Origin of the sequence: Streptomyces ortus, assembly GCF_026341275.1 — a bacterium.
GTDB classification, from domain to species: Bacteria; Actinomycetota; Actinomycetes; order Streptomycetales; family Streptomycetaceae; genus Streptomyces; species Streptomyces ortus.
In genome coordinates this window covers 2654105-2710885 of sequence record NZ_JAIFZO010000002.1, presented here as the reverse complement: position 1 = coordinate 2710885, position 56781 = coordinate 2654105, and the positions used below count along the sequence as shown (strand labels likewise).

Sequence of the window (56781 nt, the reverse complement as noted above, 5' to 3'; positions counted from 1 at the left end):
GTGCTGGGCGACTGCGGAGAAGCGGTCCAGGCGGTGGTGAACACAGCGGTTCCCTCCAGTTCCTCAAGGGGCTCCTAATGGGATCAGAGTCCCTTTAGCGATACCGGGAACGGTAGCAGGGAGTGGACCATTAACGGAACCAGCGACCCTTTTACTCAAGATGAGTACGCGTACTCAGGCGTCCGCGGGCGCGCCGGAGCCACGATCGGAGACATGCTGTGGTCCGACCCGGAGAACGAGCCGCCGAAGGAGCTGCGCGACATGCAGGACATGTTGCGGCGGCTCGGCGTTCTCATCGCCCTTGCCGTGGTCTTCGCGATGATCATCCTCGGCCTCATGTGAGACCGGCCGACAGCGGCTGGATACGCTGGCCGCATGACTGATCAGCCGCGCCGCAGGCTCGTTCTCGCCTCCCAGTCCCCCGCCCGCCTCGGACTGCTGCGGCAGGCCGGACTCGACCCCGAGGTCCTTGTCAGCGGGGTCGACGAGGACGCCGTGACCGCCCCGACCCCCGCCGAACTCGCGCTCGCCCTCGCCGAGGCGAAGGCGTCCGTGGTGGCGGCACGGCCCGAGGTCATCGGCGCCCTGGTGATCGGCTGCGACTCGGTACTGGAACTGGACGGCGTGGCGTACGGCAAGCCGGTCGACGCCGAGGAGGCGACCTCGCGCTGGAAGTCGATGCGCGGCCGGGCGGGCGTCCTGCAGACCGGCCACTGCGTGTGGGACACGGAGGCGGGCCGTCACACCTCGGCCGTGGCGTCCACGGTCGTCCGCTTCGGCGAGCCGACCGACGCGGAGATCGCCGCGTACGTCGCCTCGGGCGAGCCGCTGCACGTCGCCGGGGCGTTCACGTTGGACGGCCGCTCGGCCCCGTTCGTCGACGGCATCGACGGCGACCACGGCAACGTCATCGGCCTCTCGCTGCCCCTGGTACGCCGCCTGCTGGCCGAACTGGACGTGAACATCACGGACTTGTGGACCCCACGGGAGACGTGACGGGTGCCGGACGCCCCCGCCGGGTCGCGGTGGGTCAGGAGACCGAAGACGTGCGCGGGGGAGGCAGGATGCCGTCACCGGCAGCCCCGGTGCCACCGGCGTTTCCGGCACCGCCGGGCCCTTCGGGACCACCCGGCCCCTCGGCGCCCCCGGGCCCTTCGACGCCACCAAGTCCCTCGGCCCCACCGGGGTCCGCCGGGCCGTCAGGCTCCCCGGGGCCGCCGGGGCCCGCGTCGGACCTCGTGGCCTCCAGCCGGTCGTACGTCATGAAGATCAGCACGATCAGGCCCAGTACGACCATCATGAACGCGAACGCGCCCCAGCCCACCAGCCCGACGGCGAACGCGCCGAGCAGGGCGTGCACCACCGCCGCGCTGATCAGCAGGATGCGGCCGAGGCCCGCGGGCGCCCGGTCACGCAGGCCGACGCGCAGCGCGGTGAAGCCGCAGAGCGCGAAGTAGAGGCCGAAGACCAGCCCGGCGACCTTCGACGACGTGGACATCACGTCCGGGTCGAGCCCCGCCAGGGACATGTCCTGCCGGTCGACGACGACACCCATGAACCAGTTGACCCACGCGATGCCCACCGCCTCCACGAAGAGCACGATCGCGGTCACAAACGCCACCGGTCTGCGGACCACCGGCCCCCACCCACTTTCGACTTCCGCCCGAGCAGGGCCCTGTTACCTCAAGTATCCGTACGCCAGCGAGCACGCTACTAACGAGTAAACCCAGGTACAAGGGATCCGCGGAGGGCAAAGAATCGTTGGGCCATTCGTAGGGTCTCCACAAAGAAACCGAGTGGCGCGCAGCACGGACACACAGAGACCTTGACCACACCGGAGAGCTAGGGTTCAGGGCAAGGCCCCTGCGTACCGAGGTACGGCAAGGGAAATCGCGGGCGAGCAGGCCTTGTATCACGCTCCGTGTGGGCAAGCTCACCATCGGGGACGGGTCGAAACGACGTGTCGGCAGTCCCTAAACTCGGCTTGTTTCAAGGAGAGGGAGCCAACGTGCGCAAGGTGTTGATCGCCAACCGTGGCGAAATCGCTGTTCGTGTCGCCCGGGCGTGCCGAGACGCTGGCATCGCGAGCGTGGCGGTGTACGCCGAGCCGGACCGGGACGCACTGCATGTGCGGGCCGCGGACGAGGCGTTCGCGCTGGGCGGTGACACCCCCGCGAGCAGTTACCTCGACATCGCCAAGGTGCTGCAGGCCGCCAAGGACTCCGGGGCGGACGCGATCCACCCCGGCTACGGCTTCCTCTCGGAGAACGCCGACTTCGCCCAGGCCGTGCTGGACGCCGGCCTGACCTGGATCGGCCCGCCGCCGCAGGCGATCCGCGACCTCGGTGACAAGGTCGCGGCCCGGCACATCGCGCAGCGCGCGGGCGCTCCGCTGGTCGCCGGTACGCCGGACCCGGTGCCCGGTGCCGACGAGGTCGTCGCCTTCGCCCGCGAGCACGGTCTGCCCATCGCGATCAAGGCGGCCTTCGGCGGTGGCGGCCGTGGTCTGAAGGTCGCCCGCACCCTCGAAGAGATCCCCGAGCTGTTCGACTCCGCGGTGCGCGAGGCCGTCGCCGCCTTCGGCCGCGGCGAGTGCTTCGTGGAGCGCTACCTCGACAAGCCCCGGCACGTGGAGACCCAGTGCCTGGCCGACTCCCACGGCAACGTGGTGGTCGTCTCCACCCGGGACTGCTCCCTGCAACGCCGCCACCAGAAGCTGGTCGAGGAGGCACCCGCGCCGTTCCTCTCCGACGCCCAGGTCGCCGAGCTGTACGCGTCCTCCAAGGCGATCCTCAAGGAGGCCGGGTACGTCGGCGCCGGCACCGTCGAGTTCCTGGTCGGCGCGGACGGCACGATCTCCTTCCTGGAGGTCAACACCCGTCTGCAGGTCGAGCACCCGGTCACCGAGGAAGTCTCCGGCATCGACCTGGTCCGGGAGATGTTCCGGATCGCCGACGGCGAGGAACTGGGCTACGACGACCCGCCGCTGCGCGGCCACTCCTTCGAGTTCCGCATCAACGGCGAGGACCCGGGACGGGGCTTCCTGCCCGCCCCCGGCACGGTGACCACCTTCGCCTCGCCGTCGGGTCCCGGCGTGCGCCTGGACGCGGGCGTGGAGTCCGGCTCGGTGATCGGCCCGGCCTGGGACTCGCTGCTCGCCAAGCTGATCGTCACCGGCGCGACGCGCGAGCAGGCCCTGCAGCGGGCCGCGCGCGCTCTGGCGGAGTTCACCGTGGAGGGCATGGCCACGGCCATCCCCTTCCACCGCGCGGTGGTCGCCGACCGGGCCTTCGCACCCGAGCTGACCGGTTCCGCGGACCCCTTCACGGTCCACACGCGCTGGATCGAGACCGAGTTCGTCAACGAGATCCCGGCCTTCACCGCTTCGGCGGACACCGACGCGGAGGACGAGCCGGGCCGTGAGACCGTCGTCGTCGAGGTCGGCGGCAAGCGCCTCGAGGTCTCCCTGCCGATCTCGCTCGGCATGTCCCTGGCCCGTACGGGACTCGCGGCGGGGGCCAAGCCCAAGCGGCGCGCGGCCAAGAAGTCCGGCCCGGCCGCCTCCGGCGACACCCTCGCCTCGCCCATGCAGGGCACCATCGTGAAGGTGGCCGTCGAGGAGGGCCAGGAGGTCAAGGAGGGCGACCTGATCGTGGTCCTGGAGGCCATGAAGATGGAACAGCCCCTGAACGCCCACCGCTCGGGCACCGTCAAGGCCCTCGCGGCAGAGGTCGGCGCGTCCCTCACCTCGGGCGCGGTCATCTGCGAAATCAAGGACTGACACCGGCCGTCACACCGACGGGGCGCGCCTCACGGGGCTCGCCCCGTCAGTGCTTTCCAGGGACGCGGGGCGCCTTCCAAAGGCACGGGGACGTCTTTCAGGGGCGCGGGGAACTGCGCAAACGGCCACACCGACCCACAGCACCCGTCCGACCGCCCCACGCCAGACGTCAGACGTCAGACGAATTCGGTCATCGGGCCGGCCACACCCGCGCTGCAGGACGCAAGAGAGGTCAGGCAAACCATGGCCAACCCCCCGGCAGGGATGCGCGCGGACGCCCGCCGCAACCACGACCGCCTGGTCACCGAGGCAAGGGCCACGTTCGCCCAGAACGGCACCGACGCCTCCCTTGAGGACGTGGCGAAACGCGCGGGCGTGGGAATCGGCACCCTCTACCGCCACTTCCCCAACCGGCACGCCCTGCTGAACGCGGTCTTCGCGGACGCGGTCAGCGACCTGCTGAGCCGCTCACGCGAACTTCTGGACGCATCGAATCCGTGCACGGCGCTCGTGGAATGGCTGCGCGCCGTCATCACTCATGCGAGTGAGTACCGCGGACTGTCACGCGCGCTCATGTCGGCCTCGCACGACGACGCCTCGGCGCTCGCGCAGTGCAGTGGCCCGATGCGCGAGGCGGGCAGCGCCCTGCTCTCGCGCGCGCAGCAGGCAGGCTCCGTACGCACCGGTGTCGCCATCGGTGATCTGCTTCAGCTGACCAACGCGATCGCGCTGGCCGCCGAAGAGACCCCGGGCGACCCGGAGTTGGCCGACCGCCTGCTGGCACTGACGCTGCGGGGCCTCAAAGCCTGACACTCTGACGTACGAGCCGGACCTGTGAGTCTGACGTACGAACTGGACCGCCGTCCGTCAGCACCACTCCGTTGTCCGTCAGCACCACTCCGTTGTCAGCGTCTGCGCATATCGGCGACCCGCGCCCGCTCGCTCTGGCCCTGGTCGCCCAGCACCGCCGCGGCGCTGCGCAACTGCGGTCCCGCCCCGGGCACCTGGCCGCGTCGGGGGCCGGGCAGCGGCACGTCCCGGCGTGGCGGCTGGCGCCCCGCCGGGACCGTATCGCCGCCCGAACCACCCGCTCCCGCCACCGCGATCTGTACGCCCTGGTCGGCCAGGGCCTGCAGTTCGGTGGCCGCTCGGTCGTCCTGGGCCGGTGGCTCGTCCGTGACCAGGCGGGTGATCACATCGGTCGGCACCGTCTGGAACATCGTGTCGGCACCGAGCTTGGTGTGATCGGCCAGGACGACGACCTCGGCCGCCGCCTGGACGAGCGCGCGGTCGACCGAGGCCGACAGCATGTTGGAGGTGGACAGCCCCCGTTCGGCGGTGAGCCCGCTTCCCGACAGGAAGGCCCGGGAGACCCGCAGCCCCTGGAGGGACTGCTCGGCCCCGCTGCCCACCAGGGCGTAGTTGGAACCGCGCAGGGTGCCGCCGGTCATCACGACTTCCACACGGTTGGCATGGGCCAGCGCCTGGGCCACCAGCAGGGAATTGGTGACGACGGTCAGCCCCGGCACCCGCGCGAGCCGGCGAGCCAGCTCCTGCGTGGTGGTTCCCGCCCCCACCACAATGGCCTCGCCCTCTTCGACGAGACCCGCGGCGAGGTCGGCGATGGCCGTCTTCTCGGCGGTCGCGAGATGAGATTTCTGCGGAAAGCCGGACTCCCGCGTGAACCCGCCCGGCAATACCGCACCGCCATGTCGGCGGTCGAGGAGTCCTTCTGCCTCCAGTGCGCGCACGTCCCGCCGTACGGTCACTTCGGAGGTCTGGACGACGCGGGCGAGCTCACGGAGCGACACGGCTCCATTTGCTCGCACCATTTCGAGGATCAATTGACGACGTTCTGCAGCGAACACGAAACTGACAGTAACCCCAACGACCGTCTGCTTTCAGCAGTTTGCGCCGAATAACAGAAGTTGTTCGCATGGCACTACCCGGAGTGGTATACGCGCCTAATCCAGGCGCCTATGCCGCACGAATGGTCGGCGACTCCGCGTGACCGGAGGGGCGGCCGGTCCGTGTGACCAGCGGGAAACCGTCCGGGGCACCGCTTTCGACTCCTCCGGGAGGTCGGTTTCAGGCCCCCGCGCCGGGCTCAGCCCTCGCCCGTGGACTTCCGGGTGTGCAGCTGACGGGCCACCTCGGCGATCGAGCCCGACAGGGACGGATAGACGGTGAAGGCCTTCGCGATCTGCTCGACGGTCAGGTTGTTGTCGACGGCGAGCGAGATCGGGTGGATGAGTTCCGAGGCGCGCGGCGCGACGACCACACCGCCGACGACGATCCCGGTGCCGGGGCGGCAGAAGATCTTCACGAAGCCGTCCCGGATGCCCTGCATCTTGGCGCGCGGGTTGCGCAGCAGGGGCAGCTTCACGACCCGGGCGTCGATGACACCGCTGTCGACCTCCGACTGCGAGTAGCCGACGGTGGCGATCTCGGGGTCGGTGAAGACGTTCGAGGAGACCGTCTTCAGATTGAGCGGGGCGACCGCGTCGCCGAGGAAGTGGTACATGGCGATCCGGCCCTGCATGGCGGCCACGGAGGCGAGCGCGAAGATCCCGGTGACGTCACCGGCCGCGTACACGCCGGGGGCCGTGGTCCGGGAGACCTTGTCGGTCCAGATGTGCCCGGACTCCTGGACCTTGACCCCGGCCTCCTCCAGGCCCATGCCGTCACTGTTGGGGATGGCACCGACGGCCATCAGGCAGTGCGAGCCGGTGATGACGCGGCCGTCGGCGAGCGTCACCTCGACCCGGTCGCCCACCCGCTTGGCGGACGCGGCGCGCGAGCGGGCCATGACGTTCATGCCGCGCCGCCGGAAGACGTCCTCCAGGACGGCCGCCGCGTCCGGGTCCTCGCCCGGCAGCACGCGGTCGCGGCTGGAGACGAGCGTGACCCGCGAGCCGAGCGCCTGGTACGCGCCGGCGAACTCGGCGCCGGTGACACCGGACCCCACCACGATGAGCTCCTCGGGGAGCTCGTCCAGGTCGTAGACCTGCGTCCAGTTCAGGATCCGCTCGCCGTCGGGCTGCGCGTCGGCCAGTTCACGGGGGTGCCCGCCGGTCGCGATGAGCACGGCGTCGGCGTCGAGCGTCTCCTCGCTGCCGTCCGCGGCCCGTACGACGACCTTGCGGGAGCCGTCCAGGGCCTGCATGCCCTCCAGCCGGCCGCGTCCGCGCAGCACCCGGGCCCCGGCACGCGTCACGGAGGCCGTGATGTCGTGGGACTGGGCGAGCGCGAGGCGCTTCACCCGGCGGTTGACCTTGCCGAGGTCGACGCCGACGACGCGCGCGGGCTGGTCGATGTGCGGGGTGTCGTCGGCGACGATGATCCCCAGTTCCTCGTACGAGGAGTCGAAGGTGGTCATCACCTCGGCCGTCGCGATGAGGGTCTTGGACGGCACGCAGTCGGTGAGCACCGACGCACCGCCCAGGCCGTCGCAGTCGACGACGGTCACCTCCGCGCCGAGCTGCGCGGCCACCAGGGCCGCTTCGTATCCGCCGGGTCCGCCGCCAATGATCACGATCCGAGTCACGTACTCCATTGTCCCGCACGCTTCAAGGTGCTTCCGCACGGGGGCGCTGTCCGGGTGTCGCGGGCGGGCGATCCAGGGTGGCACGGGTGTGCGATACGGGGCCGTGGTTACGGGAGAGTCACATGGGTTCGCTGCCGTACCCTCGGTCCCATGTCGCTCTACGCCGCGTACGCCGGCAATCTCGACCCGCGGCTCATGACGCGCCGCGCTCCCCACTCGCCGCTGCGCGCCACGGGGTGGCTCAACGGCTGGCGGCTGACGTTCGGCGGCGAGCACATGGGCTGGGAGGGCGCGCTGGCCACGATCGTCGAGGCCCCGCGGTCGCAGGTCTTCGTCGCGCTGTACGACGTCGCTCCCCCGGACGAGGAGTCGCTGGACCGCTGGGAGGGCGTCGGCCTCGACGTCTACCGGCGGATGCGCGTACGGATCCACACGCTGGAGGGCGAGGAGTCGGCGTGGCTGTACGTCCTCAACGGTTACGAGGGAGGGCTCCCCTCGGCCCGCTACCTCGGCGAACTGGCGGACGCGGCGGAGTCGGCGGGCGCCCCGCACGACTACGTGATGGAACTGCGCAAGCGCCCCTGCTGATCCCCGAGGGACCACGGGACGCGTCCCGGAACGCGCCGTCACCGGGCTTCGTGGGAAACGACAAGACAACGATCGCAAACCCGTGACCATCAACATCTACGCGCGTAGGCCGCGAGCGGCTACCCTCATGCGCGTGAACGCATCTCTTCTTCCGGACGACATCCAGGGCGACCCGTACGCCGCCGCCGACGCCGCCGCCGCGCGCCTGCGGGAACTCTCGGGCACCGAGACCCACGACGTCGCCCTCGTGATGGGCTCCGGCTGGGCGCCGGCCGTGGACGCCCTCCGCGATCCCGAGGCCGAGTTCCAGGTCACCGAGCTGCCCGGCTTCCCGCCGCCCGCGGTTCAGGGGCACGGTGGCGCGGTCCGCTCGTACCGGATCGGCGAGAAGCGGGCCCTCGTATTCCTGGGCCGCACCCACTACTACGAGGGCCGCGGGGTCGCCGCCGTCGCGCACGGCGTCCGGACGGCCGTCGCCGCCGGCTGCAAGACCATCGTGCTGACCAACGGCTGCGGTGGGCTGCGCGAGGGCATGCGGCCCGGTCAGCCGGTCCTCATCAGCGACCACATCAACCTGACGGCGACGTCCCCGATCGTCGGCGCGAACTTCGTCGACCTGACGGACCTGTACTCGCCGCGGCTGCGGGCGCTGTGCAAGGAGATCGACGCGACGCTCGAAGAGGGCGTGTACGCGCAGTTCCCCGGCCCGCACTACGAGACGCCCGCGGAGATCCGGATGGCCCGGGCGATCGGCGCGGACCTGGTCGGCATGTCGACCACGCTCGAAGCGATCGCCGCGCGGGAGGCGGGGGCGGAGGTGCTCGGCATCTCCCTCGTCACCAACCTGGCCGCGGGGATGACGGGCGAGCCCCTGAACCACGAGGAGGTGCTCCAGGCGGGCCGGGACTCGGCGACACACATGGGAGCGCTCCTCACCCAGGTCCTGGACCGCTTGTAGTTTCCCGTCCACGACTCGGGCGACTCGGGGGCCAGCCCCCGAACCCCCGGTCCTCAAACTCCCCCAGCTACCGCTGGGAGGCGCCCCCAACGGGCTGAATACGTTTCAGCCCGTCCGGCGTTTGAGGACGAGCGCGCAGCGCGATCAGGGGGGCGAGGGGGCGCAGCCCCCATGCGGGACGGGAACGGGAACGGGTAGGGGCGGCGGGGGCGAAGAAAATCCCCGGGCCGAAAACCCCCGGGCCGGGGTACACAACCACGCAAGACGACGAAAAGAGGTCGACCCTCGTGCAGGACGGACTCATCGCCCGCGCCACGGCATGGCTGGCCGAGGACCCCGACACGGACACCCGCGAGGAACTCGCCAAGCTCATCGACGCCGAGGACACCACGGAGCTCACCGCCCGCTTCACCGGCACCCTCCAGTTCGGCACGGCGGGCCTCCGAGGCGAACTCGGCGCCGGCCCGATGCGCATGAACCGCGCGGTCGTCATCCGCGCCGCCGCCGGCCTCGCCGCGTACCTGAAGGCGAAGGGCCACACCGGCGGCCTCGTCGTCATCGGCTACGACGCCCGCCACAAGTCCACCGACTTCGCCCGCGACACCGCCGCGGTCATGACGGGCGCGGGCCTGCGCGCCGCCGTACTCCCCCGCCCCCTCCCCACGCCCGTACTCGCGTACGCCATAAGGCACTTGGGCGCGGCGGCCGGCGTCGAGGTGACGGCCAGCCACAATCCCCCGCGGGACAACGGCTACAAGGTGTACCTCGGCGACGGCAGCCAGATCGTCCCCCCGGCGGACGCCGAGATCGCCGCCGCGATCGCCGCGGTCGCGCGCCTCGCCGACGTCCCGCGCCCGGACTCCGGCTGGGAGACCCTCGACGAGGGCGTCCTGGACGCCTACCTGGAGCGCACGGACGCGGTCCTGGCGCCCGGCTCCCCGCGGACCGCCCGCACGGTCTACACGGCGATGCACGGCGTCGGCAGGGAGACCCTCCTCGCCGCTTTCGCACGGGCCGGCTTCCCCGCGCCCGTCCTGGTCGCCGAGCAGGCCGAGCCGGACCCCGACTTCCCCACCGTCGCCTTCCCCAACCCGGAAGAGCCCGGCGCGATGGACCTCGCCTTCGCGAAGGCCCGCGAGACCGACCCCGACCTGATCATCGCGAACGACCCGGACGCGGACCGCTGCGCCGCGGCCGTCAAGGACGCCGGAGAAGGCGGCGACGGCGGCGCGTGGCGCATGCTGCGCGGCGACGAGGTGGGCGCGCTCCTCGCCGCGCACCTGGTCCGCCGCGGCGCGCGCGGCACCTTCGCGGAGTCGATCGTCTCCTCCTCCCTCCTCGGCCGCATCGCCGAGAAGGCGGGTCTGCCGTACGAGGAGACCCTGACCGGCTTCAAGTGGATCGCCAGGGTGGACGGCCTGCGGTACGGCTACGAGGAGGCGCTCGGCTACTGCGTCGACCCCGACGGCGTACGGGACAAGGACGGCATCACGGCGGCGCTCGCCATCACGGAGCTGGCCTCGGAGCTGAAGGAGGAGGGCCGCACGCTCCTCGACCTGCTGGACGACCTCGCCGTGGAGCACGGTCTGCACGCCACGGACCAGCTCGCGGTCCGGGTGGACGACGTCTCCGTCATCTCCGACGCGATGCGCCGCCTGCGCGAACAGCCGCCCGCGCACCTCGCCGGTCTGCCCGTCACCAGGACCGAGGACCTCGCCCTGGGGACGGACCTGCTGCCGCCCACGGACGGCCTGCGCTACACGCTGGACGGCGCCCGCGTCATCGTCCGGCCCAGCGGTACGGAGCCGAAGCTGAAGTGCTACCTGGAGGTCGTGGTGCCGGTGGGCACCCACGACGGCCTCCCGGCGGCGCGCGCGAAGGCGACGCACCTGCTGGCGGAGATCAAGGGCGACCTGTCGGCGGCGGCAGGCATCTGAACCGCCCGAAGGACCGGCGTCACCGCGGCGCCGGTCTCTCGGCCGCTCAGCCCCACACCACCAGCACCGCCGCCCACGCCAGCGCCAGCAGGACGGCCAGCGGCCAGAGCGGGCGGCCCCGTTCGGGGGTGGTGCTCTCCCCGGTGGGCCGCAGCGCCGGGTCCTCGCGCATCGCCGACAGCTCGGCGGCCATCGCGTCGTACGGATGGACCAGACCGCGCCGTCGCTCGAACCACGCCCAGCGCGGCGCGGCGACCGACCAGTCGTCGCCCCGCCAGCGCAGCTTCAGCTCGAAGGACCGGCGGCGTACGGAGCGGATGTCGTCCCACGGTACGTGCCGGGGGCCGCGCAGCCCGGTGACCCACAGGCCCGAGCGGTCCGCGGTGACGCGCCAGGCGAGTTTCACGGGGACGCGGGCGGCTCCGTAGAGGCCGAGCGCGGCGGCCAGCCCGAGCTTCCAGGAGGGCGGTTCGGCCTCGGTGAACCCCGCCCAGGTGAGCCAGAGGCCCCACTGCACCAGCAGTGCGGCGGCCACCCAGTCCAGCCAGCCCGCACGCCAGCGGCGCACCGGCGAGGGCGCGCGGTCCACGACCGACTCCCTTGCCCGCCGCTCCAGTTGACGGTCCTGCTCCTCGCGGGCCTTCTCCCTGGCGATGCGCCGCGCGCCCGCGCTCGGCGACAGCGGGCGGACCGGTCCCGCCGACCACTCCGTCAGCGGCGGCTGGTCCCGGTCCTCGTCGGCGCTGAGGACCACGACCTCGGCGCCGTCGAAGGGCGCCCCGAAGAGGACGGCCTCGCGGACCGGCCCGGGGACGTCGTCCTCCACCGCGTCGAGGAGCCGCTCCAGTTCCTCCACCTCGTGTCCGTCGGCGTCGGCGCCGACATCGAGACCGGCACCGTCACCGTCGCCGATGGTGTCCGGCTCGTCGTCCTCACCGTCGTACGACGTCAGTTCCACCGTGAACAACGGCCGTGTCGCCGCGAGGTCGTCCGCCGCGTACACCTCCGTGGTGCCCTGCGCGTCGTCGCGTACGAGGACACGCAGTACGGGTGCGGGGGCCCGGCGCAGGGCGACGGCCCGGTGGCGGCCGAGCCACGCCGAGACCAGGGCGGTCAGGCCGAGCCCCGTCAGGTAGAAGGCCAGGACCCAGGAGCCGCGCTGGTCGTCCACCGTGCCCCACAGATGCGCGGTGACTCCGGTGAGCACACCGAGCACGAGGACCACGAGGCCGAGGGGGAGCAGGAAGCGGCCCCGCCGCACCGGGGCCCGCGCGTCGGGGACCTGCGCGGTGCCGTCCCCGGCGGCCTCCAGGGCCTGTTCCAGCTGGGCGCCGCGGGCCCGCAGGCGTACGGCGACGGCGGCCCAGGAAGCCACCACGACGAACGCCCCGACGGCCGTCACGCCCCAGGGCATGGACGGCGCCTGCACCGCGAGCCCCAGAAGCAGCGCGGGCGCGCCGGCCCAGACGAGTTCGGGCCGTGCGAGCACCCACAGGACGTACGCCGCGAAGCCCGCGGCGACGAACGGCCACAGTCCGCCGAGCATCGCGGCCCAGGCGCCCGCGCAGAGGGCGAGGGTGGTCACGGCGCCGGCGATGGAGCGGCGCACCCGCAGGAACGTCCAGCGCGGCGGCAGCGCGGCCGACCAGTTCGCCGCGTGTCCCGCCGTCCAGTCCCGGCAGTCGTCGGGTATCGCGGTCGCGGGCAGTCGCAACGGTTCGTCGTACGACACATGCACTCCTGGATCGCGTGGAAACGCCCGTGCCGACACCGGCGCGGGCACCGGTGGTGACAGTAGCGAGCGAAACGTCCCGCCCAGGCCGGCGGACGCCCCGGCGCCCGGTGCGGGCGCCGCCCTCTCGTACGGGCGGACGTGGCCATCGCCTCAAGACGGACCGACTTCGGATGGGCGAGGCCGGGTGGGGCAGGCCGGATACGGAGGCCGGATGCGGCGATCTCTGCGGTGCGGGGGGAGGCGGGGTGGTGCGGAGTGGGGCGGGGTCAGCCCGTCGCGAGCAGGATCGCCAGCAGGACCGCTCCGGCCGCCGCGGGGGCCACGACCTCGTAGGCCCAGCGCACCGACACCTCGCCCTTGGCCTGCGGGGCCTTGCCGTGGGCCTCGACCAGTTCGCGCAGTTCGTCGATGATCTGGTCGCCCTGGGCGCGTACGGGGCCGGTGGCCACCGGTGTGGGGTGCGGGGCCTGCCGGGGCTGGCCGAGACGGCCCCGGCCGCCCGTCGTGTCCCCGCGGGCCTCCTTGCGTGCCGCGCGGTTGCGGGCCCGCAGGGAGACCGGAACGGCCCAGACCTGGTACTTGGTGCCGGCGGTGTCGAGTACCTCGTTCGAGTAGCCGGACTTGAACGCCTCTACGGCCGCCCAGGGCAGCGTGATCACCCGGAAGGGGTTACGGATGCGCAGCCGCTGTTCGTTCGCGTAGACCGCGGGGCGCAGGGTGAAGGCGGCGACCAGCGGGACCAGCAGGAGCAGTGCGGCCAGTGCCACCCAGGGGGTGCGGCCCTCGCCCGTGACCAGTGCGTCGATACCGAGCCAGGCCGCGATGGCGAGCAGCAGCACGCCGCCCGCGATACCGGAGGGGGACCGGTAGACCCTGTCCTTGAACTGGGGTTCCGGCGGGTTGGGGCTGTCCGGTGCGTCCGGTGCGGAGGGCTGGTGGTCCGGGGTCGTCATACCCCCGATTCTGCCTGACCGCTCCCACGGGGGTCGCTCCGTGGGGGGTGGGGGAGGGCTGTTGCCGTCCACGGCGCCGGTGGGGGTTGCCGCTGACGTACCCCCGCGGCCCCCGCGGGTTCCGGCCGCGTCGCGGGGGTCGTCGTCCGCGGCGCCATGGGGACCGCCGATCACAACTGCGGCCAGGTGCCTGCCGACCGCGCGGTTCCCCGCGCCCCTGAAGGGCGCCCTTCAGGGGCGCGGGGAACTGCGCAGCTCACCCCGACCCACCCGCACCCCACAACAAGCCCTCACCAGGGCTCCGCCCACACCCCCTACTGGGCCCCGCCCAAGGCAACCGCACAGGGCTGTACAGCCGCTACGCGCGTAGATATGCTCGGGTGGTGACCATGCCCACCACCACACCCCCCGCAGCTGACGCCCTCACGGACGTGACAGCGTCAGACAGCGCACTGCGCCGCTTCCTCCACGGGCTGCCCGGCGTCGACACGGTCGGTCTGGAGGCGCGTGCCGCCTCCCTCGGCACCCGTTCGATCAAGACGACCGCGAAGGCGTACGCCATCGACCTCGCCATCTCGATGGTCGACCTGACGACGCTGGAAGGCGCGGACACCCCCGGCAAGGTCCGGGCGCTCGGCGCCAAGGCCGTCCACCCGGACCCCAGTGACCGCACCGCCCCCACGACCGCCGCCGTCTGCGTCTACCCCGACATGGTGGCCACCGCGAAGGAGGCCGTCGCCGGGTCGGGCGTGCTGGTCGCCTCCGTCGCGACCGCCTTCCCCGCCGGCCGCGCCGCGCTCGACGTGAAGCTGGCCGACGTGCGCGACGCCGTCACCGCGGGCGCCGACGAGATCGACATGGTCATCGATCGCGGCGCGTTCCTCGCGGGCAGGTACCTGAAGGTGTACGACGAGATCGTCGCCGTGAAGGAGGCCTCGGGCGCCGCCCGCCTGAAGGTCATCTTCGAGACGGGCGAGCTGTCGACGTACGACAACATCCGGCGCGCGAGCTGGCTCGGCATGCTCGCGGGCGCGGACTTCATCAAGACCTCGACGGGCAAGGTCGCCGTCAACGCGACGCCCGCGAACACCCTCCTGATGCTGGAGGCCGTCCGCGACTTCCGCGCGCAGACCGGGATCCAGGTCGGCGTGAAGCCCGCCGGCGGCATCCGCACCACGAAGGACGCCGTCAAGTTCCTGGTGCTGGTCAACGAGACCGCGGGCGCGGACTGGCTGGACAACCACTGGTTCCGCTTCGGCGCCTCCTCGCTCCTCAACGACCTGCTGATGCAGCGCCAGAAGCTGGCCACCGGCCGCTACTCCGGCCCCGACTACGTGACGGTGGACTGATCACCATGACCATCGAGAAGCGGTCATCCGCATTCGAGTACGCGCCCGCGCCCGAGTCCCGCTCCGTCGTCGACATCGCGCCCTCCTACGGGCTCTTCATCGACGGCGAGTTCACCGAGGCCGCCGACGGCAAGGTCTTCAAGACCGTCAGCCCGAGCACCGAAGAGGTCCTGTCCGAGGTCGCCCGGGCGGGCGCGGCGGACGTCGACCGCGCCGTGAAGGCCGCCCGCAGGGCCTTCGAGAAGTGGTCCGCACTGCCGGGCTCCGAGCGCGCCAAGTACCTGTTCCGCATCGCCCGGATCATCCAGGAGCGCAGCCGCGAACTGGCCGTCCTGGAGACCCTGGACAACGGAAAGCCGATCAAGGAGACGAGGGACGCCGACCTCCCCCTCGTGGCGGCGCACTTCTTCTACTACGCGGGCTGGGCCGACAAGCTCGACCACGCCGGCTTCGGGGCGGACCCGCGTCCGCTCGGCGTCGCCGGCCAGGTCATCCCGTGGAACTTCCCGCTCCTGATGCTGGCCTGGAAGATCGCCCCGGCCCTCGCGACGGGCAACACGGTGGTGCTGAAGCCCGCCGAGACGACCCCCCTGTCCGCCCTGTTCTTCGCGGACATCTGCCGCCAGGCGGGCCTGCCCAGGGGCGTCGTCAACATCCTTCCGGGATACGGCGACACGGGCGCGGCGCTCGTCGAGCACCCGGACGTGAACAAGGTGGCCTTCACCGGCTCCACCGCCGTCGGCAAGGCCATCGCACGCCAGGTGGCGGGCACGGACAAGAAGGTCACGCTCGAACTGGGCGGCAAGGGCGCGAACATCGTCTTCGACGACGCCCCGATCGACCAGGCCGTCGAGGGCGTCGTCACGGGCATCTTCTTCAACCAGGGACAGGTCTGCTGCGCCGGCTCCCGGCTGCTGGTCCAGGAGTCGATCCACGACGAGCTGCTCGACTCCCTCAAGCGCAGGCTCTCGACTCTGCGCCTGGGCGACCCGCTCGACAAGAACACCGACATCGGCGCGATCAACAGCGCCGAGCAGCTCGCCCGTATCTCCTCGCTCGTCGAGCGGGGCGAGGCCGAGGGCGCCGAGCGCTGGTCCCCGTCCTGCGAACTGCCGTCGGCGGGCTACTGGTTCGCCCCGACGCTCTTCACGAACGTCACCCAGGCGCACACCGTCGCCCGCGACGAGATCTTCGGCCCGGTCCTGTCCGTCCTCACCTTCCGCACCCCGGACGAGGCGGTCGCGAAGGCCAACAACAGCCAGTACGGCCTCTCGGCGGGCATCTGGACCGAGAAGGGCTCCCGGATCCTGGCCGTCGCGAGCAAGCTGCGCGCGGGCGTCATCTGGTCCAACACGTTCAACAAGTTCGATCCGACCTCGCCGTTCGGCGGCTACAAGGAGTCGGGCTACGGCCGCGAGGGCGGTCGCCACGGCCTGGAGGCGTACCTCGATGTCTGACAAGCCGAAGAACACCCAGAAGGCCAAGCAGGCCGGACAGACCAAGCAGACCAAGCAGGCCGAGCAGGCCGAGCAGGCCGAGCCGCGGCGCCTCGGCGTCTTCAAGACCTACAAGCTGTACGTCGGCGGGAAGTTCCCGCGTTCCGAGAGCGGCCGGGTGTACGAGGTGACCGACTCACAGGGCACATGGCTGGCCAACGCGCCGCGCGCGAGCCGCAAGGACGCCCGTGACGCGGTCGTCGCCGCCCGCAAGGCGTTCGGCGGCTGGTCCGGCGCGACCGCGTACAACCGCGGCCAGGTCCTCTACCGCGTCGCGGAGATGCTGGAGGGCCGCAGGGACCAGTTCGTACGGGAGGTCGCGGACGCGGATGGCACGTCGAAGTCCAAGGCCGCTCTCCAGGTGGACGCGGCGATCGACCGCTGGGTCTGGTACGCGGGCTGGACCGACAAGATCGCCCAGGTCGTCGGCGGCGGGAACCCGGTGGCGGGCCCGTACTTCAACCTCTCGTCCCCCGAGCCGACAGGTGTGGTGACGGTCCTGGCCCCGCAGGAGTCGTCGTTCCTCGGGCTGGTCTCGGTGCTCGCCCCGGTGATCGCGACCGGCAACACGGCGGTCGTGATCGCGAGCGAGAAGGCCCCGCTCCCCGCGCTGTCACTGGGCGAGGTCCTGGCGACCTCGGACGTCCCGGGCGGCGTGGTGAACATCCTCACCGGCGGTACGGCGGAGATCGCGGCCCCGCTCGCCGCCCACCAGGACGTCAACGCGATCGACCTGGCCGGCGCGGACGAGGCGCTAGCGAAGGACCTGGAGATCGCGGCGGCCGACAACCTCAAGCGCGTCGTCCGTCCACAGTCTGTGGACTACTTCGCCACGCCCGGCATCGAGGGCCTCACGGCCTTCCTGGAGACGAAGACGGTCTGGCACCCCACGGGGGCGCTGGGCGCGTCCGGCTCGTCCTACTAGGGGCAGCGGCCTACTAGGGGCAGCCGCGCTTCATGGGGCCGGTTGTCGGCCCACCAGAGCGGGAGAGCCGCGCATCCCCACCGTCCGGGGGAGGCGCGGCTCTCTCTCGCCCGCTCACGGGCGCGTGAGTGCGTGCGGTTCAGGCGCCCAGCAGCGTCGTCACCTGGCCGAGCACCGGGACGCCGCCCAGCGACTGGGCCTGCGCGACCGGCGCCGTCAGCATGGTCGTCGCCAGCGGCGGGAAGTCGGCGATCTGCGTACCGAGCCCGTTGTCGAGCGGGTCGACGCCCGTGCCCGCCAGCGGGTTGGGCTTCAGACCCGCGACCGGACCGGTCACGTAACCGACCGTCCCGGTCAGGGCCTGCAGTCCGGCCTGCGGGTCGATGGTGCCGAGCGAGGTCGGGCGCGTACGGATCACGTCCACCACGGGGTCGGTGTCCGCAGCCGCCGCGGTCGCGCCGGCCCCGACCGCGATCCCCGCGGTGGTGAGGGCCAGCAACGCGCGCCGGGCGGTCGGGTTCTGGTAGGCCGTGTGTCGTGCCATCGCTGCTGCCACCTTCTGATGCTCTGAGTAATCAGGTCGATACGTAGGGTAGTTGAGGGGTGACGTACGTTCCAAAGACGACCCGCGGGCTCGGCGGGGAGCGGATGATGCCGCACACTGGTGTCTCGTGAGTTCCCCTCTCCCGAATTCCCCGGCAACCGCCCGTGTCGTACTGCTGTGCGGCCCCTCCGGCTCCGGCAAGTCCCTTCTCGCGGCCCGCTCCGGCCTTCCGGTGCTGCGGCTCGACGACTTCTACAAAGAGGGCCACGACCCGACGCTGCCGCAGGTGGCGGGGAGTTCGGACATCGACTGGGACCATCCGCTGTCCTGGGACGCGGACGCGGCCGTCGCGGCGATCACGGAGCTGTGCGGGACGGGGCGTACGAGCGTTCCCGTGTACGACATCTCGCTGAGCGCGCGTACGGGTGCCGAGACCGTCGACTTCGACGGGGCCCCCGTCTTCATCGCCGAGGGCATCTTCGCGGCGGAGATAGTGGAGCGGTGCCGTCGGGCGGGGCTGCTGGCCGACGCGCTGTGCCTCAGCCGGGGGGCCGTGACGACGTTCCGGCGGCGGTTCCTGCGGGATCTGCGGGAGGGCCGCAAGTCCGTGCCGTTCCTTCTTCGGCGGGGGTGGCGGCTGATGCGCGACGAGCGGGCGATCGTGTCGCGGCAGACGGGGCTCGGTGCGTACGCGTGTGACCGCGACGAGGCGCTTGATCGGCTTGCCGTGGCCTCGCGCTCCGCGGCGGGGGTCGTGGATGACGTGCGGGTGAGCGGGGGCTGAGCTCGCGCAGTTCCCCGCGCCCCTGAAAGATTGCGCCGTTCCCCGCGCCCCCAAAAGCGAAAGACTGCGCCGTTCCCCGCGCCCCCTGACCGGAAGGGCGCAAGAGCACGCGCAAAAGAACAGCGGGGCCGGTTGGGCCCCCCGGCCCCTCCGGTCCCGCTGTTCTTCGTGCTCCCCCGTGGTCCCCCCGGACCCCGTTGGTTTCCCCCCGGGTGTTGCTCCCCCGGGCCGTCCGTCGCCTCCCCCGAAGTGACGGACCGCCCCTTGTCGTCCGCCGCCTCCCCCCGGAGTTGCGGACTTCCCCCGTGCCGCTCGTCACCTCCCCCGACGTGACGAACCCTTTTGCGCTGTCCGACGCCTCCCCCCGGAGTGACGGACAGCCCCCCACAGCCTTCAGGCGACGAGCTCCCCGAAGGACTCCTCCTCGTCACGGCCGAAGCTGAGGACGTCGTCCTCGCGCAGCCGGCGGAGCGACCGCCAGATGCTGGACTTCACCGTGCCGACACTGATGTCGAGGATCTCCGCGATCTCCGGGTCCGTGCGGCCCTCGTAGTAACGAAGGACCAGCATGGTGCGCTGGAGTTCGGGCAGCCGGGCGAGCGCCTGCCACAGGACCGCGCGCAGCTCCGTGCCGCGCATCGCGTCCGTGTCGCCGGCCGTCTCCGGCAGCTCCTCGGTCGGGTATTCGTTCAGCTTGCGGCGGCGCCACGCGCTGATGTGCAGATTGGTCATCGTGCGGCGGAGGTACCCGCCGACCGCGGCCTTGTCACTGATGCGGTCCCACGCCCGGTACGTCGAGAAGAGGGCGCTCTGCAGCAGGTCCTCGGCCTCGAAGCGGTCACCGGTCAGGTGGTAGGCGGTCGCGTACAGGGAGGCGCGGCGCTCCTGGACGTAGGCGGTGAACTCCGCCTCCGACACCGAGTGCCGCTCCCCCGTGACCTCCCCGTACGCCGCCCCCGTACCCCCGTGAGCGGCGGCCCCCGTGCCGCTTCCCCCCGTACGTGCGTCAACCACCGTCATGTACGACCCGGTGTGCTGACGCCCGGTGCCGCGAGCGCACCCCCGCCCGCTCACCGCACCGGACTTCTCGGTGCTCCTCGTGACGTCGTGGAGCCGCGTGACAACTGCGCCAGTGCTGGTGCTGTGCAGCGTGTTCATCTCGCGCCCCCCGTCGTGGAGTTCCGGTTCTCCGGTACTTCGCTTACTTCGTCGTTCACGTTGCCGCGTACTTCGTCGTGCTGCTTCCTTGCCTGTGCCGAGAAGCTTGCCGGGGCCACTTCATGACGGTGTCCGCCGACTGTCACAGACCTGTCACAGGGGCCGGTCCCCGATGACCGGCGGACCGATCACGCAGAAGCGTCGAACGGCTACTCATCCGGCACCTTCAGCACCCACCGGACACCCACTCGTACGCGGGACATGTGTGGGAGCGCTCCAACAGTCGATACCCGCCCATGTCATGGGACAGAATGACGTCCGTGCCTTCCCTGTTGCTGATCGAGGACGACGACGCCATCCGGACGGCCCTGGAGCTCTCGCTGACGCGCCAGGGACACCGGGTGGCCACCGCTGCCACCGGCGAGGACGGACTGAAGCTGTTGCGCGAGCAACGGCCCGATCTGATCGTTCTCGACGTGATGCTGCCAGGCATCGACGGATTCGAGGTGTGCCGGCGTATCCGCCGCACCGACCAGTTGCCGATCATCCTGCTGACCGCGCGCAGCGATGACATCGACGTCGTGGTCGGTCTTGAGTCCGGTGCCGACGACTACGTGGTCAAACCCGTGCAGGGGCGGGTGCTCGACGCCCGGATCCGGGCCGTGCTGCGCCGCGGCGAGCGCGAGGCGAACGACTCGGCGACCTTCGGTTCGCTGGTGATCGACCGTGCCGCGATGACCGTGACGAAGAACGGCGAGGACCTGCAGCTGACGCCCACCGAGCTGCGGTTGCTGCTGGAGCTGAGCCGCCGGCCCGGCCAGGCCCTGTCCCGGCAGCAGCTGCTGCGGCTGGTGTGGGAGCACGACTACCTGGGCGACTCCCGGCTCGTCGACGCGTGTGTGCAGCGGCTGCGCGCGAAGGTGGAGGACGTGCCGTCCTCGCCGACCCTGATCCGTACCGTGCGCGGCGTCGGCTACCGGCTGGACAATCCTCAGTGACCAAACCGCAGGACAAGCTCCGTGGCTGGGCGGCGGCCCGCCGGACGGTCATGGCGGGGCTGCGCTTCACCAGCCTGCGGCTGCGCCTGGTCGTGGTGTTCGGGCTGGTCGCGCTGACCGCCGCCGTGTCGGCGTCCGGGATCGCGTACTGGCTCAACCGCGAGGCCGTGCTCACCCGTACGCAGGACGCGGTGCTCGGCGACTTCCAGCAGGCGATGCAGACCCGTGCCAGCACGCTGCGGCAGCACCCCACGCAGGGGGAACTGCAGCGCGCCGCCGGGCAGATGGCCAACAGCAGCCAGCGCTTCAGCGTGCTGCTGATCGCCGAGGACGAGAACGGCACGGCCGTCCGCGGCAACTCCGACCTGGACACCTTCACGCTGGAGGACGTACCGCAGTCCCTCCAGAAGGCGGTGAACAAGGAACAGAAGATCTCCTCGCACAACAAGTACACGTACCACCTGTACTGGCAGCGGACCGTGCAGGGCGACAAGCCGTACCTGGTGGGCGGCGCCAAGGTGATCGGCGGCGGGCCGACCGGGTACATGCTCAAGTCGCTGGAGCCGGAGGCCAAGGACCTCAACTCGCTCGCCTGGTCGCTGGGGATCGCGACCGGGCTCGCGCTGATCGGCTCGGCGCTCCTCGCGCAGGCCGCCGCGACGACCGTGCTCAAGCCCGTGCACCGGCTGGGGACCGCCGCCCGGCGGCTCGGCGAGGGCAAGCTCGACACCCGGCTACGGGTGTCCGGCACGGACGAACTGGCCGATCTGTCACGGACGTTCAACCGCACGGCGGAGTCGCTGGAGAAACGGGTCGCGGACATGAGCGCCCGTGACGAGGCGTCCCGGCGGTTCGTGGCGGACATGTCGCACGAGCTGCGGACGCCGCTGACCGCGATCACCGCGGTGACCGAGGTGCTGGAGGAGGAGCTCGACGCCGAGACCGGCAGCGTCGACCCGATGATCGAGCCCGCGGTACGGCTCGTCGTCAGCGAGACCCGGCGGCTGAACAACCTCGTGGAGAACCTGATGGAGGTCACCCGCTTCGACGCGGGCACCGCCCGGCTCGTCTCCGACACCGTCGACATCGCCGACCAGATCACCGCGTGCATCGACGCGCGCGCCTGGCTGGACGCGGTGGAACTGGACGCCCGGCGCGGCATCATGGCGCACGTCGACCCGCGCCGCCTGGACGTCATCCTCGCGAACCTCATCGGCAACGCCCTCAAGCACGGCGGTTCCCCCGTGCGCGTGTACGTGCGCGAGGAGGGCGCCGACCTGGTCATCGAGGTGCAGGACCAGGGCCCCGGCATTCCCGAGGACGTCCTGCCGCACGTCTTCGACCGCTTCTACAAGGCGAGCGCCTCCCGGCCCCGCTCGGAGGGCAGCGGTCTGGGTCTGTCCATCGCCCTGGAGAACGCCCACATCCACGGCGGCGAGATCACCGCCGCGAACTCGCCCAAGGGTGGCGCGGTCTTCACCCTGCGCCTGCCGCGCGACTCCTCCGAGCCGACGGACCCCGAGGACCACGAGGACCACGGTGATCTCGGGGATCACGGGGACCCGGGGGCCGGGGACACCCACCGGGCCGACGCCGACCGCACCGAGGGGGGCGTGTGATGCCCGTACGGCCCGTACGACAGGACACGCCGGACGCGCCGGACGCACCGGATGCGCGGAACGCTGAGGGCATAGGCACCTCGCACGTGTCCCGTGCGCCGCGCGCGCCCCGTGCGACACGAGCGCTGTTCGCCGCCCGGGCGGCCCGCGTGGTGCGTGCGGCCCGACCAGCTCTCGCCGCGCCGCTGCTGGTGATGGCCTTGACGCTGGCCGGGTGCGGGATCCGGGCGACGGAGGTGCCGACGGACTTCGGGCCCGCGCCCTCCCGGGTGCCGTGCGCGCTGACCGGCCCCGACCTCGGTACGCAGTCCTCGCGCGGCATCCTCGTGCAGGTCTTCCTCGTCTGCTCCTCCCAGCTCGCGCCGGTCGACCGGACCGTACGCATCGAGGCGGGTCCCGCGGAGACGGACCGGGTACGCGCCGCGCAGGCCCTGCTCGACGAGCTCTCCGCGTCCCCCTCGGACGCGGAGAGGCAGGCGAACTACTCGACGACCGTGCCCAAGGGCCTCACCGTGGCCGGTCCGCGGCGCACCGACCCGGGCGACGCGCTCCGGCTGAGCACGGCGCCCGCGGACCTGAGTCCGTACGCGCTGGCGCAGATCATCTGCACCTTCAGCGACTCCGAGGCCGCCTCCGACGACGGCACGGTGACCCTGGGCGGCTCCGGCGGCGACCCCTCGCGGCGCTACGAGTGCACGGAGGCCGTGCGTACGCGGCCGGGCACGGAGACCCCGCCCTCGACGCGGACCGACGGGACCTGAGCCCCTCCCGCGCCGCGGACGGGTCGCCTCGCGGGTTGTCCTGAAACGGTCGGCCGGAGCCCGTCTGTGGCGCACGCCTCACCCGTGCGGGCCAAGCGCCGCCGTCACACGGAACCGATCCTGCCGGTGGCCGCGTCTTGGGGATCGTGCAGCGTCAAGGCTCGAACGGCGAAACCGCCGTGAACCGCGTCCGTGCGGCGGGAGGTCTCCTCCTCGTCGCACACCTCGCGTTTGTTGCCTGGTTCATGCTGCGGCCCCTGGACGTGCCCTGGGTGAGCGCGGCCAACCTGCGTCCGTTCGCCACCATCAGGGCCGATCTGGCGATGGGCCCCCGGGAGGCGTTCTGCGCCATCGCCAAGGGGCTCCTGCTGCTCGCCCCGCTGGGGGTACTGCTGCCCATGGCGGGCGGCAAGCTCCTCGTCTCCCCGCTGCTGTCCCTGACGCGGACGGTCGCCGCGGGGGCGCTGCTGTCGCTGGCCATAGAGCTCCTGCAGACCGGGGTACCGGGCCAGGTCGTCGACGTCGACTCGCTGCTGCTGAACACCGTGGGCGTGACGCTGGCCCATCTCGCCGTCGTACCGGCCGCCCGCGCCGCGCTGCGCCGCCGGGCCCACACGCGGAGCCGGGCCGCCGCACTGCGCGGCCGGGAAGCGGTGGAGGAGTCGACTCAGGGTCTGACCCCGACGATTCCCAGGGTCGGTATCGCTCCTTAGAGTGACGCCGGTGACTCTTCGTGTCCGTACTGTGGATGTCAGACGGGGCGACCGCGCAGGAAGCCGGAAGCCCCGGATCCCACTGACCACGCTCACGAAGGAGTCGCAATGAACCGCCTCGCCCGCCCGACCGACGGCCGGATGATCGGCGGAGTGTGCGCCGCGCTGGCTCGGCGCTTCGGCACCTCCGCGACCACGATGCGCGTGATCTTCCTGGTCTCCTGCCTGCTGCCCGGCCCGCAGTTCCTGCTCTACATAGCCCTGTGGATCCTCTTCCCCGCCGAGGGCAGGGCGACCCGCACGGCTTGGTGACCCGCACGGCCTGCTGACCACTGGTTTGACGACCACTGGTCCGACGACCACGGCCAGGCACGCCGATGGGGCGCACCCGAGCGGGGGTGCGCCCCATCGGCGCGTACGAGGACTGTGCGAGCGGGGACTGTGCGGGTGGGTCAGCCCAGCGGGATGCCGTTGACCGGCGCGCCGTGCGTGGGCAGGCCCTGGATGGGCAGTCCGCCGAGCAGACCGGCGACGGGCGCGGCGGGACCCTCGGCGAGGAGGTTCGCGAGGGCGGGCTGGGCGGCGGTGACGGCACTGCCGAGCGCGTTCTGGCCCTGGGTGACCGCCTCGCCCGTGCCGGGCAGGGCCTTGGCGACGCCGTCCACCGGCAGCGTGCTGGTGGCGTTGCCGAGCGCCGGGACCTCGGGGAGCGCGGGAGCGGCGTTGGCGGCGCCGGCTCCGGCGGCGGCGAAGGCGGCACCGAGAGCGGCGACACCGAGGGTCTTGGCAGCAGACTGCTTCATCTTCGTCCTTGCATGCTGTGACGGGGATTCGAGCGGTCCGAAACGGTAATCACGTGCGAGCGCGCCCCGCAAACATCGAAAAGCGGCCGAGTCGTCATCACCCGGCCGCTTCCCGTCCTTCGACTTCAGCCCTCTTCGCGCACAGACCCGCTGGTGGAGGCGGTCTGCTGGAACAGCCATTCGGACTTCAGCTCGGCATAACCGGGCTTGATCACGTCATTGATCATGGCCAGTCGTTCATCGAAAGGAATGAATGCTGATTTCATCGCATTGACTGTGAACCACTGCATGTCGTCGAGCGAATAGCCGAACGCGTCGACCAGGTGCTCGAATTCGCGGCTCATGCTGGTGCCGGACATCAGACGGTTGTCGGTGTTGACGGTCGCCCGGAAGTGCAGCCGCCGCAGTAGCCCGATGGGGTGCTCGGCGTACGAGTCGGCGGCGCCGGTCTGGAGATTGGAACTGGGGCACAGCTCCAACGGCACCCGCTTGTCCCGTACGTACGAGGCGAGGCGGCCCAGTTTCACCGTGCCGTCGTCCTGCACCTGGATGTCGTCGATGATGCGCACGCCGTGGCCCAGCCGGTCGGCGCCGCACCACTGGAGCGCCTGCCAGATGGAGGGGAGCCCGAAGGCCTCGCCCGCGTGGATGGTGAAGTGGTTGTTCTCCCGCTTCAGATACTCGAAGGCGTCCAGGTGGCGGGTGGGCGGGAAGCCCGCCTCGGCGCCCGCGATGTCGAAGCCGACGACGCCCAGATCGCGGTAGCGGTTGGCCAGTTCGGCGATCTCCAGGGCGCGGGCCGCGTGCCGCATGGCGGTGAGCAGGGCTCCGACGCGGATGCGGTGGCCGTTCTCGCGGGCCAGCCGTTCGCCTTCCCGGAAGCCCTCGTTGACGGCCTCGACGACCTCTTCGAGGGTGAGTCCGGCTTCGAGGTGCTGCTCGGGCGCGTACCGCACTTCGGCGTAGACGACGCCGTCCTGGGCGAGGTCCTCGGCGCACTCGGCCGCGACGCGGACCAGCGCCTCGCGGGTCTGCATGACGGCGCAGGTGTGCGCGAAGGTCTCCAGGTACCGCTCCAGCGAACCGGAGTCGGCGGCTTCGCGGAACCAGATGCCGAGTTTGTCGGCGTCCGTCTCCGGGAGTCCCGTATAGCCCGCGTCGCGGGCGAGGTCGACGATCGTCCCGGGGCGCAGGCCGCCGTCGAGGTGATCGTGCAGCAGGACCTTCGGCGCCCGGCGGATCTGCTCCGAGCTCGGGGTGTTGTTGGTCTGGCTCGTCATTTCCGCACTCTAACGCCTACGCGCGTAGATCTCCCCTTGCGCGGATCCGTCGATATGTAACGGTGACCGTGCGGACGGATGGCGTACACCATTACTTCTGACACTGTTTTGTCATGGCACAGCAAGCGACGCCGGTTCGCACGGCACGGCTGGGGCGGGCGTTCGGTACGGAGCCGACGGCGGTGAGTGGCGTGGTGCTGCTGCTGCCGGGCGGCGAGGAGACCTCGTCCCGCAGACCTTCACCGATGCTGGCGGCCGCGTCCGTCAGGGCGTTGGGCCGCCGACTCACCCGGGCGGGGCGCACGGAGGGGCTGGCGGTGCACGTGGTGCACTACCGGTTCCGCGGCTGGAACGGGAGCGAGGCGCAGCCGGCGCAGGACGCCACGTGGGCCGCGGACGAGATCGTACGGCGGTACGGGGACGTGTCCGTCTGCCTGGCCGGGGTGGGCATGGGCGGGCGGGCCGCCCTGCACGCCGGGGGCCATTCCGCCGTCAACTCCGTGCTGGCGCTGTCCCCCTGGCTGCCCGAGGAGGATGTGGCCGCGCCGCCCGAACCGGTGAAGCAGCTCGCGGGGCGGCGGGTGCTGATCGTGCACGGCACCAACGACCAGCGGACCGACCCCGAGTTGTCGTTCCGGTTGGCGGCGCGGGCCAAGAAGGCGAACCGGGACATCTGCCGGTTCGAGGTGCACTCGGACCGGCACGCGCTGCACGCGTTCCGGGACGAAGTGCACGCGCTCGCCGAGGACTTCGTGATGGGGTCGCTGTTCGGGCGGGCGTTCTCGCGGCCCGTGGAGGACGCGCTGGCGGCCCCGCCGCCGCTGGGGCTGCGGATGCCGCTCGCGTCCGGCTTCGGACAGTCGCTCCGGCGCCGGTGAGGCCGTCAGGGGTGCCGGCCGTCGGCGACGCGCCCCTGCCCGACCTGGAAGGTGCCGCTTCCCGACCTGGAAGGTGACGTTGCGCGCCCCGGTGTCGGGCCGCCCCGGATCGTGACGGCGTCGACGTCGCCCTGCCCGGGTCGGATGCCTGCCGGGGTCGGACGCCCGCCCGAGTCGGATGCCTAACCGGATCGGACGCCTGCGGGGGCCGGGTGTCCGGGGGCGGTTCGTCAGTCCGGGAGCAGGTTGCCCCTTCTGGACAGCAGGAACTTCTTGAAGGCCGCCACCGGAGGGGTGTCCGGGTGGCCGTCCAGCCAGGCGACGCCGATCTCCCGGGCCGCCCGGGGGGCCGTGACCGTCAGTTCCACGACTCCTGGGCGGGGCACGGCCGGCGGGGGCAGCAGGGCCACTCCCAGGCCGGCCGCCACCAGGCCGCGCAGGGTCTCGGCCTCCTCGCCCTCGAAGGCGATCCGGGGGCGGAAGCCCGCCTGCCGGCAGAGGTCGTCGGTGATGCGGCGCAGGCCGTAGCCCGGTTCCAGGGTCACGAAGGTCTCGTCGGCGGCCTCCGCGAGGCGGATGCGGCGCCGGGAGGCCAGCCGGTGGTCGGCCGGGACCACCAGGCGGAGCTTCTGTTCGTCCAGGCGGCGGCCGACCAGATCGGGGGCGTCCGGGACGGGCGACGTGAGGCAGAGGTCGAGTTCGCCGGAGCGCAGGCGCTCGATCATCGCCTCGCCGTAGTTCTGGACGAGGCTGAAACGGACGCGGGGGTGGTCGACGCGGAAGGCCCGGATCAGCGCCGGGACCGTCTCGGAACCCATGGTGTGCAGGAAGCCGAAGGCGACCTTGCCGGTGGTGGGGTCGGCGTCGGCCCGTACCTCGTCGGCGGCCCGCTCGATCTCGGCGAGCGCCCGTTCCACGGAGCCGAGGAACGTGCGGCCGGCCGGGGTGAGCGAGACCGTGCGGCCCCGGCGGGCGAAGAGGTCCACGCCCAGGTCCTGTTCGAGGCGGACCATCGCCCGGGACAGCGTCGACTGCGGGACCTGCATCTCCTGCGCGGCCCGCGTCACATGCTCGGTACGGGCGACTCCGGCGAAGTACGCCAGGCGTGGGGCGAGCAACCGCGACATGCCCGCGCTGTCTTCTGTGTCACCGGACGGTGACAGGCGCCCCTCTGACCTCTGCTGATGCATCACGGGAACGATTATGGCCAATCCATGCATTGGACGGATGACGGGGAGGACTTTAGGTTCGAAGCATGCCTTCCGCCAGTACCGGGGCGTCCACCCACGTGGTCGCCTCTTCCTCCGCCGCCACTCCCACCGAAACCGCCGTCCCCGCCGAAGCGGTCTCCGTCGACACCCGGCTGACCCCGGGCGGGCCCGGCTACCGCCGGATGAGCTTCGCCCTCTTCCTCGCCGGGGTCGCGACCTTCGCGCTCCTCTACTCCACGCAGGCCCTCCTCCCCCTGATCTCCCGCGACTTCGGGGCCACGGCGAGCAGCGCGAGCTGGACGGTGTCGGCGGCGACCGGCGCACTGGCCCTGTTCGTCCTGCCGCTGAGCGCGCTCTCCGAGCGGTTCGGCCGGCGTACGTTGATGACGGCGTCGCTCGCGGTCGCGGTGACCGTCGGGCTGCTCGTGCCCTTCGCCCCCTCGGTCGGCTGGCTGATCGCGCTGCGGGCCGTGCAGGGCGCGGCCCTGGCCGGACTGCCGGCCTCGGCGACGGCGTACCTCGCGGAGGAGGTGCGGCCGAAGGCACTGATCACCGCCATCGGCCTGTTCGTCGCGGGCAACAGCGTCGGTGGGATGAGCGGCCGGATCATCACCGGCTGGGTCGCGCAGGAGTGGGGCTGGCGGGTCGCCGTCGCGGTGATCGGCGTGATCGCGGTGGGCTGCGCGGTGGCCTTCCGGCTGCTGCTTCCGGCGCCCCGGCACTTCAAGGCCGGTTCGCCGCGCCCCGCGGCGCTGGTCAGCATGGTCCGTGACCACCTCGCGAACCCGCTGCTGCGCAGGCTGTACGCGATCGGCGCGCTGTTCATGACGGTGTTCGGCGCCGTCTACACGGTGATCGGCTACCGGCTCACCGACGCCCCGTTCTCCCTTCCGCAGGGCCTCATCGGCTCGATCTTCCTGGTCTACCTGGTCGGTACGGTCTCGGCGTCGACCGCCGGGAAGCTGGTGGGCCGGCTCGGCAGGCGCGGCGCGCTGTATCTGGCGGGCGCCACGACGACGGCCGGTCTGCTGGTGTCGCTGGCCGACTCGCTGGCGTTCGTGCTGCTCGGTCTTGTGCTGATCACGGCCGGGTTCTTCGCCGGCCACGCGGTGGCGTCCTCCGCCGTCAGCCACACGGCGAAGGAGGGCCGCGCGCAGGCCTCGGCGCTGTACCAGTCCGCGTACTACCTGGGCTCCAGCGCGGGCGGCACGCTCGGCGCGGTCGCCTACCACTCCGGCGGCTGGGCCGGGACGGTCGCGCTCGGCCTGCTGGCGGTGGCCGGGGTCGTGGGGATCACGGTGCTCGGGTCGCACGCGGCCCGGACGCGGCAGCGGCTGGTGGCGGTGGGGCACTGACAGCCCCGGGACCCGCGGGGATCGCCCGGGGGCAATCGGCGTACAGGTGGGTAGGTCAGGACAGTAACTGTCCTGACCTGCGCCTTTTCCGTCTCGGAGGGCCATTGTCAGTGGGCTGCGGTAGCTTCCGGAGTGCTGGTACCGCAATGGGGCGGTGCTCGCGCGGCGGACAAGGCCACAGGGGTGGGTTGGCTATGAGCGACGGTACGGCGACGGTGGAAGACCTCGATGTCCGGCTGGAGAAGCACCGGGTCGAGCTGACGGGGTACTGCTACCGGATGCTCGGCTCGTCCTTCGAGGCCGAGGACGCGGTCCAGGACACGCTGGTGCGCGCCTGGCGCAGTTACGACAAGTTCGAGGGCCGCTCCTCGATGCGCTCGTGGCTGTACCGGATCGCGACGAACGTCTGCCTGGACATGCTGACCGCCGGCAACAAACGGGCCCGGCCCATGGACCTGACGGACTCGACGCCCCTCGCGCAGGCCGCTCTGACGCCGCGCGCGGACAACACCTGGCTGGAGCCGATGCCGGACGCGCGCGTGCTGCCGACGGTCGCCGACCCGGCCGAGGCGGCCGTCGCCAAGGAGTCGGTGCGCCTCGCCTTCATGGCCGCCCTGCAGCAACTGCCGCCCAAGCAGCGGGCGGTGCTCATCCTGCGGGAGGTGCTGGCGTGGAAGGCGAGCGAGGTGGCCGAGCTGCTCGGCACCACGGTCGCCTCCGTGAACAGCGCGCTGCAGCGGGCGCGGGCGACGCTTTCGGAGAGCGGCGGCGGGAGTGCGGCGGCGCGGGCCGCCACCTCCGATCCGCTCGACGAGGAGCAGCAGAAGCTGCTCGACCGCTATGTGGCCGCCTTCGAGGGGTACGACATGGCGGCGCTGACGGCCCTCCTGCACGAGGACGCCGTGATGACGATGCCGCCGTTCGACCTGTGGCTGACCGGGCCCGCGGACATCACGGGCTTCATGACGACGCTCGGCGCGGCCTGCGCGGACTCCCATCTGGTGCCGGTCGCGGTGAACGGCCTGCCGGGCTTCGCCCAGTACAAGCCGGAGCCCGGGACGGGTGGGTACACGGCGTGGGCCGTGCAGGTCCTGGAGATCTCAGAGGGGCGGATCACCGGGTTCCACTGCTTCCTCGACACGCAGCGGTGGTTCCCGCTGTTCGGGCTGCCCCTCCAGCTCGAAGGGCAGGGCGACGAGGGCGAGGAGCGCGCGTAGGGCGGGGTCCGGGGCGCGGAGTCTGAGGCGGCCTCCGGCGCGGCGGGCCGTGAGCTGCATCCTCGCGAGGGCGTCGACGGTCGTCAGGCCCGGGGGGCCGAGATCCTTGACGTCGAGGACGACGACGTGGGCCGCGGGGTGCTGCAGCCGGGTGCGCACGGCTTCGCAGAGCCTCGGCACGTCGTCCTTGGTGACGGGGCCGGGCAGTACGAGTACGGCGGGTGTCTTGGCGTCCACGTGCGGTAGACCGGGGTGGGGTGCGGAACTCATCGCTGAGCTTCGGCTTGGTGCCGCGCTCACGGGTTGACCTGCGGGCGGCTGGGGGGGGTTGTGGGCCGCGGCCCACCTAGGGGCGCGGGGAACTGCGCGGACGGGGGCGAGGGGGCGGAGCCCCCATGCGGTGCGTGTGGGCTGTGCGGACTGTGCGGGCCGTGCCGGCTGTGCGGAACGTGCGGGCTGTGCGGGCTGTGCGGTGGAGGGCTCTCTCGGCTCTAGGGTTGGGTGTATGGCCCATGAATCATCGCCCGTACCGCCTCGGATACCCGAGCTCCGCCGCCCCCCGGGCCCGCCGGAGGTGCCGTGCAGGGGGTGCTGAACGGGTTCGCCGTCATCGCCGTCGTCATCGGGGTCGGGTATCTGATCGGGCGGCGGGGGTACCTCGGGGACAACGGGCGGGAGGTGCTGACCAAGCTCGCCTTCCACGTCGCCACGCCCGCGCTGCTGTTCACGACCCTCGCGCGGGCCGATCTGTCGGTGATCCTGTCGAGCCGGCTGCTCGTGACGGCGGTCAGCACGTTCGCGGTGGCCGGGGTCTTCGTCGCGGTCGGTGCCGCGCGCCGGTGGGGTGTGGGGCGTACGACGATCGGCGCGCTCTGCTCCAGTTACGTCAACGCCGGCAACCTCGGTATCCCGATCGCGGTGTACGTCCTCGGGGACGCCTCGCTCGTGGCGCCGGTCCTGCTCTTCCAGCAGATCGTGATGACGCCGGTCGCCCTGACGGTGCTGGACCTGTCGGGTGCGGGCGAGAAGCAGTCGCTCCTGCGGCGGGTGACCGTCCCCGTGCGCAATCCCATCGCGATCGGATCGCTGTCCGGGGTGGCGGTGTCCGCGACCGGGCTCACCGTCCCCGGCCCCGTCATGGACCCGCTCACTCTGATCGGGAACATGTCCGTGCCGGCCGTGCTCCTCGCCTTCGGCATCTCCCTGTGCGGCAGCACGATGCCGGGCCGGGGCCCGGACCGGGCGCCCGTGCTGCTCTCGGTCGCCCTGAAGTCGGTGGGTCAGCCGCTGGCCGCGTGGGCGCTGGCGGCGGGGGTCTTCGGCCTGCGGGGCGAGCCCCTGCTCGACGTGGTGGTCACCTCGGCCCTGCCTGCCGCGCAGAACCTCTTCACGTACGCCTCCCGCTACCGGACCGGCGAGGTACTGGCCCGCGAGTCGATCCTGCTGTCGACGATGCTGGCGGTACCGGTACTGGTGGTGATCGCGGCGCTGCTGGGATGATCCGGGACGCCGAGAGGGGCCGGCGGCGATCCGCCGACCCCTCTCGCCCGTACGGGAGGACCGCAGGTCAGGCGATGCGTTCCAGGACCACCGGGGTCGCCGTGAACTCCGTGCCCGGGGCCGCCACATCGTACGAGCCCGCCACTGCCTCCAGCGCGTACTCGAAGCGTTCGGGGGTGTCCGTGTGGAGGGTGAGGAGCGGCTGGCCCTCGGTCACCGTGTCGCCCGGCTTGGCGTGGAGTTCGATGCCTGCGGCGGCCTGCACCGGGTCCTCCTTGCGGGCGCGGCCCGCGCCCAGGCGCCAGGCGGCGACGCCGATGTCGTACGCGTCGAGGCGGGTCAGGACGCCGGAGGCGCCCGCCTTCACCACGTGCTGCTCGCGGGACGTGGGGAGCGGGGCGTCCGGGTCGCCGCCCTGGGCCGCGATCATGCGGCGCCACGCGTCCATCGCCGAGCCGTCGGCCAGCGCCTTCGCCGGGTCGGCGTCCTTGACGCCCGCCGCGTCCAGCATCTCGCGGGCCAGCGCGAGGGTGAGTTCCACGACGTCGGCCGGGCCGCCGCCCGCCAGGACCTCGACGGACTCGCGGACCTCCAGGGCGTTGCCGGCGGTCAGGCCGAGCGGGGTGGACATGTCGGTGAGGAGCGCAACCGTCCGTACCCCGTGGTCCGTGCCGAGGCCGACCATCGTGGAGGCCAGCTCGCGGGCGTCCTCGATGGTCTTCATGAAGGCGCCGCTGCCGGCCTTCACGTCCAGGACGAGCGAGCCCGTGCCCTCCGCGATCTTCTTCGACATGATCGAGGAGGCGATCAGCGGGATCGCCTCGACCGTGCCGGTCACGTCCCGCAGCGCGTAGAGCTTCTTGTCCGCCGGGGCCAGGCCGTCGCCCGCCGCGCAGATCACCGCGCCGACCGAGTCCAGTACGGAGAGCATCTCCTCGTTCGAGAGCGCGGCGCGCCAGCCCGGGATCGACTCCAGCTTGTCGAGGGTGCCGCCGGTGTGGCCGAGGCCCCGGCCGGACAGCTGCGGGACGGCCGCGCCGCAGGCCGCCACGAGGGGCGCCAACGGGAGCGTGATCTTGTCGCCGACGCCGCCGGTCGAGTGCTTGTCGGCGGTCGGGCGGGACAGGGACGAGAAGTCCATGCGCTCGCCGGACGCGATCATCGCGGCGGTCCAGGTGGAGATCTCCCGGCGGTTCATGCCGTTGAGCAGGATCGCCATGTTGAGGGCGGCCATCTGGTAGTCGGCGACCTCACCGCGCGTGTAGGCGTCGATGACCCACTCGATCTGCTTGTCAGTGAACTCGCCGCGGTCCCGCTTGGTGCGGATGACGGAGATGGCGTCCATCGACATCGTCGTGGCTTCCCTTCGAACGAAAAGTGCGGCGGCCCCTCCCGGTGTCCCGAGGGACACGGGGTGGGGCCGCCCGTGCATTACCTGGTGAGGTGCTCCGGGCCGAAGGCCTGCGGCAGCATCTCGGAGAGCGGGAGGAGGCCGTCCGGGGTCTCCAAGACGAGATCGGGGCCGCCGAACTCGTACAGGAGCTGGCGGCAGCGGCCGCACGGGACGAGGATCTCGCCGTGGCCGTCCACGCACGTGAAGTGCGTGAGCCGGCCTCCCCCGGTGTTCTGGAGCTGCGAGACCAGCCCGCATTCGGCGCACAGGCCGAGTCCGTACGAGGCGTTCTCCACGTTGCATCCGGAGACCACCCGGCCGTCGTCGACCAGGGCCGCGACCCCGACCGGGTAGCCCGAGTAGGGGGCGTACGCGCGGGACATCGCCTCGCGCGCCACCTCCCGCAGCGCCTTCCAGTCGACGTCCGTGAGAGGCGCGGTGTCGTTCTGTGTCACTTGCCCTGCCCTCGCCGGTAGGGCATACCGTCCGCCTTCGGCATCCGCAGGCGCTGCGCGGAGAGCGCGAGGACCAGCAGCGTGACGACGTACGGGGTCGCGGTGACGACCTGGTTCGGGACCTCGTTGGTGGTGGTGTACCAGAGGAAGACCAGGACGCCGATGAGCGTGGTGACGGCCGCGTGGACGTAGCGCTTCTTCCAGACGAACCAGGCCGCGCCGATGATCAGGAGCAGGGCCAGCAGGAGGAGCAGCGCGTGGACGTTGGTGCCGCCGCCGCGGAGCTTGAGGCTGTCGGTGTAGCCGAACAGGCCCGCGCCCAGCGCGAGTCCGCCCGGCATCCAGTTGCCGAAGATCATCGCGGCGAGACCGATGTAGCCGCGCCCGCCGGTCTGGCCCTCCAGGTAGATGTTGGAGGCGACCAGGGAGAGGAAGGCGCCGCCGAGGCCGGCGAAGCCGCCGGAGATGACGACGGCCAGGTACTTGTACTTGTAGACGTTGACGCCGAGGGATTCGGCGGCCACCGGGTTCTCGCCGCAGGAGCGCAGGCGCAGCCCGAAGGAGGTGCGCCACAGCACCCACCAGGTGACCGGGACGAGCAGGACGGCGACCACGGTGAGCGGCGACAGGTCGGTGAAGAGTCCGCCGACGAGACCGGCGAGGTCGGAGACCAGGAACCAGTGTTTGCCGTTCAGGGTCTGCAGCCAGTCCGAGAGCCCCGGGATGTCGAAGGTGCCGAGCGAGTCGACGGGCGGCGACTGCTTCGACGTACCGCCCTCCTCGCCCTCGAAGGCGAAGGTCGACAGGTAGCGGGTGGCGCCGAGGGCCAGGATGTTGATGGCCACACCGGAGACGATGTGGTTGACGTTGAAGGTGACGGTGACGATCGCGTGCAGCAGACCGCCGAGGGCGCCGCCGATGATGCCGAAGGCGACACCGGTCCACGGGCCCCACTGGAAGCCGGCCCAGGCACCGAACCAGGTGCCGAGGATCATCATGCCTTCGAGGCCGATGTTGACGACGCCCGCGCGCTCGGCCCACAGTCCGCCGAGTCCCGCGAGGCCGATCGGTACGGCCAGGCGCAGGGCGGTGGACATCTGGCCGGTGGAGGTGATGCCGTTCGCGTCGGTGACGAGGCGGACGGCGGAGACGAGGACCAGCAGGCCCGCGATGAGCAGGAGCAGGACCGGGAGCGAGATACGGCGGCGGCCCCGGGCGGGCTTGGGCGCCTGCGCCTTGGCGACGGTCGAGGTGCTCATCGGGCAGCCACCTCCTTCTTGGAGTTGTCGTTGGCGGCGGCAGCGGCGGCCAGTTCGGCGCCGACGCGGCGCTGCTGGCGGCGCAGACCCCAGACGCGTACGGCCTCGTAGGAGACGACGACCGCGATCACGATGAGACCCTGCATGATCACCGCGATCTCCTTGTCGTACGCCACCGGGGTCGCGTAGTCGAGGGCGGGCGAGGCCTTGTCGAGGAAGGCGACCAGCAGGGCGGCGAAGGCGATGCCGACCGGGTTGTTGCGGCCGAGCAGCGCGATGGTGATGCCGGTGAAGCCGAGGCCCGTCGGGAAGGACAGGCTGTAGGTGTGGGCGTCGCCGAGGAGGATCGGCAGGCCCGCGAGGCCCGCCACGCCGCCGGAGATCAGCATCGCGGTGAGGACCATGCGCTTGGCGTCCACGCCGGAGGCTGCTGCCGCGGTCTCGGAGGCGCCGGTGGCGCGCAGGTCGAAGCCGAAGCGGGTGCGGTTGAGGACCAGCCAGTACAGGACACCGGCGAGGACGGCGATCAGGGTGAAGCCGTAGATCTCGCCCGCGTCACCCATGTCGAAGCCGGGGAACCAGCCGGACTCCTTCATCACGCCGGTGGTCTGGTTGTTGCCGAGCGGCTGGCCCCAGACCTCGGTGAGGGTGAGGTAGCCGATGAGGCTGGTGGCGATGGCGTTGAGCATGATCGTCGCGACGACCTCGCTCACTCCGCGGGTCACCTTGAGGACGCCCGCGATACCGGCCCAGAAGGCGCCGGTGAGCACGGCGATCAGCATCAGGAACGGAATCTGCAGGGCGGCGGGCAGTGAGACGTGCGCGCCGACGACCGCGGTCATCATGGCGGCGAGGCGGTACTGGCCGTCGACGCCGATGTTGAAGAGGTTCATCCGGAAGCCGACGGCGACCGCGAGGGCGGCGAGGTAGTAGACGCCGGCCTGGTTGATGATCAGGACCTGGACGTCGGCGAAACCGGCCTGCTCGAACATCAGGGTGTACGGCTCGATCGGGCTCTTGCCCGAGGCGAGCAGCACGAACGAGGTCAGCACCACGGCCGCCACGAGCGCGATGACCGGACCGGCCACCGCGAGGAGCACGCGCTCCTTGTCGAACTTCTTCATCGGGCCTCGTCCTCCGGGGCTGCCTCTGCGGCTTCCGCCGCCTGGCTTGTCTGCTCTTCGTGCGCCACGTGCTCCAGGTGGCCGGAGGCGGCGCCCGTCATGGCCGAGCCCAGCTCCTCCGGCGTGACGGCCGCCGGGTCGGCGTCCGCGACGAGCCGGCCGTCGTAGATCACCCGGAGGGTGTCCGAGAGGCCGATCAGCTCGTCCAGGTCGGCGGAGATCAGCAGCACCGCCAGGCCCTCGCGGCGGGCCTCGCGGATCTGGTCCCAGATCGCGGCCTGCGCGCCGACGTCCACGCCGCGGGTGGGGTGGGCGGCGATCAGGAAGCGCGGCTTGTGGCTCATCTCGCGGCCGACGATCAGCTTCTGCTGGTTGCCGCCGGACAGGGAGGCCGCCGTGACGTCGATGCCGGGGGTCCGGACGTCGTACTCCTCGACGATGCGGCGGGTGTCGGCCTGGGCGCCCTTTATGTCGAGCCACACACCCCGTGTGCCGCGCGTGTTGGGCTTCTCGGTGACGTGGCCCAGGATGCGGTTCTCCCACAGCGGGGCTTCGAGGAGCAGGCCGTGGCGGTGGCGGTCCTCGGGGATGTAGCCGACGCCCTGTTCGCGGCGCTTGCGCGTGGGCCAGGAGGTGATCTCCTCGCCGAGGAAGCGCACGGTGCCCGAGTCGGCGTTCTTGAGGCCGATCAGGGCGTCGACCAGTTCGGTCTGGCCGTTGCCCTCGACGCCGGCGATGCCCATGACCTCACCGGCGTGGATGGTGAAGGTGACGTCGTCCAGGACGCGCTTGGCGTCGCCGCCGGCCGCGCCCGCGAGGGACCCGGCGGCCGGCGTGTCGCCGACGGTGCCGGTCTCACCGAGCGAGGCGCCGCCCGCGGCGTACACGGTGAGGCCCTCGACCTGGATGACGGGCTTGTCGGTGACCGTCGACTCGGCGGTCTCGGGGGTGGGCAGCTCGCTGCCGACCATCATCTCGGCGAGCTGCCGGGAGGTGGTCTCGGCGGGGACGGCCGTGCCGACGGTCGTGCCGCGGCGGATGACGGTGATCTCGTCGGCGACGGACAGGACCTCGCCCAGCTTGTGGGAGATGAAGATAACGGACAGGCCCTCCGCCTTGAGCTCGCGGAGGTTGTCGAACAGCGCGTCGACCTCCTGCGGCACGAGGACGGCGGTGGGCTCGTCGAGGATCAGGATGCGGGCGCCGCGGTAGAGGACCTTGAGGATCTCCACGCGCTGGCGGTCGGCGACGCCGAGGTCCTCGACGAGGGCGTCCGGGCGGACCCCGAGGCCGTAGCGCTCGGAGATCTCCCTGATCTTGTCGCGGGCGGCGCCGCCGATGCCGTACAGCTTCTCGCTGCCGAGGACGACGTTCTCCAGGACGGTGAGGTAGTCGGCCAGCATGAAGTGCTGGTGGACCATGCCGATGCCGCGCGCGATGGCGTCGGCGGGGCTGGCGAAGACGGCCTGCTCGCCGTCGACCGCGATGGTGCCCTCGTCCGGCTTCTGCATGCCGTAGAGGATCTTCATCAGGGTGGACTTGCCGGCCCCGTTCTCACCGACGAGGGCGTGCACGGTGCCCTTGCGGACGGAGAGGTGGATGTCGTGGTTGGCGACGACACCGGGGAAGCGCTTGGTGATCCCCGCCAGTTCGACCGAGACGGGCGACTGCGACTTCGAGAGTGACTGTGCGGCGAGCGGGGGGCTGCTGGACGCGTCGATGGCGTACTCCTTGGAAAAGGGGCCATCTACGCGCGTAGCGCCCCTGCTTCGACTACTACTGCGGAGTTCGGATGTTCCGGGCACATCCAGGCATATCCATGCCTCCCGGACAGACCCGGGTCATCCGCCGCGCGAACGGGGCGCGGGAAGGCCATCCTTCCCACACCCCGTTTTCGCGACCGTAACGCTGCCATTACAGCGCCCGATTGACCATGGTTACTACGAGCGGTCGTTAGGAGGTCTTGACCTTGATGGTGCCGTCGTTGATGCCCTCGGAGGCCTTCTTCAGGGCCGCCTGCAGCTTGGCGTTGTCCTTGAAGTCGGGGTTCGAGTCCGCGAGGCCCACACCGCCGGTCTTCAGGGAGGCGCGCACGACACCCGTCTCGGGCTTGCCGTCCTGGACCGACTTGGCGAGGTTGTAGACCGCGCCCGCGACGTCCTTGGTGGCCGAGGTGAGGATGTACTGCTTGTACGCCTTGAGGGCGTCCTGGCTGTACTGGTCGGAGTCGACGCCGATCGCCCACACCTTGGCGGCGGAGGCCGCCTCGATGACACCCTGACCGGAGAGGCCCGCGGCGTGGTAGACCACGTCGGCGCCGTCCTCGATCTGGCCCTCGGCGGCGGTCTTGCCCTTGTCGGGGCTGGCGAAGCCGCCGTCCTCGGCCTTCTCGGTGAGGAACTGCGAGACGACCTTGACCTTCGGGTTCGTGTCCGCGACGCCCTGCTTGTAGCCCGCCTCGAACTTGTGGATCAGCGGGATGTCCACGCCGCCGACGAAGCCGACGGTCTTGGACTTGGTGGTGAGGGCCGCGGTGACGCCCGCGAGGTACGAGGACTGCTCCTCGTGGAAGACCATGTCGGCGACGTTCTTCTTGTCGATCGTCTCGTCGTCGACAATGCCGAACGTGGTCTTCGGGAACTTCTCGGCGACCTCGGCGACGGCCGGCGCGTAGGCGTAGCCCACGCCGACGACCGGGTTGTAGCCGGCCTTGGCCAGCGTCTGGAGGCGCTGCACCTTGTCGGCGTCCGACTCGCCGTCGGTGGGCTCGACGGCCTTGGAGCCGTACTTGAACTCCGCGGCGGCCTTCTCCATTCCGGCGGTCGCGGCGTCGTTGAAGGACTGGTCGCCCTTGCCGCCGACGTCGTACGCGAGGGCGATGCCCTTGCTCTTGCCGTCGCCGCTGTCAGCGGCGTCGTTGGACGTGCCGCCGCAAGCAGCGAGGGCGGCGGTGAGGGTAGCGGTCGCAACGCCCGCGACAGCGATTCGGGACACCCGGCGCATGGAACGTGACTCCTTTGTGCAAGCGCCCATACCAGGCGCTGGTTCCGCCGCAGCGTAACGCGCGTAGACCAGACGGAAAACCCCTTCTGTCCGGTCCGTTATCGAGCTGTGGCCACAGATGCCGTACAGACTACGGAACGTCGAACGCCCCTTGCGGGAGGCAAGGGGCGTACGACCTGCGAAGCGTGTCTCTGAGGGAGGGGTGAAGGGCGCGGCCCCGCCCCCTCAGGGGCGCGGGGAACCGCGCGGCGGGCGGGGCGTCAGTCCGTCTTGACCGTCACCGTGCCGCTGACGATGTCCTCCTTGGCCTTCTCCACCGCCTCGACGACATCCGTCATCTCCTTGTACTTCGGGTTCGAGTCGGCGAAGCCCACCCCGCCCGACTTCAGGTCGCCCCGGTGCTCACCGGACAACGGCTTCCCGTCCACGACGGACTTCGTGACCTCGTACACCGCCCCGCCGACATCCTTGAGCGCGGACCCCAGGATCCATTCCTTGGACGCGGCGAGCGCCTTCTGCTTGTACTGGTCCGAGTCCACCCCGATCGCCCAGACCTTCTGCGCCGCGGCCTCCTGGATGACGCCCTGGCCGGAAAGACCGGCCGCGTGGTAGATCACGTCGGCGCCGGCCTCGACCTGCCCGCTGGCGGCCTCCTTGCCCATGCTCGGGTTGGAGAACCCGCCGTCCTCGGGCTTCTCGGTGAGGTACCGCTTCTCGATCTCGATCTTCGGGTCGACCGACTTGACCCCCTGGACGAAGCCGTCCTCAAACTTGTGGATGAGCGGGATGTCCACCCCGCCGATGAAGCCGACGTGGTCCTTCTTGGTGGCCTTGGCCGCGGCGACACCGGCCAGGTAGGAGGCCTGCTCCTCGGCGAACACCATGTCGGCGACGTTCTTCGCCTGCACCTGGGCGTCGTCGATGACGGCGAAGGTCACCTTCGGGTACTTGGCGGCGACCTCCTTGACCGCCGGGGCGTAGATGTAGCCGACGCCGACGATGGGGTTGTAGCCCGCCTTCGCCATCTGGGTCAGGCGCTGCACCTTGTCGGCGTCCGACTCGCCGTCGCTCGGCTCGATGTCGTTCCCGCCGATCTTGAACTCCTTGCGGGCCTTCTCGTAGCCGGCGTAGGCGGCGTCGTTGAAGGACTGGTCTCCCCGGCCGCCGATGTCGTAGGCGAGTCCGATGCCCTTGCCCTTGTAGCCGGACCCGGAGCCGGACTCGGTGTCGCCACCCGACGACTCATTGCTGGTGTCGCCGCAGCCGGCCGCGGCCACCACGACGACCGCGACGGCGACAGCGGCTTGAGAAAGCCTGGTTCTCCGAGAAATCCGACGCATGCGAGAGCACCCCTTACATTCCCCAACGGCGCCGTTGCCGACGCTGACTGCGGCGCACAGTAACGCGCGTAGAAGGGGAGGGGAACGGGGTTCCTCACTGCCGTTATCGATTCGTGCCGACGGCCGGTTACGAACGTCCGCCGCCGGTTACGTGCGAGTGACACAAGGGGACGAAGGGGTGCCGAACGGGGCACCCCTCCGTCCGTGTGTCACGCGCCGTGCAGCAGGGCGGCGGCCGTGAACAGCTCGACGCCCACCGTGATCGCGGACTCGTCCGCGTCGAAGTCCCCCTGGTGCAGGTCCCGTACGGTCCGCTCGCCGGGCGTGCGCACGCCGAGCCGGGCCATCGCGCCGGGCACGTGCTCCAGGTACCAGGAGAAGTCCTCCCCGCCCAGGCTCTGCTCGGTGTCCTCCACGGAGTTCGCCCCGAGCCGGGCGGTCATCGCCGCGCGCAGCAGATCGGTGGTGCCCGGTTCGTTGACGACCGGCGGCACCCCGCGTACGTAGCTGATCTCGGACTTCGCCCGGTGCAGCGTGGCGACCTCGTCGATCGCGGCGTGCACCAGGTCGGGGGCGGCGTGCCAGGCCGCGAGATCCAGGCAGCGTACGGTCCCGGAGAGTTCGGCGTGCTGCGGGATCACGTTGCAGGCGTGCCCCGACTCGATACGGCCCCAGGTCAGGGAGAGTCCGGAGCGGGCGTCGACCCGCCGGGCCACGACGGCCGGCACGTCGACGGCGACCCGGGCGGCGGCGGTGACGAGGTCGGTGGTCAGGTGCGGCCGTGCGGTGTGCCCGCCGGGCCCGTCCAGCGCGACCTCGACCCGGTCGCAGGCGGAGGTGATGGGCCCGTACCGCAGGCCGATGCGCCCGGCGTCGACGCGCGGGTCGCAGTGGACGGCGACGATGCGTCCGACGCCGTCGAGGCCGCCGCCCTTGATGACCTCGGGGGCTCCGCCGGGCAGCACCTCCTCGGCGGGCTGGAAGATCAGGCGTACGGCCCGGTCGAGCAGGCCCCGCTCGTGCAGGTCCGCGAGGACGAGGGCGGCGCCCAGGACGACGGTCGTGTGCACGTCGTGTCCGCAGGCGTGGGCGCGGTCGGGCACGGTCGAGCGGTAGGCGCACCCGGTCTTCATGTCCGGGATGGGCAGGCCGTCGATGTCGGCGCGCAGGGCGAGCATCGGGAGCGCGGGATCCGGTACGCCGATGTCACAGACGAGCCCGGTTCCGGTGTCCAGCACGCGGGGGCGCAGACCGGCCCGCTCCAGCCGCTCCTTGATCGCGGCGGTGGTGCGGAACTCGTGATTGCCCAGCTCCGGGTGCATGTGCAAGTCGCGTCGGAACGCGACGAGTTCGGCGCGCAGCGCCTCGGACAGCACACCGGGGAGCGGTCCCTCGCCGGGCGGCGGCACCTCGGACGATGTTTCCCCGGTCGAATCGGCCTCGGACTCTTGCGACATCAGTTGGTTCACCCTCTGAAGGGTAGGGCGACGCGACGACCAACTGCCCTGCGATCAACAAAACTTCAACTCGTTCGGGACAGGAAATCCAGCCGCGTGGCGCATACAGTTTGATTGGCCTGGGTAGACTCGCCCGGCTTTTTGGACCGACGGCTCCCACGCCTGCCCAGGCGGATCCGGATCCGGCCTTCCTGGTGGGAAAACCTCCGGGCGGCGACGCCCATTCCCGGGTCCCCGGAAACAGGCTCTCTACGCATACCACGCATACGGACACCCGATCGGTTCCGTTCAGCTGCCGGACACGCTCCGGGCGCCGGGTCGGGCCCGGACCTCAGACGGCCGTGATCGCCGACAGGCGGTGGACGTCGCGTGCCGTGTCCGTGACGCCCGAGAGGAAGCCCTGGGCGCGGGGGGAGGCGTTCTCGGTGAGCCAGGCCGGGTCGATGTCGAAGACGGCGACCTTGACGTCCGTGCCGGCCAGCGCGAGCGGCAGGGTGTGGACCACCGTGGAGGGGAAGCTGAGGATCGTGCGGCCGATGGGGCCCCGGCGGGCGATCAGCTCCAGGGGGAGGTCCGGGCGGACGATCTCCAGGCCGGTCTCGACGGCCAGCCGGTGCAGCTTCTCGGGGCTCTCCCTGCGGTGGGCGAAGTAGCGGGTGGCCCCGTAGGTGCCGGCCAGCCCCTTGACCGCTTCGAGGTAGCGGTCGGGGTCGACGACCCCGGTCTCCACCAGGGACGTGCCGACCAGGTCGGCGCCCTTGGTGATGCGGGGCGGGCCGAAGCGGGCCCGGGTCCACGCGAAGTCGTTGGCCGAGATGTCGACGCCCTCGGGCGTCTCGTCGATCGGCATGGAGGAGAAGATCTCCACGCGGCGTCCGGCGCCGGGGGTGAGCCGTCGGCGGGCCCGGGCCGAGACCGGTGCGAAGACCAGGTCCCGGGCCCCGGGGCGCCCGCCGCGCCGGTGCCAGCGCACCAGCCGTTCACCGCGGGCCAGCTGGGAGACGAACTCCATGGTCGCGGTCCCGTCGTCCACGACGACGAGGTCGCGGGCGCGGGTGATGGTCAGCAGCAGCTGCACGTACCGCGAGAAGGGGTCGCCCATCACGATGCGCCGTGCGCGCCGCAGCAGCGGCGCGAGTCCGCCGACCGTGTGGAAGGGCGCGGTCGTGCCGCCCCTCGCCTCCTCCCACCGCACGTCGTACCCCTCGTCCCTGGCCAGCTCGGCCATGCGTCTGAGCTGGCCGCGGGTCATCGGGTCGGTGGGCGACAGGACGACGAGCGTGAGGCCGCTGCCGGCCTCCCCCGGCCTGGCGTCACCGGTCCTGCCGGGCCTGCCCGACCCGCCGGGCTTGCCCGACCGCCCGAACCTGCCGGTTCCGCCGGGCCGGCCGGCTCCCAGTTCCGGGCCCGGGGGCCCGCAGGTCTCGCCGGTGCTCCTGAGGGCCGCGGCCTTCAGGGCGTGCGCGTGCGCCCACTCCAGGACGTTCAGGAGCTGCACCGGACTTTCCACGAAAGCCAGCGTGGCGGGTGACTGGGGGCCGGTGGACCCGGCGCGGGGACTCATCGACGTACGACCGTCGCTTCCCTGGAATCGGAAGGGGTGGGAATGACGAAGGGGGGAGCGGGACGGGTCAGACCGCGACCGGCTCGCCGGCCGCCGCCGCGATCTCCGCCTCGGCGACGACGCCCGAGACGCGGCGCAGCTTCTTCATCGGGCCCAGCTCGGACTCGTAGACCTTCTTGACGCCGTCGCCGAGGGAGGCCTCGATGGTGCGGATGTCACGGACGAGGCGGGTGAGGCCCTGCGGCTCGACGGAGGCGGCCTGGTCGGAGCCCCACATCGCGCGGTCCAGGGTGATGTGGCGCTCGACGAAGGCGGCGCCGAGGGCGACCGCGGCGAGGGTGGTCTGCAGGCCCGTCTCGTGGCCGGAGTAGCCGATCGGGACGTTCGGGTACTCGGCCTGGAGGGTGTTGATGACGCGGAGGTTGAGCTCCTCGGCCTGCGCCGGGTAGGTCGACGTGGCGTGGCACATCAGGATGTTGTCGCTGCCGAGGACCTCGACGGCGTGGCGGATCTGCTTCGGCGTCGACATGCCGGTGGAGAGGATGACCGTGCGGCCGGTGGCGCGCAGCGAGCGCAGCAGCTCGTCGTCGGTGAGGGAGGCGGAGGCGACCTTGTGGGCCGGGACGTCGAACTTCTCCAGGAAGGCGACGGCCTCGGTGTCCCACGGGGAGGCGAACCAGGCGATGTTCTTCGACTTGGAGTACTCGTCGATCTTGCGGTACTCGTCCTCGCCGAACTCCACGCGGTGGCGGTAGTCGATGTAGGTCATCCGGCCCCAGGGGGTGTCGCGCTCGATGTCCCACTGGTCGCGCGGGGTGCAGATCTCCGGGGTGCGCTTCTGGAACTTGACGGCGTCGCAGCCGGCCTCGGCGGCGGCGTCGATCAGCTTGAACGCGTTCTCCAGGTCGCCGTTGTGGTTGATGCCGATCTCGCCGACGACGTAGACGGGGTGGCCGGGGCCCGCGGTCTTGGAACCGAAGGTGCGCAGACGGGAGTTGGAGCTCATGGTGGAGACGTTCCTTACTTGTCGAGGGAGTCGAGAGAGGGGCCGAGGATCCAGCTGGCGATCTCTCGGATCGCGCCGTCGCCACCGGGGACGGTGGTGACCGCGCGCGCGGAGCCGCGTACGACGTCGTGGGCGCTCGCGACCGCCACGGGCCAGCCGACGAGGGCGAAGCACGGGAGGTCGTTGACGTCGTTGCCGACGTAGAGCACGCGCTCGGGCGCGATGCCCTGTTCCTCGCACCACTGCTTCAGTGCGAGGTCTTTCCGGTCGATGCCGTGCAGCACGGGGATCTTGAGCTTCCGTGCGCGGGCGGCGACGACCGGGTTCTGCTCCGTGGAGAGGATCAGCATCTTCAGGCCGCTCCTGCGCAGGGCCGCGATGCCGAGTCCGTCGCCGCGGTGCACGGAGACGAACTCCTTTCCGTCGGAGTCGATCAGCACCCTGTCGTCGGTCTGGGTGCCGTCGAAGTCGAGGACGACCGCGTCGATGTCGTCGGCGGTCGGGAGGGTGCCCGGCCGGTTCGCGTCGAAGAGCGGCGCGAGGGCCCGGGCGCGGGCGAGGTCGTGCGGGTCGTCGATCTCCAGGACCCGCGCGGGGTCGGTCCGCACGAGTTCCGTCCGGCCGAAGAAGCGGTGCTTGTGCTCGCGCAGGCCCGCCGCGTCCATGCAGTACGCGGCGCCGGTCTCCAGGAGGTCCTGGGGCCGGTCCTGGCGGCGCGGCCGGAAGGACTTGTCGTGGTTGACGCCGTACCCCCCGTCGGTGGCCGTGGTGTTGGCCAGGGCGGTGGCGCCGCCGACGGACCGGGTGAGTTCGGTGTCGACCGCGGCCGGGTCGTCGTCGGCGTCGCGCCAGATGAATCCGTGGAAGGGCGCCACGGTCAGCGCGGTGTCGGCGCCGTTCTCGACGACCGCGCCGGCCACCGAGTCGATGTCCTCGCGGATGATGAAAGGGCTGGTGCACTGCACGAGGAGTACGGCGTCGACGGCGGAGCCGTGCAGGGCCTCGTGGGCGTCCATGGCGTGCAGGACGGCCGCCTCGGAGGTCGCGGTGTCGCCGGCGATGGCGGCGGGCCGCAGGACGACCTCGGCGCCGGCCTCACGGGCGGCGGAGGCGATCGCCTGGTCGTCGGTGGAGACCACGACGTCCGTGACGAGGCGGGCCGCACGGCACTCGCGCACCGCCCGGGCGACGAGCGGCACACCGCCGACGGGCAGCAGGTTCTTGGCGGGCACCCCCTTGGACCCGCCCCGGGCGGGAATCACCGCGAGCACACGGGGCACGGACTTGAGCCGTCCCGCTTCCGAGTTGGTCATTACCTGTACTCCTTGATGAAGGGCTGGCGTATGGCGCCCCGAAAGGGGCGCGGGGAACTGCGCGACCAGCCACGACGGACCCGCAGGTTCAAAGCAGCCCCCGCCGCGGAGCGAACCGTCACAGCTCCCCCATCCGCCGGATGACGGGCGCCACCCGCTGCACCCCGTGCCGGTACGCGCCGCGTGCGGCGCGCCGCACGATCTGCCGCACGGCCCCCGGCTCCCGGTCCGCGTCGGGCGCGCCGGGCAGCGGACTGCCGTCCGGGGCGAGGTGGTGGCGGGCGAGGATGCCGGGCAGGTAGCCGGGCGCGGTGACAGGCGTGTAGTAGGGGGCGAGACCGGGCAGCGGGCCCTGGCCGAGCAGCGCGGCGATGCGCTCGCGGGCCGCGTCGAAGGCCGTCTCGTAGGAGCCGCCGTCCGCGGTGGAGCCGGCGGCGACGCCCTGCCGGGCGACCCACCGCTCGTCGGGCGACGGGATGTGCCCGTCGTCCAGCTGGTCCCAGGAGGCGAGGCAGCCGGAGCCCACGAAGTGGTGGTTGCCGAGCGACTCGCGAACCCCGAGGTCGCTGAGGACCACGGTGGGGATCCGCCGGTGCAGCGATTCGAGGGCCGCCGTGGAACTGACGGTGACCAGCAGGTCCGTACGGTCGAGGACGTCGCCCATGTGCCCGTACACGAGGCGGAGGTTGGCGGGGAGGCCGCCGGGGATCCGCTCCGCGAGGCGCTGGTAGGGCTGCTCCTCGATGTGCGTGGTGTGCTCGCCCGGCCTGGAGCGCAGCTTCAGCAGGACCTCGCGGTCCGGGTGCAGCCTGGCGTGCTGGACGAGCCGGTTCAGCAGGTACGTACGGTCCTTGCGGCTCTCCGGCACGGAGGGCTGCGCGGCGAAGACGACCGTGTACGGGTCGTGCTTCTCGTACGGGTCGCCGCCGAGGAACGGCAGGGCGACCTCGGTCACCGAGGAGGCGTCGGCGCCCACTCCCTCGTACACGGCCGTGAAACGGTCCGCGTCCTGGCGGGAGTTGGCGAGGACGAGGTCCGCGCCGTGCCGCAGGAGCAGGCCGTCGGCGAGCTTCTCGTAGACGACGCCGACGTAGCCGGTGACGACCACGGGCCGCTTCGTGCTCCCCGTCGCCGCGCGCTCCCGCCACTGGTGGGACAGCCCGTGCAGCATCGCCTGGACCCCGCCCCCGACGAGGGACAGCACGAGGACGTCGTACGCGGCCTCCTCGCGGGCCATCTCCCGCAGGAACTCGACAGCGGTGACCTCCCGCAGGGAGTCGGCGCGCACGCCGACCTCTTCGAGCTGACGGGCGGTGGGGGTCGCACGGCCCCGCAGGAGATAGCCGTCGAGCCTGATGTCCGAATCGGCCGGTGCGATACGGTTCGCGGTGAGCGCGCCCCATTTCCACCGGGTATCGGAATCGGCGAGCACGGCCACTCGCAGGGACTTCTCGGTACTTGCTGGCACACCGAAGACGCTAGGAAGCGATTCCGATCACCGGCCCAACCGGAATACAACAAAGGGTTAACAGCACACCGCCGAATGGCGATGCCGTCTTGGATGCGCCCGCAATAAGGCCCGGTTCACCATTCCGCCACGTGTCGTTCACCTGAGATCTCACCAACGGTCAAGACGAATGCCGGGCCGCCGCCTAACGTCACGTGGGTGGTCAAGCTCTCCGTCATCGTGCCGTTCTACAACGTGCAGCAATATGCGCCCGACACCCTGAAGAGTCTGCGTGCCAACGCACGCGACGACTTCGAGTTCATTCTCGTCGACGACTGCTCCCGCGACGAGACGCCGGACATCCTCGCGCGCGCGGAGCGCGAGCTCCCGGGCGCGGTGCATGTCAGACACGAGCAGAACGGAGGACTGGCCACCGCGCGCAACACCGGCATCGACGCGGCGCGGGGCGAGTACCTCACGTTCCTCGACGGGGACGACTGGCTCGCCCCCGGCTATTACGAGCAACTGCTCGCCTCCATCGAGGAGTTGGGCTGCGACTTCGTGCGCACGGACCATGTCCAGTGCACCGCGCGGGCCCGCTCCGTCCACCGTGTGCCATACGGCAGACGCGGTGTCGTCCTCGATCCGCGCGAGGCGATCCTGCCCGCCGACCGCTCCACCTCCGTCGACTACGCGTACGCGTGGGCCGGCATCTACCACCGCAGGCTGGCCGACCGGGGCCTGCTGCACTTCACCGACGGGCTGCGCACGGCCGAGGACCGGCCGTGGATCTGGAAGCTGCACCGGGAGGCGGAATCGTTCGCCACGGTGGGTCTGCTCGGGGTGTTCTACCGGCGCGGGGTCGCCTCCTCACTGACGCAGATCGGTGACGTACGGCAGCTGGATTTCATTCGCGCGTTCGACCAGGTGGTAAGTGAAACGGCCGAGGACCGGGACGCGGATAAACTCCTCCCGAAGGCCGTGCGGACCTACTGTGCGATTATTTCCCATCATCTGGGATCCATCGAAAGGTTCGAGCCGCCAGTGGCACGGAAACTGAAGTCGATGAGTGCCGTCGCATTGCGGCGTATGCCGCAGGACGTCCTCGATGACGCCCTCGACTCCATGGACATACAGCGCGCGACGCGACTGCGCCGGCTGCGCCGCCGTCCGGCCGCCGCGGGGGTGTCCGCGTGAGGACCCAGATCTTCATGGCGTCGACGCTGTACGGCACGGCGACACTCGCCGCCGCCGTCGACGCCGGCTGCTTCCGCCCCGCGGACCGGCGCGTCCTGCTCGTCTCCAACAACGCCGCGACCCCCGAGACGACACCCGGCGTCGACGAGATGCCCGGCTTCACGCAGTTGCGCAGCCGGTTCGACGACGTGATCTCGTGGAACGAGACCATCTCCCCGTTCCACCCGGGCGGCTGGGCCCCGCGGCTCGACGACGTACCGCTGTGGGAACGGCATCTGCGGCTCGCCTGGGGACTCGGCGACGACGACGTCGAGCTGGTCGTCGAGTCGATCCAGGTGAACCCCGCGCTCGGCCTCACCCAGATCTTCACCGGCGCCCCCGTCACCGTCTACGCCGACGGCCTGATGAGTTACGGCCCGACCCGCAACAAGCTCGACCCGCTGGTCGGCACCCGGATCGACCGGCTCCTGCACCTCGACCTGGTGCCGGGCCTCACCCCCTTGCTCCTCACGGAGTTCGGCGTCGGACCGGAGATCGTGCCGACCACGGTCTTCACCGACGTCCTGACCGAACTCGTCAAGACGGGCGACGAGTTGCCCGCCATCGACGAACCGGCCCTGCTGCTCGGCCAGTACCTCTCCGCCCTTGGCATCCTCACCGCCGAGGAGGAGGAGGACCTGCACGTACGGATGCTCAAGGGCGCCGTCGCCCTCGGGCACGAGCGGATCGTGTTCAAACCGCACCCCAGCGCGCCGGCCCGCTGGTCGCGCGCCCTGGAGAAGGAGGCGACGCGGATCGGCGCCGACCTCACGGTGCTCGACACCCCGGTCCTCGCCGAGGTGCTCTACCAGCGGATGCGGCCCGCGCTCGTCGTCGGCTGCTTCTCCACCGCACTGCTCACGGCCTCCGCGCTGTACGGCCTCCCGGTCGCCCGCATCGGCACCGAACCCCTCCTCGAACGCCTCACCCCGTACGAGAACAGCAACCGCGTCCCCGTCACGATCGTGGACGCGCTGCTCCCGGAGCTGACGGACCGCGCGGCGGTCACCGCACAGCGTCAGGGCATGACCGCCGACGAACTGTCCGAGCTGGTACGGGCCGTGGGCTTCGCCATGCAGCCCAAGATCTACCCGGACACCCGGCCGGGCGCCGAGCGGTACCTGACCGAGCGTCTGAACACCGACACCTGGCGCTACTTCAAGCGGCGGCGCCTCACCTCGCTGGGACTGCCCGGCGCGGTACCGGCGCAGCTCGCCTTCATCCCACGCAACGCGACGGTACGCCGGGTGGCCAAGCGCGCCCGATCCCTGAAGAGGGCCACTCTCGGATGAGCGCCGTGGAATCGTCGACCGTCCCGACGTCGTCCGCCGGGGCGGTCACTTCCGCCGGAACGGCACCTCCCGCCGGAGCGACCTCCACCGAGACGGGCGACAGCGCTTCTGCCCCTCCTCGGATAGCTCCCACAGCTCCCACAGCTCCCAAGAAGCACGCGCCGCGCCTGCGTGCGCTGGACGGGCTGCGACTGATCGCCGCCCTGATGGTCGCCGCGTACCACTACGGCGGCCGGGACGGCGAGGTGAGCGCGGCCTGGGGCACCTCGCCCCAGCTCCAGTTCCCCACGCTGCACACCTGGTTCGCGTACGGCTGTCTGGGCGTGCAGATCTTCTTCGTGATCAGCGGCTTCGTGATCTGCATGAGCGGCTGGGGACGGAGCCTGCGCTCGTTCTTCGCCTCACGGGTCTCCCGGCTGATGCCGGCGTACTGGGCGGCGATCGTCATCGTCACGGCCGTCTTCGCGCTGCCGGTGGTCGCCTACCACGCCGTCTCGCCCAGCGACGCGCTGCTGAACCTGACCCTCATGCAGCAGCCGCTGGGCGCCGACCGGGTGCTCGGCGTCTGCTGGACGCTCTGGGCCGAGGTCCGCTTCTACGCGCTGTTCGCCCTCTGCGTGGTCCTGCCCGGGGCGACCCGCCGGCGCGTGATCCTGTTCTGCGCGAGCTGGACGCTGGCCGCGGCGATCGCGCAGGCGGCGCGGGAACCACTGCTCGACCTGATCCTGATGCCCGAGTACGCACCGTTCTTCATCGGCGGCATCGGCCTGTACCTCGTCCACCGCGACCGGCGCGACGCGTACGCCTGGGGCATCGTGCTCGTGAGCTGGCTGATCGGCCAGCACTACGCGGTGGCGGAGCTGTGGCACGCGCCCGACCCGCGGTTCTTCTCCGACCGCAGCGCGACCGGGATCATCCTCGTCGTCACCCTGGGCTTCGCCGCGGTCGCCGCGGTCGCGCTGGGCCGGCTGGACCGGGCGAACTGGCCGTGGCTCACGGTGGCCGGCGCGCTGACGTACCCCTTCTACCTGGTCCACGAGCACCTGGGCTGGGTGGCCATCAAGGCCTACCACCAGGGCCTGGGCCTTCCGTCGTACGTGACCGCACCGCTGACGGTCGTGACGATGCTGACACTGGCCCGGCTGCTGAACCGCCTGGTCGAGGACCGGCTGACACCGCGGCTGCGCTCGGCACTGTCGAAGCCGCGCTGAACGTACGCCTACCGCTTCGGAACCGGCTGAGCCATGTGCCTCAGCCGGTTCCGAAGCGTGCCTCGATGCCGGCCAGCAGCAGCTTGAGCCCTTCCTCGTACCCCTCGTCGTATCCCTCGAAGATCACCGAGCCCGCCGCCGCCGACAGGGGATGGTCGGCGAGCATCCGGGCGCGCGCCTCCACGTCGTAGCCCTCACGGCGCTCCCCCGGCACCGGATACACGCCCTGCTCCTCGGTGACGAAGCCCACCGTGAACAGATACGCGGTGGTGAAGGCGCGTACCGCCTGCTGGAGGGTGAAGCCGGCGTCCACCAGGGCCCGCAGGTTCTCCTCCATCTGCGCGGCGTGCTCGGTACCGGTGAAGCGGGAGCCGCTGAAGACCTTGGCCCCGTCGCGGTAGCTCAGCAGCGCGGCGCGCAGTCCCCGGTTCGCGGCCAGCAGCCGCTCGCGCCAGTCCGTGTCCGGCGGGATCGGGGTACCGGCGACCATCCGCCGGTACATCTCCGTCGCCATCTCGTCCAGCAGCGCCTGCTTGTCCTTGAAGTGCCAGTAGAGGGCGGGCGCCTTGACGTCCAGCTCGTCGGCGATCGCTCGGAGGGTGAGGCCGTTGAGGCCGACCTCGTTCAGCAGACGCAGCGCCGTGTCGGCCACCTGCGCTCGGTCGATCTTCCCTGCAGCCACGGTCGCACCCTATCCGGAGGTTCCTCCTTGACAGCTTAACGCCATTAAGTGCATCCTTCGACGCACGGAACTTAACGACGTTAAGGAGAGTGTCATGAACACCGACGTGAACACTGACGTGAACGCGGTCGTGGATGCGGTCGTGGAGACCGACGTCCTGATCGTGGGCGCCGGGCCCACCGGGCTGGCCCTCGCGCTCGACCTCGCCCGGCACGGCACAGCCGCCCTGGTCGTGGAACGGGCAGCCACCCTCTTCCCCGGCTCACGGGGCAAAGGGATCCAGCCCCGCACGCAGGAGGTCTTCGACGACCTCGGCGTACTGGACGCGCTCCGGGCCGGCGGCGGCACGTACCCCGTCGGGATGATCTGGAAGGACGGGCAACGGCAGGGCGAGCACCGGATGTCCGACGAGGTCGAGGCGACGGAGGCCGACCCGTACGCGGGCCTCGCGCTGATGGTCCCGCAGTGGAGGACGCAGGAGATCCTGTACGCGCGCCTGACGGAGCTGGGCGGCGGCGTCGCCTTCGGCCGGGAACTGGTGGGCCTCGGCCAGGACGCCGACGGCGTGACGGCGAGCTTCGCGTCCGGTCCCCCGGTGCGGGCCAGCTACGCCGTCGCCGCGGACGGCGGCCGGTCGGCGGTGCGGCGCGCGCTGGGCATCGGGATGACCGGCGAGACCGTGGACCCGGCTCCGGCGCTGGTCGCGGACATCCGCGTCACCGGCCTCGACCGCGACAACTGGCACTTCTTCCCGCCCACCGGGGCCGGCCCGGGCCTCCAGGGCGGCTTCCTGGGGATCTGTCCCCTCCCCCACACCGAGGACTTCCAGCTGGCGGCCGGTTTCGCGGATCCGTCCGCCGAGCCCGACCTGTCCCTCGACGGCATCCGCAAGCTGGTCGCCACCCGCACGCACCTGTCCGCGGACGACGTGACCGAGGTCCGCTGGGCCTCCGAGTTCCGGCCGCGGGCCGCGATGGCGGACCGGTTCCGGGACGGGCGGGTCTTCCTGGCGGGCGACGCGGCCCACGTGCACTCACCCGCCGGCGGCCAGGGCCTCAACACCAGCGTCCAGGACGCCTACAACCTGGGCTGGAAACTCGCGGCCGTGCTGCGGGGGTCCGCCCCGGCCGCCCTCCTCGACTCCTACGAGGAGGAGCGGATGCCCATCGCCGCGCAGATGCTGGGCCTGTCCACCGGCATCCACCGCGGCGAGGTGCGGCGCGGCGCGGCCACCCAGCAGCTCGGCCTCGGTTACCGGGGCTCGGCGCTCGCGGTGGAGACACGCGCGGGCCTGCCCGAGGACGCCCTGCGGGCGGGCGACCGCGCACCGGACGGCACCCGGGCCGGGATCCGCCTCTTCGACGCCTTCCGCGGCCCGCACTGGACACTGCTCACGGTCGGCACGAATGCGCAGGCGGCACCGGACCTCCCCGGCATCCGCACGGTCCGCTTCCCCACGTACGAGGCGTACGGGAACGGGGTGTTCCTCGTCCGCCCGGACGGATACGTGGGATGGGCGGGCGAGTACGGCGAGCCGGACGGATCGGCTGAGCAGGCGTGGGGCCTGCCGGAGTACGCGGCGGTCGTGGGTGTCGCCACCCAGGATCCGTCCTGAACGGAGTTGCCCTAGGGCGTGGCCAGTGAGAGCTTGACGGCGAAGCCCAGGAAGAGCGCGCCCGCGGCGGAGGTGGCCCCCGCGGACAGCCGCCTGCGCCGCGCGAACGCCGCCGCCAGCTTCGTCCCGCCGAATATCAGCGCGCTGAGGTAAAGGAAGCTCGCGACCTGCGCGAAGGCCCCGAGCACGACGAACGACAGGGCCGGATACGCGTACCCGGGCTCGACGAACTGAACGAAGAAGGCGACGAAGAACAGGATCGCCTTCGGGTTGAACAGGCTGATGACGAGCGCCCGCCGGAAGGGCCGCTCCTCGACGGCCGGCGGGGCGATCTCCTCGGCCTCGCCCCGCTCCCGCCGGGTCCGCCACATCTGCCACGCGGCCCGCAGCATCCCGAAGGCCAGCCAGGTGAGGTACCCGGCGCCCGCGTACTTCACGATCCCGAACAGCAGGGTGTTGGCCTGCAGCAGCGACGCGACACCGGCCGCGGACAGCGTCATCAGCACGGCGTCGCCGCACCAGACACCGGCGGAGGCCTGATATCCGGTCCTGACGCCCCGCCGCGCGGCGACGGACAGTACGTAGAGCGAGTTCGGCCCCGGCAGCAGAACGATCAGGACGAGGCCTATGAGATAGGTGGGGAGATCAGTTACGCCAAGCATGGGAGGCAGTGTCGCATGCGGGTATGACAGCGCAGGATGGGGCTCTGGTGGACGAGACAGCCGCCCGGCTGTCACGACAGCACGACGGCACGACAGCACGACGGCACGACGGCACGACGGCTCGTCGAAGACCGGACAGACGGGCGGCGGGATGAGCGGCGGGGGGTTCGCATGCGTACAGCAGGTATGTGGAGAACGGTCGCGGGGGCGACGGCGCTGGCGGCGCTCACCGTGGTGAGCGGGTGCACCATCCAGCCGGCCGGCCCGCCGGGCACGTCACCGGCGGGTTCGCCGTCCGCCGGTACGGCGTCGTCCGCGGGTGCGCCGTCACCGGCCGGCCGCTCCCCCGGTGACGCCAAGCCGCCGAGCTCCGCCGGGCAGCCCGCGTCCAAGGTCCTGTGGTCGCCGGGCGACCGGGGCGGAGAGGTGCGGGAGCTCCAGGCCCGGCTGCGCCAGGTGGAGTGGCTCTACGAGGGCCCGACGGGGACGTACGACGCCTCGACGGTCTACGCGGTCAAGGGTTTCCAAGGCAAGCGCGGCCTGCCGAAGACCGGCACCACGGACTCGGTGACCTGGCAGCGGCTGCTGGGGATGACCCGCGAGCCGGGCAAGTGGGACCTGTACGCGTCCGGCGGCCAGCCCGCCGCGAAACCGGACCCGCGCTGTATGACGGGCCGGGTGCTGTGCATCAGCAAGACCAGCCGGACCCTGCGCTGGATGATCGACGGCCGTACGGTCTCGACGATGGCGGTGCGCTTCGGCGCGCAGTACACGCCCACCCGCGAAGGTGTCTTCACCGTCTACTTCAAGTCGCGCCATCACGTGTCGACGCTCTACGACTCACCCATGCCGTACGCGATGTTCTTCAGCGGCGGCCAGGCGGTCCACTACTCCGCGGACTTCGCGGGGACGGGCTACTACGGCGGCTCGCACGGCTGTGTGAACGTCCGGGACGAGGGAAAGATCGCGGCGATGTACTCGCAGGTGAGGGACGGCGACAAGGTCGTCATCTACTGGTGAGGGGCCTGCGGCGGCGGAGGTGTGCGGGCGCGGGCGGGACCGGGGGAACGTGTCCCGCCCGCGCCTTGTGTGCACTGAGCCGTGAGTACGGGGGGAACCCCGGCTCGTGCGACAGCCGATGACCAGTCGGCTCGCTTACTACTGCGTCGGGACGGCTGAAAACGTCACACCGGAACGGCATGCGCGCGCGCCGACCGCACGAGAGCGCGGGAGATCTCGGGTCAGAGGTGGTTGGTCGGTTCCGCGAGGGCGCTGATCCGTGGGGTCGGGGCCGCCGCGCCCTCGTCACCCCGGAAGGTGCGCGTACCTCTGGGGCCGTGGCCGTCACCGTCATGGCCACCACCGCCACCACCGTTGCCACCACCACCGTTGCCGCCCCCGTGACCGCCGCCGTTGCCGCCGTTGGCCTGACCCTGACCCTGGTTCGAGTTCGAACCCCCGTTCCCGGAACCGGGGTTGGTCCAGCCCTTCCAGCCCTTGTCCGAGCCCCGGCGGTCCCAGGTGTTCAGGACGCCCCTGCAGTACTTCTGCACCTGTTCGGCGCCCCGGGCCGCGTCCTCCAGGGTGTGTCGGCGCCCGGCGTCGAGGTCCTTGCCGTCGCGGATGTCCCGGCAGGCCGAGGCGATTCCGGCCCACCGCCGGCCTTGCCGGTTCTCGTGCCCGGCGCCGTCGGAGCCGGAATCCGTGCCCTTGCCCGTACCCCCGGAGGCCTCTCCGTCCGGGACGGAGTTGCCGCCGGTCGGTGCGCCGGCGCTCCCGTCGGGCCGCGGGTCGTCGCCGCGGCGGTTCGCGTCGGGGGACTGCGTGCGCGGCGGGCGGTCCTGAGTGGCGTCGGTCGTCGCGGAGGCGCCCGGTTCCGGGCCGCCCCCGCCGAAGGCCAGGACGCCGGCGGTCGCGGCCACGGCGACCCCGCCGATCATGCCGGCGGCCAGCGCGGCGGCCAGGCCGTAGCGCACCGGCCGTCCCCACGGGGAGCGGGCACGGCGGTCCGGGGTGTAACGGCCCAGCCGGACGAGACCCGCGTCCAGGGTGGCCCCCAGGGAAGAGGAGGCCGACGGGGACGGGAAGGGCGCCGAGGGACGCGTACGGGAGGGCCGGGCGGGGTCCTTCTCCTCGCTCCGGGCGGAGCGCGCCGAACGGAACGCGGCCAACGCGGCTTCCTCGCCGGGGAGTGCGGAACCGCGTTCGCCGGCGGTATCGGCCGGCGCGGACCCGGCACCGGACGCGCCCAGTTCGTGGAGGGCCGCGGCGAGCCGGTCGGCCTGGGCGCGGACGTCGGCGTCGACGGCGTCGTCGGCGTCAAGCGGTTCTCCGCGCAGCAGTCGTTCCGCCGCGTCGCGGTCCAGCCACCGGCCGGGGTGCGTGGGATCGTCCCCAGGGAAGACAGAGCGCTCGTCGGCCATCACATGTCCTTCTGCGTACGCGAAGGCGTATGCGTCACACCGGCCGGCGTCGCCGCACGGGTACGCGGTTCCGTCTGCGGGGGTCTCTGCTGAGGTACGGAGCTCAAGGAGCCCATGGCTTCCGGAGCCGCCGCCTCCGGGTCCGCGCCGAGCAGTTCCGCGAGGCGTTTGAGCCCGCGGTGCGCCGCCGTGCGGACGGCGCCGGGCCG

Annotated in this window: 53 protein-coding genes (2 of these 53 only partly in view); 25 read left to right on the top strand and 28 right to left on the bottom strand. The window is 71.4% G+C overall.

Translation table 11 applies throughout. The features are described 5' to 3' along the window. Window positions 1–44, bottom strand: partial view of an SGNH/GDSL hydrolase family protein gene (locus tag K3769_RS15215; RefSeq protein ID WP_267026965.1) — the start only. The gene continues 1096 nt to the left of window position 1, outside the view; the window shows 44 of its 1140 coding nt (coding positions 1–44); its start codon is at window positions 42–44; the stop codon falls past the left edge of the window. A 169-nt stretch (window positions 45–213) separates the two neighbouring features. Between K3769_RS15215 and mmpB the strand changes: the two genes are divergently transcribed. Both mmpB and K3769_RS15205 read left to right on the top strand, forming a co-directional pair. Further along, window positions 214–342: a morphogenic membrane protein MmpB gene (mmpB, locus tag K3769_RS15210; RefSeq protein ID WP_267026964.1), complete on the top strand. Its 129-nt coding sequence runs from the start codon at window positions 214–216 to the stop codon at window positions 340–342. Window positions 343–375: 33 nt separating this feature from the next. Beyond that, a complete protein-coding gene (locus tag K3769_RS15205; protein ID WP_267026963.1) occupies window positions 376–996 on the top strand; it encodes a Maf family protein in 621 nt (206 codons plus the stop codon). Window positions 997–1030: 34 nt separating this feature from the next. Here the strand turns inward: K3769_RS15205 and K3769_RS15200 are convergent, their stop codons facing one another. Then, complete coding sequence (locus K3769_RS15200; protein WP_267026962.1) at window positions 1031–1636, bottom strand: hypothetical protein; 606 nt, start codon at window positions 1634–1636, stop codon at window positions 1031–1033. A gap of 372 nt (window positions 1637–2008) precedes the next feature. On the opposite strand from K3769_RS15200, the gene K3769_RS15195 reads away from it, so the two are divergent. Together K3769_RS15195 and K3769_RS15190 are read left to right on the top strand one after the other, a co-directional pair. Continuing rightward, the gene (locus K3769_RS15195) at window positions 2009–3781 is read left to right on the top strand and encodes an acetyl/propionyl/methylcrotonyl-CoA carboxylase subunit alpha (RefSeq protein ID WP_267026961.1); all 1773 of its coding nucleotides are present in this window, start codon (window positions 2009–2011) and stop codon (window positions 3779–3781) included. 243 nt (window positions 3782–4024) lie between these two features. After that, a complete protein-coding gene (locus K3769_RS15190; RefSeq protein ID WP_267026960.1) occupies window positions 4025–4591 on the top strand; it encodes a TetR/AcrR family transcriptional regulator in 567 nt (188 codons plus the stop codon). Window positions 4592–4686: 95 nt separating this feature from the next. On the opposite strand, the gene K3769_RS15185 is transcribed toward K3769_RS15190, so the two are convergent. Together K3769_RS15185 and K3769_RS15180 are read right to left on the bottom strand one after the other, a co-directional pair. Further along, entirely contained in the window at window positions 4687–5649 is a 963-nt protein-coding gene (locus K3769_RS15185) for a DeoR/GlpR family DNA-binding transcription regulator (protein WP_267026959.1), read from the bottom strand. 239 nt (window positions 5650–5888) lie between these two features. Then, entirely contained in the window at window positions 5889–7337 is a 1449-nt protein-coding gene (locus K3769_RS15180) for an NAD(P)H-quinone dehydrogenase (protein ID WP_267026958.1), read from the bottom strand. A 141-nt stretch (window positions 7338–7478) separates the two neighbouring features. Here K3769_RS15180 and K3769_RS15175 point away from each other — a divergent pair, with 141 nt between their 5' ends. The 3 genes from K3769_RS15175 (at window position 7479) to K3769_RS15165 (ending at window position 10811) form a co-directional block, all read left to right on the top strand. Beyond that, window positions 7479–7916 (top strand): gamma-glutamylcyclotransferase family protein, encoded by a 438-nt coding sequence (locus tag K3769_RS15175; RefSeq protein ID WP_267026957.1) that lies wholly within the window; start codon window positions 7479–7481, stop codon window positions 7914–7916. Window positions 7917–8049: 133 nt separating this feature from the next. Next, on the top strand, window positions 8050–8874 hold the full coding sequence (locus tag K3769_RS15170; RefSeq protein WP_267026956.1) for a purine-nucleoside phosphorylase: 825 nt from the start codon (window positions 8050–8052) through the stop codon (window positions 8872–8874). 287 nt (window positions 8875–9161) lie between these two features. Next, window positions 9162–10811 carry a phospho-sugar mutase gene (locus K3769_RS15165; protein ID WP_267026955.1) on the top strand — a complete coding sequence of 550 codons (1650 nt, stop codon included), beginning with the start codon at window positions 9162–9164 and terminating at the stop codon, window positions 10809–10811. Window positions 10812–10857: 46 nt separating this feature from the next. Here the strand turns inward: K3769_RS15165 and K3769_RS15160 are convergent, their stop codons facing one another. Both K3769_RS15160 and K3769_RS15155 read right to left on the bottom strand, forming a co-directional pair. Next, window positions 10858–12543 (bottom strand): hypothetical protein, encoded by a 1686-nt coding sequence (locus K3769_RS15160; protein ID WP_267026954.1) that lies wholly within the window; start codon window positions 12541–12543, stop codon window positions 10858–10860. A gap of 269 nt (window positions 12544–12812) precedes the next feature. Then, window positions 12813–13499, bottom strand: coding sequence for a PH domain-containing protein (locus K3769_RS15155; protein ID WP_267026953.1), 687 nt, complete (start codon window positions 13497–13499; stop codon window positions 12813–12815). 389 nt (window positions 13500–13888) lie between these two features. Between K3769_RS15155 and deoC the strand changes: the two genes are divergently transcribed. From deoC to K3769_RS15140, 3 genes are read left to right on the top strand one after another with little or no spacing between them, the layout of a single operon-like run. After that, window positions 13889–14848 carry a deoxyribose-phosphate aldolase gene (gene deoC, locus K3769_RS15150; protein WP_267031389.1) on the top strand — a complete coding sequence of 320 codons (960 nt, stop codon included), beginning with the start codon at window positions 13889–13891 and terminating at the stop codon, window positions 14846–14848. Window positions 14849–14853: 5 nt separating this feature from the next. Continuing rightward, complete coding sequence (locus tag K3769_RS15145; protein ID WP_267026952.1) at window positions 14854–16305, top strand: aldehyde dehydrogenase family protein; 1452 nt, start codon at window positions 14854–14856, stop codon at window positions 16303–16305. Further along, entirely contained in the window at window positions 16298–17269 is a 972-nt protein-coding gene (locus tag K3769_RS15140; RefSeq protein WP_267026951.1) for an aldehyde dehydrogenase family protein, read from the top strand. The genes K3769_RS15145 and K3769_RS15140 overlap by 8 nt, the downstream gene beginning before the upstream one ends. 139 nt (window positions 17270–17408) lie before the next feature. On the opposite strand, the gene K3769_RS15135 is transcribed toward K3769_RS15140, so the two are convergent. Beyond that, window positions 17409–17813: a hypothetical protein gene (locus tag K3769_RS15135; RefSeq protein ID WP_267026950.1), complete on the bottom strand. Its 405-nt coding sequence runs from the start codon at window positions 17811–17813 to the stop codon at window positions 17409–17411. Between the two features lie 127 nt (window positions 17814–17940). Between K3769_RS15135 and K3769_RS15130 the strand changes: the two genes are divergently transcribed. Continuing rightward, window positions 17941–18597, top strand: a complete 657-nt coding sequence (locus tag K3769_RS15130; RefSeq protein WP_267026949.1) for a uridine kinase family protein — start codon at window positions 17941–17943, stop codon at window positions 18595–18597. Window positions 18598–18990: 393 nt separating this feature from the next. On the opposite strand, the gene K3769_RS15125 is transcribed toward K3769_RS15130, so the two are convergent. After that, window positions 18991–19755, bottom strand: a complete 765-nt coding sequence (locus K3769_RS15125; RefSeq protein ID WP_267026948.1) for a SigE family RNA polymerase sigma factor — start codon at window positions 19753–19755, stop codon at window positions 18991–18993. Between the two features lie 320 nt (window positions 19756–20075). On the opposite strand from K3769_RS15125, the gene afsQ1 reads away from it, so the two are divergent. The 5 genes from afsQ1 (at window position 20076) to K3769_RS15100 (ending at window position 24158) form a co-directional block, all read left to right on the top strand. Further along, a complete protein-coding gene (afsQ1, locus tag K3769_RS15120; RefSeq protein WP_099505496.1) occupies window positions 20076–20753 on the top strand; it encodes a two-component system response regulator AfsQ1 in 678 nt (225 codons plus the stop codon). A 50-nt stretch (window positions 20754–20803) separates the two neighbouring features. Next, window positions 20804–22372, top strand: a complete 1569-nt coding sequence (locus K3769_RS15115; protein ID WP_267031388.1) for an ATP-binding protein — start codon at window positions 20804–20806, stop codon at window positions 22370–22372. Beyond that, the gene (locus tag K3769_RS15110; protein ID WP_372514947.1) at window positions 22372–23133 is read left to right on the top strand and encodes a hypothetical protein; all 762 of its coding nucleotides are present in this window, start codon (window positions 22372–22374) and stop codon (window positions 23131–23133) included. The genes K3769_RS15115 and K3769_RS15110 overlap by 1 nt, the downstream gene beginning before the upstream one ends. Before the next feature lie 146 nt (window positions 23134–23279). Further along, complete coding sequence (locus K3769_RS15105; RefSeq protein WP_267026947.1) at window positions 23280–23846, top strand: VanZ family protein; 567 nt, start codon at window positions 23280–23282, stop codon at window positions 23844–23846. 108 nt (window positions 23847–23954) lie between these two features. Then, window positions 23955–24158: a PspC domain-containing protein gene (locus K3769_RS15100; protein ID WP_267026946.1), complete on the top strand. Its 204-nt coding sequence runs from the start codon at window positions 23955–23957 to the stop codon at window positions 24156–24158. Between the two features lie 140 nt (window positions 24159–24298). On the opposite strand, the gene K3769_RS15095 is transcribed toward K3769_RS15100, so the two are convergent. Together K3769_RS15095 and K3769_RS15090 are read right to left on the bottom strand one after the other, a co-directional pair. Next, window positions 24299–24649 (bottom strand): ATP-binding protein, encoded by a 351-nt coding sequence (locus tag K3769_RS15095; protein WP_267026945.1) that lies wholly within the window; start codon window positions 24647–24649, stop codon window positions 24299–24301. A gap of 125 nt (window positions 24650–24774) precedes the next feature. Beyond that, window positions 24775–25929, bottom strand: a complete 1155-nt coding sequence (locus K3769_RS15090; RefSeq protein WP_267026944.1) for an adenosine deaminase — start codon at window positions 25927–25929, stop codon at window positions 24775–24777. Window positions 25930–26042: 113 nt separating this feature from the next. On the opposite strand from K3769_RS15090, the gene K3769_RS15085 reads away from it, so the two are divergent. Next, a complete protein-coding gene (locus K3769_RS15085) occupies window positions 26043–26807 on the top strand; it encodes an alpha/beta hydrolase family protein (protein WP_267026943.1) in 765 nt (254 codons plus the stop codon). Window positions 26808–27037: 230 nt separating this feature from the next. On the opposite strand, the gene K3769_RS15080 is transcribed toward K3769_RS15085, so the two are convergent. After that, on the bottom strand, window positions 27038–28000 hold the full coding sequence (locus tag K3769_RS15080; protein ID WP_267026942.1) for a LysR family transcriptional regulator: 963 nt from the start codon (window positions 27998–28000) through the stop codon (window positions 27038–27040). A gap of 62 nt (window positions 28001–28062) precedes the next feature. Between K3769_RS15080 and K3769_RS15075 the strand changes: the two genes are divergently transcribed. Both K3769_RS15075 and K3769_RS15070 read left to right on the top strand, forming a co-directional pair. Next, complete coding sequence (locus K3769_RS15075; protein WP_267026941.1) at window positions 28063–29373, top strand: MFS transporter; 1311 nt, start codon at window positions 28063–28065, stop codon at window positions 29371–29373. Between the two features lie 194 nt (window positions 29374–29567). Continuing rightward, window positions 29568–30590, top strand: coding sequence for a sigma-70 family RNA polymerase sigma factor (locus tag K3769_RS15070; RefSeq protein WP_267026940.1), 1023 nt, complete (start codon window positions 29568–29570; stop codon window positions 30588–30590). On the opposite strand, the gene K3769_RS15065 is transcribed toward K3769_RS15070, so the two are convergent. Further along, on the bottom strand, window positions 30474–30860 hold the full coding sequence (locus tag K3769_RS15065; protein WP_267026939.1) for an STAS domain-containing protein: 387 nt from the start codon (window positions 30858–30860) through the stop codon (window positions 30474–30476). The two genes, K3769_RS15070 and K3769_RS15065, sit on opposite strands and share 117 nt — an antisense overlap. Window positions 30861–31169: 309 nt before the next feature. Between K3769_RS15065 and K3769_RS15060 the strand changes: the two genes are divergently transcribed. Then, a complete protein-coding gene (locus K3769_RS15060) occupies window positions 31170–32090 on the top strand; it encodes an AEC family transporter (RefSeq protein WP_267026938.1) in 921 nt (306 codons plus the stop codon). A gap of 67 nt (window positions 32091–32157) precedes the next feature. Here K3769_RS15060 and K3769_RS15055 read toward each other — a convergent pair whose 3' ends face one another. From K3769_RS15055 to K3769_RS15000, 12 genes are all read right to left on the bottom strand, one after another. After that, complete coding sequence (locus K3769_RS15055) at window positions 32158–33435, bottom strand: thymidine phosphorylase (protein WP_267031386.1); 1278 nt, start codon at window positions 33433–33435, stop codon at window positions 32158–32160. Between the two features lie 86 nt (window positions 33436–33521). Beyond that, window positions 33522–33938, bottom strand: a complete 417-nt coding sequence (locus K3769_RS15050) for a cytidine deaminase (protein WP_267026937.1) — start codon at window positions 33936–33938, stop codon at window positions 33522–33524. Further along, window positions 33935–35197, bottom strand: a complete 1263-nt coding sequence (locus tag K3769_RS15045; protein ID WP_267026936.1) for an ABC transporter permease — start codon at window positions 35195–35197, stop codon at window positions 33935–33937. Before K3769_RS15045 ends, K3769_RS15050 begins: the two co-directional genes overlap by 4 nt. Next, entirely contained in the window at window positions 35194–36321 is a 1128-nt protein-coding gene (locus K3769_RS15040; RefSeq protein WP_267026935.1) for an ABC transporter permease, read from the bottom strand. Before K3769_RS15040 ends, K3769_RS15045 begins: the two co-directional genes overlap by 4 nt. Further along, window positions 36318–38042, bottom strand: coding sequence for an ABC transporter ATP-binding protein (locus K3769_RS15035; protein ID WP_372515148.1), 1725 nt, complete (start codon window positions 38040–38042; stop codon window positions 36318–36320). The genes K3769_RS15040 and K3769_RS15035 overlap by 4 nt, the downstream gene beginning before the upstream one ends. Window positions 38043–38274: 232 nt before the next feature. Next, the gene (locus tag K3769_RS15030; protein ID WP_267026934.1) at window positions 38275–39324 is read right to left on the bottom strand and encodes a BMP family lipoprotein; all 1050 of its coding nucleotides are present in this window, start codon (window positions 39322–39324) and stop codon (window positions 38275–38277) included. Window positions 39325–39584: 260 nt separating this feature from the next. Then, complete coding sequence (locus K3769_RS15025; protein ID WP_267026933.1) at window positions 39585–40664, bottom strand: BMP family lipoprotein; 1080 nt, start codon at window positions 40662–40664, stop codon at window positions 39585–39587. 209 nt (window positions 40665–40873) lie between these two features. After that, window positions 40874–42121 carry an amidohydrolase gene (locus K3769_RS15020; protein ID WP_267026932.1) on the bottom strand — a complete coding sequence of 416 codons (1248 nt, stop codon included), beginning with the start codon at window positions 42119–42121 and terminating at the stop codon, window positions 40874–40876. A 331-nt stretch (window positions 42122–42452) separates the two neighbouring features. After that, complete coding sequence (locus K3769_RS15015) at window positions 42453–43685, bottom strand: hypothetical protein (RefSeq protein ID WP_267026931.1); 1233 nt, start codon at window positions 43683–43685, stop codon at window positions 42453–42455. 67 nt (window positions 43686–43752) lie between these two features. Further along, a complete protein-coding gene (locus K3769_RS15010) occupies window positions 43753–44691 on the bottom strand; it encodes an N-acetylneuraminate synthase family protein (RefSeq protein WP_267026930.1) in 939 nt (312 codons plus the stop codon). Window positions 44692–44705: 14 nt separating this feature from the next. Further along, the gene (locus tag K3769_RS15005; RefSeq protein WP_267026929.1) at window positions 44706–46004 is read right to left on the bottom strand and encodes an N-acylneuraminate cytidylyltransferase; all 1299 of its coding nucleotides are present in this window, start codon (window positions 46002–46004) and stop codon (window positions 44706–44708) included. 118 nt (window positions 46005–46122) lie between these two features. Beyond that, a complete protein-coding gene (locus K3769_RS15000) occupies window positions 46123–47472 on the bottom strand; it encodes a DUF6716 putative glycosyltransferase (RefSeq protein WP_267026928.1) in 1350 nt (449 codons plus the stop codon). 198 nt (window positions 47473–47670) lie between these two features. Between K3769_RS15000 and K3769_RS14995 the strand changes: the two genes are divergently transcribed. The 3 genes from K3769_RS14995 to K3769_RS14985 are packed head-to-tail and all read left to right on the top strand — an operon-like array spanning window position 47671 to window position 51190. After that, window positions 47671–48648, top strand: a complete 978-nt coding sequence (locus K3769_RS14995) for a glycosyltransferase family 2 protein (protein WP_267026927.1) — start codon at window positions 47671–47673, stop codon at window positions 48646–48648. Continuing rightward, a complete protein-coding gene (locus tag K3769_RS14990) occupies window positions 48645–49979 on the top strand; it encodes an alpha-2,8-polysialyltransferase family protein (RefSeq protein WP_267026926.1) in 1335 nt (444 codons plus the stop codon). The genes K3769_RS14995 and K3769_RS14990 overlap by 4 nt, the downstream gene beginning before the upstream one ends. Beyond that, entirely contained in the window at window positions 49976–51190 is a 1215-nt protein-coding gene (locus tag K3769_RS14985) for an acyltransferase family protein (RefSeq protein ID WP_267026925.1), read from the top strand. Before K3769_RS14990 ends, K3769_RS14985 begins: the two co-directional genes overlap by 4 nt. A gap of 40 nt (window positions 51191–51230) precedes the next feature. Here K3769_RS14985 and K3769_RS14980 read toward each other — a convergent pair whose 3' ends face one another. Beyond that, complete coding sequence (locus tag K3769_RS14980) at window positions 51231–51872, bottom strand: TetR/AcrR family transcriptional regulator (protein WP_267026924.1); 642 nt, start codon at window positions 51870–51872, stop codon at window positions 51231–51233. A 94-nt stretch (window positions 51873–51966) separates the two neighbouring features. Here K3769_RS14980 and K3769_RS14975 point away from each other — a divergent pair, with 94 nt between their 5' ends. Next, the gene (locus tag K3769_RS14975; protein WP_267026923.1) at window positions 51967–53487 is read left to right on the top strand and encodes an FAD-dependent oxidoreductase; all 1521 of its coding nucleotides are present in this window, start codon (window positions 51967–51969) and stop codon (window positions 53485–53487) included. A gap of 11 nt (window positions 53488–53498) precedes the next feature. Here the strand turns inward: K3769_RS14975 and leuE are convergent, their stop codons facing one another. Beyond that, complete coding sequence (leuE, locus tag K3769_RS14970; protein WP_267026922.1) at window positions 53499–54149, bottom strand: leucine efflux protein LeuE; 651 nt, start codon at window positions 54147–54149, stop codon at window positions 53499–53501. Between the two features lie 171 nt (window positions 54150–54320). Between leuE and K3769_RS14965 the strand changes: the two genes are divergently transcribed. Continuing rightward, window positions 54321–55169 (top strand): L,D-transpeptidase family protein, encoded by an 849-nt coding sequence (locus tag K3769_RS14965; protein WP_267026921.1) that lies wholly within the window; start codon window positions 54321–54323, stop codon window positions 55167–55169. A 221-nt stretch (window positions 55170–55390) separates the two neighbouring features. On the opposite strand, the gene K3769_RS14960 is transcribed toward K3769_RS14965, so the two are convergent. After that, on the bottom strand, window positions 55391–56572 hold the full coding sequence (locus tag K3769_RS14960) for a hypothetical protein (RefSeq protein ID WP_267026920.1): 1182 nt from the start codon (window positions 56570–56572) through the stop codon (window positions 55391–55393). Then, a protein-coding gene (locus K3769_RS14955) for an RNA polymerase sigma factor (protein WP_267026919.1) crosses the window boundary here: on the bottom strand, window positions 56572–56781 show its final stretch. It continues 480 nt past the right edge of the window; the window shows 210 of its 690 coding nt (coding positions 481–690); its start codon lies off the right edge, out of view; its stop codon occupies window positions 56572–56574. The genes K3769_RS14960 and K3769_RS14955 overlap by 1 nt, the downstream gene beginning before the upstream one ends.

Excerpts from the sequence above, each read along its gene's own strand:
- mmpB (WP_267026964.1), top strand. The coding sequence starts at position 214 with ATGCTGTGGTCCGACCCGGAGAACGAGCCGCCGAAGGAGCTGCGCGAC.
- K3769_RS15205 (WP_267026963.1), top strand. The coding sequence starts at position 376 with ATGACTGATCAGCCGCGCCGCAGGCTCGTTCTCGCCTCCCAGTCCCCC.
- K3769_RS15190 (WP_267026960.1), top strand. The coding sequence starts at position 4,025 with ATGGCCAACCCCCCGGCAGGGATGCGCGCGGACGCCCGCCGCAACCAC.
- K3769_RS15180 (WP_267026958.1), bottom strand. The coding sequence starts at position 7,337 with ATGGAGTACGTGACTCGGATCGTGATCATTGGCGGCGGACCCGGCGGA.
- K3769_RS15175 (WP_267026957.1), top strand. The coding sequence starts at position 7,479 with ATGTCGCTCTACGCCGCGTACGCCGGCAATCTCGACCCGCGGCTCATG.
- K3769_RS15155 (WP_267026953.1), bottom strand. The coding sequence starts at position 13,499 with ATGACGACCCCGGACCACCAGCCCTCCGCACCGGACGCACCGGACAGC.
- deoC (WP_267031389.1), top strand. The coding sequence starts at position 13,889 with ATGCCCACCACCACACCCCCCGCAGCTGACGCCCTCACGGACGTGACA.
- K3769_RS15145 (WP_267026952.1), top strand. The coding sequence starts at position 14,854 with ATGACCATCGAGAAGCGGTCATCCGCATTCGAGTACGCGCCCGCGCCC.
- K3769_RS15140 (WP_267026951.1), top strand. The coding sequence starts at position 16,298 with ATGTCTGACAAGCCGAAGAACACCCAGAAGGCCAAGCAGGCCGGACAG.
- K3769_RS15135 (WP_267026950.1), bottom strand. The coding sequence starts at position 17,813 with ATGGCACGACACACGGCCTACCAGAACCCGACCGCCCGGCGCGCGTTG.
- K3769_RS15125 (WP_267026948.1), bottom strand. The coding sequence starts at position 19,755 with ATGAACACGCTGCACAGCACCAGCACTGGCGCAGTTGTCACGCGGCTC.
- K3769_RS15115 (WP_267031388.1), top strand. The coding sequence starts at position 20,804 with ATGGCGGGGCTGCGCTTCACCAGCCTGCGGCTGCGCCTGGTCGTGGTG.
- K3769_RS15110 (WP_372514947.1), top strand. The coding sequence starts at position 22,372 with ATGCCCGTACGGCCCGTACGACAGGACACGCCGGACGCGCCGGACGCA.
- K3769_RS15100 (WP_267026946.1), top strand. The coding sequence starts at position 23,955 with ATGAACCGCCTCGCCCGCCCGACCGACGGCCGGATGATCGGCGGAGTG.
- K3769_RS15095 (WP_267026945.1), bottom strand. The coding sequence starts at position 24,649 with ATGAAGCAGTCTGCTGCCAAGACCCTCGGTGTCGCCGCTCTCGGTGCC.
- K3769_RS15090 (WP_267026944.1), bottom strand. The coding sequence starts at position 25,929 with ATGACGAGCCAGACCAACAACACCCCGAGCTCGGAGCAGATCCGCCGG.
- K3769_RS15085 (WP_267026943.1), top strand. The coding sequence starts at position 26,043 with ATGGCACAGCAAGCGACGCCGGTTCGCACGGCACGGCTGGGGCGGGCG.
- K3769_RS15075 (WP_267026941.1), top strand. The coding sequence starts at position 28,063 with ATGCCTTCCGCCAGTACCGGGGCGTCCACCCACGTGGTCGCCTCTTCC.
- K3769_RS15070 (WP_267026940.1), top strand. The coding sequence starts at position 29,568 with ATGAGCGACGGTACGGCGACGGTGGAAGACCTCGATGTCCGGCTGGAG.
- K3769_RS15065 (WP_267026939.1), bottom strand. The coding sequence starts at position 30,860 with ATGAGTTCCGCACCCCACCCCGGTCTACCGCACGTGGACGCCAAGACA.
- K3769_RS15055 (WP_267031386.1), bottom strand. The coding sequence starts at position 33,435 with ATGGACGCCATCTCCGTCATCCGCACCAAGCGGGACCGCGGCGAGTTC.
- K3769_RS15045 (WP_267026936.1), bottom strand. The coding sequence starts at position 35,197 with ATGAGCACCTCGACCGTCGCCAAGGCGCAGGCGCCCAAGCCCGCCCGG.
- K3769_RS15040 (WP_267026935.1), bottom strand. The coding sequence starts at position 36,321 with ATGAAGAAGTTCGACAAGGAGCGCGTGCTCCTCGCGGTGGCCGGTCCG.
- K3769_RS15030 (WP_267026934.1), bottom strand. The coding sequence starts at position 39,324 with ATGCGCCGGGTGTCCCGAATCGCTGTCGCGGGCGTTGCGACCGCTACC.
- K3769_RS15025 (WP_267026933.1), bottom strand. The coding sequence starts at position 40,664 with ATGCGTCGGATTTCTCGGAGAACCAGGCTTTCTCAAGCCGCTGTCGCC.
- K3769_RS15020 (WP_267026932.1), bottom strand. The coding sequence starts at position 42,121 with ATGTCGCAAGAGTCCGAGGCCGATTCGACCGGGGAAACATCGTCCGAG.
- K3769_RS15015 (WP_267026931.1), bottom strand. The coding sequence starts at position 43,685 with ATGAGTCCCCGCGCCGGGTCCACCGGCCCCCAGTCACCCGCCACGCTG.
- K3769_RS15010 (WP_267026930.1), bottom strand. The coding sequence starts at position 44,691 with ATGAGCTCCAACTCCCGTCTGCGCACCTTCGGTTCCAAGACCGCGGGC.
- K3769_RS15005 (WP_267026929.1), bottom strand. The coding sequence starts at position 46,004 with ATGACCAACTCGGAAGCGGGACGGCTCAAGTCCGTGCCCCGTGTGCTC.
- K3769_RS14985 (WP_267026925.1), top strand. The coding sequence starts at position 49,976 with ATGAGCGCCGTGGAATCGTCGACCGTCCCGACGTCGTCCGCCGGGGCG.
- K3769_RS14975 (WP_267026923.1), top strand. The coding sequence starts at position 51,967 with ATGAACACCGACGTGAACACTGACGTGAACGCGGTCGTGGATGCGGTC.
- leuE (WP_267026922.1), bottom strand. The coding sequence starts at position 54,149 with ATGCTTGGCGTAACTGATCTCCCCACCTATCTCATAGGCCTCGTCCTG.
- K3769_RS14965 (WP_267026921.1), top strand. The coding sequence starts at position 54,321 with ATGCGTACAGCAGGTATGTGGAGAACGGTCGCGGGGGCGACGGCGCTG.
- K3769_RS14960 (WP_267026920.1), bottom strand. The coding sequence starts at position 56,572 with ATGGCCGACGAGCGCTCTGTCTTCCCTGGGGACGATCCCACGCACCCC.